General features: G+C 67.4%; 58 protein-coding genes and 1 tRNA gene (2 of these 59 only partly in view). 45 read left to right on the top strand and 14 right to left on the bottom strand.

Annotated elements, in window-relative coordinates:
* The 7 genes from WG901_RS18620 to tatC all read left to right on the top strand — a co-directional run.
* Positions 1-202: the final stretch of an SPOR domain-containing protein gene (locus tag WG901_RS18620; RefSeq protein ID WP_339588613.1), read on the top strand. 566 nt of this gene lie to the left of the window's left edge; only the last 202 of its 768 coding nucleotides appear in the window; its start codon lies off the left edge, out of view; its stop codon occupies positions 200-202.
* Between the two features lie 93 nt (positions 203-295).
* Positions 296-1,306 carry a beta-N-acetylhexosaminidase gene (nagZ, locus tag WG901_RS18625; protein WP_339588614.1) on the top strand — a complete coding sequence of 337 codons (1,011 nt, stop codon included), beginning with the start codon at positions 296-298 and terminating at the stop codon, positions 1,304-1,306.
* A complete protein-coding gene (locus WG901_RS18630) occupies positions 1,306-2,100 on the top strand; it encodes a segregation and condensation protein A (RefSeq protein WP_339588615.1) in 795 nt (264 codons plus the stop codon). Before nagZ ends, WG901_RS18630 begins: the two co-directional genes overlap by 1 nt.
* Positions 2,097-2,777, top strand: coding sequence for an SMC-Scp complex subunit ScpB (gene scpB / locus WG901_RS18635; protein ID WP_339588616.1), 681 nt, complete (start codon positions 2,097-2,099; stop codon positions 2,775-2,777). Before WG901_RS18630 ends, scpB begins: the two co-directional genes overlap by 4 nt.
* A 48-nt stretch (positions 2,778-2,825) precedes the next feature.
* A complete protein-coding gene (locus tag WG901_RS18640; protein WP_339588617.1) occupies positions 2,826-3,092 on the top strand; it encodes a twin-arginine translocase TatA/TatE family subunit in 267 nt (88 codons plus the stop codon).
* Positions 3,093-3,112: 20 nt separating this feature from the next.
* Positions 3,113-3,475 carry a Sec-independent protein translocase protein TatB gene (gene tatB / locus WG901_RS18645; protein ID WP_339588618.1) on the top strand — a complete coding sequence of 121 codons (363 nt, stop codon included), beginning with the start codon at positions 3,113-3,115 and terminating at the stop codon, positions 3,473-3,475.
* A gap of 10 nt (positions 3,476-3,485) precedes the next feature.
* A complete protein-coding gene (gene tatC / locus WG901_RS18650) occupies positions 3,486-4,295 on the top strand; it encodes a twin-arginine translocase subunit TatC (RefSeq protein WP_339588619.1) in 810 nt (269 codons plus the stop codon).
* A gap of 3 nt (positions 4,296-4,298) precedes the next feature.
* Here tatC and WG901_RS18655 read toward each other — a convergent pair whose 3' ends face one another.
* Together WG901_RS18655 and WG901_RS18660 are read right to left on the bottom strand one after the other, a co-directional pair.
* A complete protein-coding gene (locus WG901_RS18655) occupies positions 4,299-5,654 on the bottom strand; it encodes an amidohydrolase (protein WP_339588620.1) in 1,356 nt (451 codons plus the stop codon).
* Positions 5,651-6,547: an NAD(P)-dependent oxidoreductase gene (locus WG901_RS18660; protein ID WP_339588621.1), complete on the bottom strand. Its 897-nt coding sequence runs from the start codon at positions 6,545-6,547 to the stop codon at positions 5,651-5,653. The genes WG901_RS18655 and WG901_RS18660 overlap by 4 nt, the downstream gene beginning before the upstream one ends.
* Before the next feature lie 96 nt (positions 6,548-6,643).
* Here WG901_RS18660 and WG901_RS18665 point away from each other — a divergent pair, with 96 nt between their 5' ends.
* The 6 genes from WG901_RS18665 to arsH all read left to right on the top strand — a co-directional run bounded on the left by WG901_RS18665 (position 6,644) and on the right by arsH (position 11,903).
* Positions 6,644-7,894: a threonine ammonia-lyase gene (locus tag WG901_RS18665; RefSeq protein WP_339588622.1), complete on the top strand. Its 1,251-nt coding sequence runs from the start codon at positions 6,644-6,646 to the stop codon at positions 7,892-7,894.
* A 231-nt stretch (positions 7,895-8,125) separates the two neighbouring features.
* A complete protein-coding gene (locus WG901_RS18670; RefSeq protein ID WP_339588623.1) occupies positions 8,126-8,980 on the top strand; it encodes an arginyltransferase in 855 nt (284 codons plus the stop codon).
* A gap of 314 nt (positions 8,981-9,294) precedes the next feature.
* Complete coding sequence (locus WG901_RS18675; RefSeq protein WP_339588624.1) at positions 9,295-9,624, top strand: ArsR/SmtB family transcription factor; 330 nt, start codon at positions 9,295-9,297, stop codon at positions 9,622-9,624.
* Between the two features lie 10 nt (positions 9,625-9,634).
* Positions 9,635-10,060: an arsenate reductase (glutaredoxin) gene (gene arsC / locus WG901_RS18680; RefSeq protein ID WP_339588625.1), complete on the top strand. Its 426-nt coding sequence runs from the start codon at positions 9,635-9,637 to the stop codon at positions 10,058-10,060.
* Between the two features lies 1 nt (position 10,061).
* On the top strand, positions 10,062-11,138 hold the full coding sequence (gene arsB, locus WG901_RS18685) for an ACR3 family arsenite efflux transporter (protein ID WP_339588626.1): 1,077 nt from the start codon (positions 10,062-10,064) through the stop codon (positions 11,136-11,138).
* Between the two features lie 15 nt (positions 11,139-11,153).
* Positions 11,154-11,903, top strand: a complete 750-nt coding sequence (gene arsH, locus WG901_RS18690) for an arsenical resistance protein ArsH (protein ID WP_339588627.1) — start codon at positions 11,154-11,156, stop codon at positions 11,901-11,903.
* Positions 11,904-11,973: 70 nt separating this feature from the next.
* Here the strand turns inward: arsH and WG901_RS18695 are convergent, their stop codons facing one another.
* The 5 genes from WG901_RS18695 to WG901_RS18715 form a co-directional block, all read right to left on the bottom strand.
* A complete protein-coding gene (locus WG901_RS18695; protein ID WP_339588628.1) occupies positions 11,974-12,681 on the bottom strand; it encodes a glutamine amidotransferase-related protein in 708 nt (235 codons plus the stop codon).
* 73 nt (positions 12,682-12,754) lie between these two features.
* Positions 12,755-14,164, bottom strand: coding sequence for a type I glutamate--ammonia ligase (gene glnA, locus WG901_RS18700; protein ID WP_339588629.1), 1,410 nt, complete (start codon positions 14,162-14,164; stop codon positions 12,755-12,757).
* 110 nt (positions 14,165-14,274) lie between these two features.
* Complete coding sequence (locus WG901_RS18705; RefSeq protein WP_339588630.1) at positions 14,275-14,613, bottom strand: P-II family nitrogen regulator; 339 nt, start codon at positions 14,611-14,613, stop codon at positions 14,275-14,277.
* A gap of 256 nt (positions 14,614-14,869) precedes the next feature.
* On the bottom strand, positions 14,870-15,793 hold the full coding sequence (argC, locus tag WG901_RS18710) for an N-acetyl-gamma-glutamyl-phosphate reductase (protein WP_339588631.1): 924 nt from the start codon (positions 15,791-15,793) through the stop codon (positions 14,870-14,872).
* On the bottom strand, positions 15,793-16,197 hold the full coding sequence (locus WG901_RS18715; protein WP_339588632.1) for an SH3 domain-containing protein: 405 nt from the start codon (positions 16,195-16,197) through the stop codon (positions 15,793-15,795). The genes argC and WG901_RS18715 overlap by 1 nt, the downstream gene beginning before the upstream one ends.
* Before the next feature lie 131 nt (positions 16,198-16,328).
* Here WG901_RS18715 and WG901_RS18720 point away from each other — a divergent pair, with 131 nt between their 5' ends.
* Entirely contained in the window at positions 16,329-17,339 is a 1,011-nt protein-coding gene (locus tag WG901_RS18720) for a zinc-dependent alcohol dehydrogenase family protein (protein ID WP_339588633.1), read from the top strand.
* A gap of 1 nt (position 17,340) precedes the next feature.
* On the opposite strand, the gene WG901_RS18725 is transcribed toward WG901_RS18720, so the two are convergent.
* From WG901_RS18725 to WG901_RS18735, 3 genes are read right to left on the bottom strand one after another with little or no spacing between them, the layout of a single operon-like run.
* Entirely contained in the window at positions 17,341-18,426 is a 1,086-nt protein-coding gene (locus tag WG901_RS18725) for a sensor histidine kinase (protein ID WP_339588634.1), read from the bottom strand.
* Between the two features lie 45 nt (positions 18,427-18,471).
* Positions 18,472-19,368, bottom strand: a complete 897-nt coding sequence (locus WG901_RS18730) for a DMT family transporter (protein WP_339588635.1) — start codon at positions 19,366-19,368, stop codon at positions 18,472-18,474.
* 10 nt (positions 19,369-19,378) lie between these two features.
* A complete protein-coding gene (locus WG901_RS18735) occupies positions 19,379-20,761 on the bottom strand; it encodes a leucyl aminopeptidase family protein (RefSeq protein WP_339588636.1) in 1,383 nt (460 codons plus the stop codon).
* 55 nt (positions 20,762-20,816) lie between these two features.
* Here WG901_RS18735 and WG901_RS18740 point away from each other — a divergent pair, with 55 nt between their 5' ends.
* Positions 20,817-21,650: a DUF3298 and DUF4163 domain-containing protein gene (locus tag WG901_RS18740; RefSeq protein WP_339588637.1), complete on the top strand. Its 834-nt coding sequence runs from the start codon at positions 20,817-20,819 to the stop codon at positions 21,648-21,650.
* Positions 21,651-21,690: 40 nt separating this feature from the next.
* Complete coding sequence (map, locus tag WG901_RS18745) at positions 21,691-22,518, top strand: type I methionyl aminopeptidase (RefSeq protein WP_339588638.1); 828 nt, start codon at positions 21,691-21,693, stop codon at positions 22,516-22,518.
* A gap of 91 nt (positions 22,519-22,609) precedes the next feature.
* Here the strand turns inward: map and ccmB are convergent, their stop codons facing one another.
* Together ccmB and ccmA are read right to left on the bottom strand one after the other, a co-directional pair.
* Positions 22,610-23,263 (bottom strand): heme exporter protein CcmB, encoded by a 654-nt coding sequence (gene ccmB, locus WG901_RS18750; protein ID WP_339588639.1) that lies wholly within the window; start codon positions 23,261-23,263, stop codon positions 22,610-22,612.
* On the bottom strand, positions 23,260-23,874 hold the full coding sequence (gene ccmA / locus WG901_RS18755; RefSeq protein ID WP_339588640.1) for a heme ABC exporter ATP-binding protein CcmA: 615 nt from the start codon (positions 23,872-23,874) through the stop codon (positions 23,260-23,262). The genes ccmB and ccmA overlap by 4 nt, the downstream gene beginning before the upstream one ends.
* Positions 23,875-23,922: 48 nt before the next feature.
* Between ccmA and WG901_RS18760 the strand changes: the two genes are divergently transcribed.
* On the top strand, positions 23,923-24,213 hold the full coding sequence (locus WG901_RS18760; RefSeq protein ID WP_339588641.1) for a 4a-hydroxytetrahydrobiopterin dehydratase: 291 nt from the start codon (positions 23,923-23,925) through the stop codon (positions 24,211-24,213).
* Here the strand turns inward: WG901_RS18760 and WG901_RS18765 are convergent.
* Both WG901_RS18765 and WG901_RS18770 read right to left on the bottom strand, forming a co-directional pair.
* Positions 24,210-24,998 (bottom strand): SDR family oxidoreductase, encoded by a 789-nt coding sequence (locus tag WG901_RS18765; RefSeq protein ID WP_339588642.1) that lies wholly within the window; start codon positions 24,996-24,998, stop codon positions 24,210-24,212. The genes WG901_RS18760 and WG901_RS18765 overlap by 4 nt on opposite strands.
* Before the next feature lie 24 nt (positions 24,999-25,022).
* The gene (locus WG901_RS18770) at positions 25,023-25,640 is read right to left on the bottom strand and encodes a DNA-3-methyladenine glycosylase family protein (protein WP_339588643.1); all 618 of its coding nucleotides are present in this window, start codon (positions 25,638-25,640) and stop codon (positions 25,023-25,025) included.
* A gap of 141 nt (positions 25,641-25,781) precedes the next feature.
* Here WG901_RS18770 and WG901_RS18775 point away from each other — a divergent pair, with 141 nt between their 5' ends.
* From WG901_RS18775 to proB, 28 genes are all read left to right on the top strand, one after another.
* On the top strand, positions 25,782-26,099 hold the full coding sequence (locus tag WG901_RS18775; protein ID WP_339588644.1) for a 2Fe-2S iron-sulfur cluster-binding protein: 318 nt from the start codon (positions 25,782-25,784) through the stop codon (positions 26,097-26,099).
* A 97-nt stretch (positions 26,100-26,196) separates the two neighbouring features.
* Positions 26,197-27,192: a cysteine synthase A gene (locus WG901_RS18780; RefSeq protein ID WP_339588645.1), complete on the top strand. Its 996-nt coding sequence runs from the start codon at positions 26,197-26,199 to the stop codon at positions 27,190-27,192.
* Between the two features lie 32 nt (positions 27,193-27,224).
* Positions 27,225-27,533, top strand: a complete 309-nt coding sequence (locus WG901_RS18785) for a hypothetical protein (RefSeq protein ID WP_339588646.1) — start codon at positions 27,225-27,227, stop codon at positions 27,531-27,533.
* A gap of 514 nt (positions 27,534-28,047) precedes the next feature.
* Complete coding sequence (locus WG901_RS18790) at positions 28,048-28,560, top strand: division/cell wall cluster transcriptional repressor MraZ (RefSeq protein WP_339588647.1); 513 nt, start codon at positions 28,048-28,050, stop codon at positions 28,558-28,560.
* Positions 28,557-29,531: a 16S rRNA (cytosine(1402)-N(4))-methyltransferase RsmH gene (gene rsmH / locus WG901_RS18795; protein WP_339588648.1), complete on the top strand. Its 975-nt coding sequence runs from the start codon at positions 28,557-28,559 to the stop codon at positions 29,529-29,531. Before WG901_RS18790 ends, rsmH begins: the two co-directional genes overlap by 4 nt.
* Complete coding sequence (locus tag WG901_RS18800; RefSeq protein ID WP_339588649.1) at positions 29,528-30,058, top strand: hypothetical protein; 531 nt, start codon at positions 29,528-29,530, stop codon at positions 30,056-30,058. Before rsmH ends, WG901_RS18800 begins: the two co-directional genes overlap by 4 nt.
* Positions 30,055-31,776, top strand: a complete 1,722-nt coding sequence (locus WG901_RS18805) for a peptidoglycan D,D-transpeptidase FtsI family protein (RefSeq protein ID WP_339588650.1) — start codon at positions 30,055-30,057, stop codon at positions 31,774-31,776. Before WG901_RS18800 ends, WG901_RS18805 begins: the two co-directional genes overlap by 4 nt.
* Complete coding sequence (locus tag WG901_RS18810; protein ID WP_339588651.1) at positions 31,773-33,266, top strand: UDP-N-acetylmuramoyl-L-alanyl-D-glutamate--2,6-diaminopimelate ligase; 1,494 nt, start codon at positions 31,773-31,775, stop codon at positions 33,264-33,266. Before WG901_RS18805 ends, WG901_RS18810 begins: the two co-directional genes overlap by 4 nt.
* Positions 33,266-34,738, top strand: a complete 1,473-nt coding sequence (locus WG901_RS18815) for a UDP-N-acetylmuramoyl-tripeptide--D-alanyl-D-alanine ligase (protein WP_339588652.1) — start codon at positions 33,266-33,268, stop codon at positions 34,736-34,738. Before WG901_RS18810 ends, WG901_RS18815 begins: the two co-directional genes overlap by 1 nt.
* A complete protein-coding gene (gene mraY / locus WG901_RS18820) occupies positions 34,738-35,808 on the top strand; it encodes a phospho-N-acetylmuramoyl-pentapeptide-transferase (RefSeq protein ID WP_339588653.1) in 1,071 nt (356 codons plus the stop codon). The genes WG901_RS18815 and mraY overlap by 1 nt, the downstream gene beginning before the upstream one ends.
* 10 nt (positions 35,809-35,818) lie before the next feature.
* The gene (gene murD, locus WG901_RS18825) at positions 35,819-37,165 is read left to right on the top strand and encodes a UDP-N-acetylmuramoyl-L-alanine--D-glutamate ligase (RefSeq protein WP_339588654.1); all 1,347 of its coding nucleotides are present in this window, start codon (positions 35,819-35,821) and stop codon (positions 37,163-37,165) included.
* Complete coding sequence (locus WG901_RS18830) at positions 37,165-38,382, top strand: FtsW/RodA/SpoVE family cell cycle protein (RefSeq protein ID WP_339588655.1); 1,218 nt, start codon at positions 37,165-37,167, stop codon at positions 38,380-38,382. Before murD ends, WG901_RS18830 begins: the two co-directional genes overlap by 1 nt.
* On the top strand, positions 38,379-39,557 hold the full coding sequence (murG, locus tag WG901_RS18835) for an undecaprenyldiphospho-muramoylpentapeptide beta-N-acetylglucosaminyltransferase (protein ID WP_339588656.1): 1,179 nt from the start codon (positions 38,379-38,381) through the stop codon (positions 39,555-39,557). The genes WG901_RS18830 and murG overlap by 4 nt, the downstream gene beginning before the upstream one ends.
* Positions 39,554-40,963 carry a UDP-N-acetylmuramate--L-alanine ligase gene (gene murC, locus WG901_RS18840; protein WP_339588657.1) on the top strand — a complete coding sequence of 470 codons (1,410 nt, stop codon included), beginning with the start codon at positions 39,554-39,556 and terminating at the stop codon, positions 40,961-40,963. Before murG ends, murC begins: the two co-directional genes overlap by 4 nt.
* A complete protein-coding gene (gene murB / locus WG901_RS18845) occupies positions 40,960-41,889 on the top strand; it encodes a UDP-N-acetylmuramate dehydrogenase (RefSeq protein WP_339588658.1) in 930 nt (309 codons plus the stop codon). The genes murC and murB overlap by 4 nt, the downstream gene beginning before the upstream one ends.
* Complete coding sequence (locus WG901_RS18850; protein ID WP_339588659.1) at positions 41,886-42,377, top strand: DUF4262 domain-containing protein; 492 nt, start codon at positions 41,886-41,888, stop codon at positions 42,375-42,377. The genes murB and WG901_RS18850 overlap by 4 nt, the downstream gene beginning before the upstream one ends.
* A complete protein-coding gene (locus tag WG901_RS18855; protein WP_339588660.1) occupies positions 42,374-43,324 on the top strand; it encodes a D-alanine--D-alanine ligase in 951 nt (316 codons plus the stop codon). The genes WG901_RS18850 and WG901_RS18855 overlap by 4 nt, the downstream gene beginning before the upstream one ends.
* Positions 43,321-44,307: a cell division protein FtsQ/DivIB gene (locus WG901_RS18860; RefSeq protein ID WP_339588661.1), complete on the top strand. Its 987-nt coding sequence runs from the start codon at positions 43,321-43,323 to the stop codon at positions 44,305-44,307. The genes WG901_RS18855 and WG901_RS18860 overlap by 4 nt, the downstream gene beginning before the upstream one ends.
* Entirely contained in the window at positions 44,307-45,587 is a 1,281-nt protein-coding gene (ftsA, locus tag WG901_RS18865; protein WP_339588662.1) for a cell division protein FtsA, read from the top strand. Before WG901_RS18860 ends, ftsA begins: the two co-directional genes overlap by 1 nt.
* Before the next feature lie 123 nt (positions 45,588-45,710).
* Complete coding sequence (gene ftsZ / locus WG901_RS18870) at positions 45,711-47,333, top strand: cell division protein FtsZ (RefSeq protein WP_339588663.1); 1,623 nt, start codon at positions 45,711-45,713, stop codon at positions 47,331-47,333.
* Between the two features lie 60 nt (positions 47,334-47,393).
* Positions 47,394-49,229 (top strand): SPOR domain-containing protein, encoded by a 1,836-nt coding sequence (locus WG901_RS18875; RefSeq protein ID WP_339588664.1) that lies wholly within the window; start codon positions 47,394-47,396, stop codon positions 49,227-49,229.
* Positions 49,230-49,378: 149 nt separating this feature from the next.
* Positions 49,379-49,864, top strand: a complete 486-nt coding sequence (locus tag WG901_RS18880; protein ID WP_264445932.1) for a type III secretion system chaperone family protein — start codon at positions 49,379-49,381, stop codon at positions 49,862-49,864.
* A 50-nt stretch (positions 49,865-49,914) separates the two neighbouring features.
* Positions 49,915-50,712, top strand: a complete 798-nt coding sequence (proC, locus tag WG901_RS18885) for a pyrroline-5-carboxylate reductase (protein WP_339588665.1) — start codon at positions 49,915-49,917, stop codon at positions 50,710-50,712.
* 130 nt (positions 50,713-50,842) lie between these two features.
* Positions 50,843-51,586: a Bax inhibitor-1/YccA family protein gene (locus tag WG901_RS18890; protein WP_339588666.1), complete on the top strand. Its 744-nt coding sequence runs from the start codon at positions 50,843-50,845 to the stop codon at positions 51,584-51,586.
* A 167-nt stretch (positions 51,587-51,753) separates the two neighbouring features.
* The gene (locus WG901_RS18895) at positions 51,754-52,431 is read left to right on the top strand and encodes a hypothetical protein (protein ID WP_339588667.1); all 678 of its coding nucleotides are present in this window, start codon (positions 51,754-51,756) and stop codon (positions 52,429-52,431) included.
* 121 nt (positions 52,432-52,552) lie between these two features.
* Positions 52,553-52,628, top strand: a tRNA-Ala gene (locus tag WG901_RS18900).
* Between the two features lie 93 nt (positions 52,629-52,721).
* A complete protein-coding gene (obgE, locus tag WG901_RS18905) occupies positions 52,722-53,774 on the top strand; it encodes a GTPase ObgE (protein WP_339588668.1) in 1,053 nt (350 codons plus the stop codon).
* Between the two features lie 79 nt (positions 53,775-53,853).
* Positions 53,854-54,783: the 5' portion of a glutamate 5-kinase gene (proB, locus tag WG901_RS18910; protein WP_339588669.1), read on the top strand. The gene runs 201 nt beyond the window's last position; only the first 930 of its 1,131 coding nucleotides appear in the window; it begins with the start codon at positions 53,854-53,856; its stop codon lies off the right edge, out of view.

A 54,783-nucleotide genomic window follows, 5' to 3' on the forward strand; every position in this document is an offset into this window, starting at 1 on the left:
GCGCGCGCAGGCCGATGCGGGCTGGACCCGGCTGTCGGGCCAATACGAAGTGCTGTCGGGCCTCAACCATCGTGTGGTCGAGGGCAGCGCCGACATCGGCACCGTCTATCGCCTGCAGGTGCTCGCCGGCGATTCTTCGGCGGCGCATGGCCTCTGCGGCCGGCTCAAGGCGGCGGGGCTCGCCTGCCAGGTGAAGAACTGACGGTGGCGCCCCCGTTCTCGCGGGGGCGTACTATCCACACTCCTTGACCCGTCAAAACTTGCGAAAACCCCCGCGAATTGCGATTTTCGCACAATGACACCTGCGATCTTCGGCATTGCCGGCCTGGCACTCTCTGCCGACGAGCGCGCGTTCTTTCGCGATGCCGATCCCGCCGGCTACATCCTGTTCGGCCGCAACATCGGCAGCCGCGATCAGGTTCGTGCACTGACCGACGAACTGCGCACGATCCACGGGCGCGATCGCACTTTCATCTGCATCGACCAGGAGGGCGGCCGCGTCGCGCGGATGAAGCCACCTGAGTGGCTGGCCTTTCCACCGGGTAGCGCCTTCGACGCGCTCTACGACGTGGCGCCGGCCTCGGCGATCGAGGCTGCGCGGGTCAATGCCCATGCGCTCGGGCTCGATCTCGCCGAGATCGGCATTTCGGTCGACTGCCATCCGCCGCTCGACGTGCGTCAGCCCGGCGCGCACGACGTGATCGGCGATCGCGCCTTCGGCAGCGAGCCGATGCGCGTCGCCGCGCTCGGTCGCGCCGTGCTCGACGGGCTCGCCCAGGCCGGTGTCGCCGGCTGCATCAAGCACATGCCCGGCCACGGCCGCGCCACGGCCGACAGCCACAAGGAACTGCCGACGGTGACCGTGAGCGAGGACGAGCTCGCCAGCGATCTCGCGCCTTTCCGGGCACTCGCGAACACGCCGATCGGCATGACCGGCCACATCCGCTTCACCGCCTGGGATGCCGAGAACCCGGCGACGCAATCGCCTTTCGTGATCGCGGAGATCATCCGCAAGCGCATCGGTTTCGACGGGCTGCTGCTGACCGACGATCTCGATATGGAAGCGCTGTCGGGTACCGTGCCCGAACGCGCGGCGCGGGCGATCGCCGCGGGCTGCGACATCGCGCTCAACTGCTGGGCCAGGATGGACGACATGATCGGCATAGCCAGACTGCTGCCGACGATCACCACGGCAGCAGCCGGGCGGCTCGAACGCGCGCTCGCCGCGACCGATCCGGCCAAGGGCGAGCTGTCTCGCCAGGCCGAACTCCTTGCCAAGCGCGACGCCTTGCTGGCGCTCGCCTGATGGGCGAGGCCGACCTCGATCCGACCCTGTTTCAGGGCGACGACTGGGGTGGCCCCGCCGCGGCACCGACCGAGGATGCCGCGCTCTATCTCGAGCTCGACGGCTGGGAAGGCCCGCTCGATCTGCTGCTCGATCTCGCGCGACGGCAGAAGGTGGACCTGCGCCAGATCTCGATCCTGGCGCTGGTCGAGCAGTACCTGATCTACATCGAGCAGGCAGAAGCGTTGCGGCTCGAGCTTGCCGCCGACTATCTCGTGATGGCGGCCTGGCTCGCCTATCTCAAGTCGGCGCTACTACTGCCCCGGGAAGAGCAGGAAGACCCGAGCCCCGAGGAACTGGCGCTGCGCCTGCAATTGCGGTTGCAGCGGCTGGCGGCGATGCGCGAGGCTTCGGCGCGGCTGATGGCGCGCGACCGGCTCGGCCGCGACGTGTTCCGCCGCGGTGCGCCGGAGGGGCTGCGCGTCGATCGCAAGAATGCCTGGCAGTGCGAGTGGTTCGACCTGATCCAGGCCTATGGCCAGGTCAAGGCACGCACCGCGCCCGTGGTCCACGTCGTGCGCGACCGCATGGTCATGACGCTGGATTCCGCGCTGTCGCGGGTCTCGTCGCTGCTCGGCGTCACGCTCGACTGGATGGAATTGCGCGATTTCCTGCCGCCGCACGCCGATCCGCGGCTCAAGCGCTCGGCGCTGGCCTCGAGCTTCGTCGCCTGTCTCGAACTGGCCAAGCAGGGCAAGGCCGAGATGGTCCAGGACGTGACCTTCGGCCCGCTGCACATGCGGCGCGCGGGATGACGCCCGAGAGCGAACAGCCGGACGATCTGGTCCGCGCGGTCGAGGCGACCTTGTTCGCGGCGACCGATCCGATGACAGTCGACGCGATCTCGACCCATCTCGGCGGGGCTTCGGTGCGCGGAGCGCTGGCCGAACTGGGCGCATTCTATGCGGGTCGCGGCGTGCATCTGGTCGAGCGCGGCGGGCGCTGGCATTTCCAGACCGCGCCCGATCTCGCGCATCTGCTGCGCCGCGAAAAGGAAGAGGTTCGCCGCCTTTCGCGCGCCGCGACCGAGGTTCTGGCGATCGTCGCCTATCACGAGCCCGTCAGTCGCGCCGAGATCGAGGCGATCCGCGGCGTGCAGACTGCCAAGGGCACGCTCGACGTGCTGCTCGAAGCCGGCTGGGTGCGCGTCGCCGGGCGCCGCGAGGTGCCGGGGCGGCCAGTGATCTATGCGACCACGCCGGCCTTCCTCGCCCATTTCGGCCTGCAATCGCGCCGCGACCTGCCCGGAATCGACGAACTGCGCGCCGCCGGCCTGCTCGATCCGGTCGACGAGGCCATGCTGGCGATGGAGACCCTGGGGGAGGCCCCGGGGGAGGCTGCGGCGGAAACCACGGTGGATTCGGTCACGGCAATGTCACAGGACGCCGATACGGGGCCTGACGGGGTGGCAACCGACGAGGAAAGCGCCTAGATAGGACAGCGTTAGGCGCAAGCCGCCTGCCAAACTTCGGAGTCGATAATGGGTTTTGGGTCTCTCTGGCACTGGGTCATCGTGCTGCTCGTCGTGCTCGTCCTCTTCGGACGCGGCCGCGTTTCCGAGATCATGGGTGATTTCGGCAAAGGCATCAAAAGCTTCAAGCAGGGCCTGAGCGAGGACGAGAACAAGCCCGCGGCGCCGCCCGCTGCGCAGATCCCCCCCCAGGTGATCCCCGCGCAACCCGCGCCGCCGCAGCAGGCTACCCTGAACGGCGAAACGGTGGTCGACACCAACTCGACCAACCGCTGATACTCGCGGACTAACGCGTCATGTTCGACGTCGGCGCTTCCGAACTGCTGTTGATCGTCATCGTCGCGATCGTGGTCATCGGCCCCAAGGATCTGCCGCGCGCGCTGCGCATGGCGGGGCAGTGGATCGCCAAGATCCGGCGTGTCTCGGGGCATTTCCGCTCGGGCATCGAAACCATGATCCGCGAGGCGGAACTCGCCGACATGGAACAGAAATGGCGCGAGCAGAACGAGGCGATCATGAAGGCGCATCCGACCGCAAGCGACGGCGACGTTCCGGCAGCCTCGGCCGAAGCGGGCCTGCCACCGCCGGCCGAAACGCCGCCCGTGCAAAATCAGAAATCGGAGACGGTTGAGCCGCAGCTCCCGCTTTCGTCGTCGTGAGCCGCTTACCGTGCTGAAAATCAAGGAAATCGACGACTCGCAGGCGCCGTTGCTCGATCACCTGCTCGAGCTGCGCACGCGCCTGCTGCGCTGCATCCTCGCGCTCGGCATCTGCTTTGCGGTCTGCATGTATTTCGCCAACGACATCTTCGGCTTCCTCGTGCGGCCGCTGACGGAAGCCTTTCCGCCGGGGCAGGGCCGGCTGGTCTATACCAAGCTTTACGAGGCCTTCTTCGTCGAGCTGAAGGTCGCGTTGTTCGCGGCTTTCTTCGTCTCGTTCCCGATCATCGCCAACCAGCTCTGGGCCTTCATCGCGCCGGGGCTCTACGCCAAGGAAAAGCGGGCCTTCCTGCCGTTCCTGGTGGCGACGCCGATCCTGTTCACCACCGGCGCGGCGCTGGCCTACTATGTCGTCATGCCGACCGCGTTCCACTGGTTCCTCGGTTTCGAGGGCGAGCGTGGCGGGCTTAAGCTCGAGGCGCTGCCGGGCACGGGCGACTACCTGTCGCTGGTCATGCAGTTCATCCTCGCCTTCGGCGTGTCGTTCCTGCTGCCGGTCCTGCTGCTGCTGCTCAACCGCGCGGGCATCGTCACGCGCGCCCAGCTCGCGGGCGCACGGCGCTATGTCATCGTGGGCATGACCATCCTCGCGGCGGTGATCACGCCGCCCGACGTCGTCTCTCAGCTTATGCTGCTGATCCCGCTGCTGTTCCTGTTCGAAGGCTCGCTGCTGATCATGCGCTTCAGCGAGAGCCGCGCGGCGCTGGAGACGGGCACCGAGCTCGAGCCGATCGGCTCGGACGCGCCGACGCTGCCGTAAGGCCTAACGTCCCCCGGTGTTGGCGGCTCCAGCCTCGCCATCCTTCGCCTGATAGACCAGTCGCCCGTTGACCCAGGTCTGCAGCACCTGCGTCGCGCGCAGTTCGGCGGGCGTCGCCAGCAGTGGATCGCGGTCGAGCAGCAGAAAGTCGGCGCGCTGCCCTTTGGCGAGCCGGCCGAAGTGCCCTTCGGCGAAGCCTGCGTAGGCAGAACCCGCGGTCCAGGCGGCGAGTGCGCTCTCCCGCGTCAGTCTTTCCTGTGCCTGCCAGCCACCATAGGGCTCGCCGTCGGCGCGTTGGCGCGTTACCGCGGTGGCGAGCGCGGAGAAGGGCTCGGGCGTGGCCACGGGCGCACCCGAGCCGAAGGCGAGCGCAGTTCCCGCACCGGCCAGCGACTTCCAGGCATAGGCGCCGGCAACCCGCGCCGGACCGAGCCGCGTCTCGGCGATCGTGCTGCCGGTCTCGGCCTGCTGCGGCCGCATCGAGAGCACCACGCCCTTGCCGGTCAGGCCCGGCAGGTCGTTGAGGTCCACCGCTTCGGCATTCTCGATCCGCCAGCGCCGGTCGCCCTTGTAGGTCTCCGACAGCTCGGTCAGCGTATCGATCACCACTTGCACGGCCTTGTCGCCGCTGGCCTCGATCGCGGCCTGAAACTTGTCCATCGCCGCGCGGCTCATCAGGTTCTTGAACTGGGTCTCGCTGAGCCGCAGCGCCACCTTGCTCGCCGGCGCATCGGCATAGGGCGCCTTGAGCGCCGCCGCGCGCGTCATCAGCGGGCCGTCGAGCGTCAGCTTGAGCCCGTTGAGCCGCAGTCGGTCGTCGTAGAGCCAGGCCGTCGGCCCAGGTCCGCCGATCAGGATCATCGCGTCGACGCCCTCGGCATAGGCCAGGATGCGCATCTGCAGCGCGCCCGCGTCGCCGGCGCGGCGGTAGGTCTGCCAGTCTTCGATGGTCGTGCCCATGTCGGTGACCGCGGTGATGCCGCGCGCGAGCAGCGCCTGCTGCGCCTTGAGCAGCGCCTGGTCGCGGTCCTCGGGGCGCGGCTGCGCGGTGGGGCGCGCTTCGGTCAGCAGCGACAGGCCCAGCGGCATCAGCTGAACGTGCGAATCGACCAAGCCGGGGATCACCGTGCGGCCTTTGCCATCGACCTTGTAGTCGACCTTGCCGGGCCGCTTGTCCGAACGCTGCAGCACCTGCTCGATGCGCCCGTCGTCGCCGAGCAGAAGGCCGGTGAAGCGCTCGACCTTGCCATCGCGGTCGAGCGACATGCCGTTGACGTTGTCGATCAGCGTATCGGCCTGGGCGGCCTGGGCGAGAACGAGAGCGAGAGAGAGAGCGAGCGCGGTAACCGAAGACTTCACTTGCGCCCCTTCCGCGGCAGCCGGCGAATGATCGCGCTGGTATCCTCGCGACCGCCGCCCAGCGCCTGGACATCGGCGAAGAACTGATCGACCAGCGCGGTCACGGGCAGCGAGACGCCGAGGCCGCGGCCTTCCTCCATCACCAGGCCCAGGTCCTTGCGCATCCAGTCGATCGCCAGGCCGAAGTCGAACTCGTCGCGGCTCATCGTGGCCCAGCGGTTGTCCATCTGCCACGACTGTGCGGCACCGCCCGAGATGGCTTCGTAGACCTTGCCCATGTCGAGGTGCGAGGCCTGGGCGAAGCGCACGGCTTCGGCCAGCGAACTGACGATGCCGGCGATGCAGATCTGGTTGGCCATTTTCGCGGTCTGCCCGGCGCCGGCCTTGCCGACGTGGACGATGCGCGCCGAATAGGCCTCCATCACCGGGCGCGCCATGTCGATCGCGTCGGGTCGGCCGCCGCACATCAGGGTCAAGGTGCCCTTCTCGGCGCCGATCTGCGAGCCGGTCATCGGCGCGTCGATGCAATGGACCTGGAGATCGCGCGCCTCGACCGCGATCTGGCGAGCGATGCGGGCCGAGACGGTGGTGTGATCGGCGAACACGCCGCCGCGGCGCAGGGCCCGGAACACGCCCTGCGGGCCGAGCACGACATCGGCGACGTCGTCGTCGTTGCCGACGCAGGTGATCACCATGTCGGCGCCTTCGGCCGCTTCGGCCGGGCTCGAAGCCACGCGCGCCGCCACCCCGGTATTGGCCGCGAGCCACTTGTCGAGCCGGCCGGGCGAGCGGTTGTAGACGGTGAGTTCGTGCCCGGCCTTGCCGATGTGCCGGGCGATCGCTCCGCCCATCACGCCGAGGCCGAGGAAGGAGACTTTGCGTTTCTCGCTCATGCCCACCGTCCTAGCGGGTTTTGCGCGCTTGCACAGCCAGTCCCATCATCGGTGTCGCGAATCGACAAGCCTCGAGCTTTCCGGTAGCGCCCGACCATGAACGAAGCCGCTTTCAAGCCCGCTGCAGGCGCCAATGCCCTGCTGACTGCCGACGACGTGCGTGCGGCGGCGCGGCGAATTGCCGGCGCGGTCGTGCGCACGCCGACCTTTCACAGCAAGACGCTGAGCAAGATCACGGGCGCCGAGATCTACGTCAAGTTCGAGAACCACCAGTTCACTGCCGCCTACAAGGAGCGCGGCGCGCTTAATGCCTTGTTGCAGCTCACCGAAGAGCAGCGCGAGCACGGCGTGATTGCCGCTTCGGCGGGCAACCACGCGCAGGGCCTGTCCTATCACGGAACGCGGTTGGGCATCCCCGTCACGATCGTCATGCCGCGCACGACTCCGGTGGTGAAGGTGATGCAGACCGAAGCAGTCGGCGGCACCGTCGTGCTCGAGGGCGAGAGCTTCGACGAGGCTCTGACCCATGCCCGCAAGCTGCAGATCGAACTGGGGCTGACCTTCGTGCCGCCGTTCGACGATCCGTATGTCGCCGCGGGGCAGGGTACGGTCGCGCTCGAGATGCTCGAGGACGTTCCCGATCTCGAGATCCTGGCAATCCCGGTGGGCGGCGGCGGACTCGCTTCTGGCATGGGCGTGATCGCGCGCGATCTGAACCCCGACATCCAGCTGATCGGCGTCGAGGCCGAACTCTACCCGTCGATGTTCAACCTGCTCAAGGGTGCCACCCGCCCCGTGGGCGGCGACACCCTGGCCGAAGGCATCGCCGTGTTCGAACCGGGCAAGATGACTTCGGTCGTGCTCGGCGAGTTGCTCGACGAATTCCTGCTCGTCAGCGAGCATCAGATCGAGGGTGCGCTGGCGCTGTTGCTGCAGATCGAAAAGACCGTGGTCGAGGGCGCGGGTGCTGCCGGTCTGGCTGCCGTGCTGGCCTATCCCGATCACTTCAAGGGCCGCAAGGTCGGCATCGTCCTGTCGGGCGGCAACATCGACACGCGCCTCCTGGCCAACGTCCTGCTTCGCGATCTCGCGCGCAGCGGGCGTCTCGCCCGTCTACGTTTGGTGCTGCAGGATCGCCCGGGCTCGCTGATGCGCGTGAGCCAGGTGTTCTATCGCTACAACGTCAACATCGTCGAGATCGTCCACCAGCGCGTGTTCACGCATCTGCCGGCCAAGGGACTCGTGACCGAGATCGAATGCGAAGCGCGCGACAGCGAGCAATTGAATGCCCTGGTCGAGGCCTTGCGCGCCGAAGGCTTCGAGGTCAGCCAGATGGAGCTGAACTGAGCCGCCCTGGCGGCGGGACGTTGAGCCGGCATTTTTCTAGCGGGAACCGGGGGTTGTCAGCCGATTTACTTGTCATGCGGCAAGTGCCTCGCTGCGAGACACTTGTGCAAAAGAAATGCCCGCCGACCGCAAAATATGGTTAAAAGACTTTGAACTCCGACAGGCCCAATGCATAGTTCGGATAGGCGGTGCGGATCGGCGTGCTGGCCAGGTAGAGGACCTTAAACGCCCGTGACGGCACCCGTTCGCTTTCCCCGGTTCTTTGTCACCAGCCCCGCGCCGTGCCCTTATCTTCCGGGCCGCAGCGAGCGCAAGGTGTTCACCGAGCTCAAGGGGGCGCATTCGGACGCGCTGAACGACGCGCTCGGCCGCATCGGTTTCCGCCGCAGTCAGACGGTCGCCTATCGCCCCTCATGCCTCGATTGCCAGGCTTGCGTCTCGGTCCGTGTCGTCGCGGAAGAGTTCGCGCCTTCTTCCACCCAGAAGCGCAATCTCAAGCGCAACGGCGATCTGATCGCGACCCTTTGCCGTCCCTGGTCGACCAGCGAGCAGTTCGAACTGCTCCAGCGCTACCTGGGCGCGCGCCATCCGGGCGGCGGCATGGCGACGATGGACGAGGTAGACTATGCCGACATGGTCGAGCACACGCCGGTCACGTCCTACGTCATCGAATACCGCGAGCCTTCCGACGACGGCGTGACCCCCGGCAAGTTGGTCGGCGCCTGCCTGACCGACAAGCAGGGCGACGGGCTGTCGATGATCTACTCGTTCTACGAGCCCGAGAACACGACGCGCGAAGGCCTCGGCAACTACATCATCCTCGATCATATCGAGCGCGCCAAGGACAAGGGCATGCCCTTCGTCTACCTGGGCTATTGGGTCGAGGGTTCGGCGCGGATGCAGTACAAGGTGCGCTACCGCCCGATGGAACGTCTCGGCCGCAACGGTTGGGAGCGCATCTCGGCCGAAGAGCAGGACCGCCTGATCCACGGTGCCGCCAACACCCGCCGCGACGAGGCTCCGGCGCTCGAGGGCAGCCACAAGGACGGCATGCCCGGCGGGCAGGGGCAATACCGGCTGGCTTGATCTCTAGGGTTTCCGCCACCGCGCAGGGTTCACGAGTTACGCCCTGTCACCCTGCCTGATCTCCGATTCATCCAGACGGTTCAGCGGCTTGTCCCGCCGCGGACGAGTGACGCCGCAGTGGGCATTAGATCTCGACGGTTCAAAGAGCCGCGGCCGAAGCACCGCGCGGGCATGATGGTCTTTGGCATACGCCATTCGTTCATTGGCTAGGCCCTTGGCGCAAGCCATGACCGCGATCCAAGAAATCGAACAGATATGCATCGGAAAAATACGATGCGTCTTGACGAGTTAATCGCATCGTCTAATTCCGATGCATGCAAACCGATTCCGCCCTCTCGATGCTGGCCGCACTCGCGCACCCTGTACGGCTCGCGACATTTCGCCTCCTCGTGCGGCATGAGCCCGAAGGACTGTCGACGGGACAACTCGTCGAGGAGAGCGGACTGACCCAGAGCACCTTTTCGACCCATCTCGCTGTGCTGGCGAAGGCCGGGTTAGTCGTGTCGGAGAAGCGGGGACGCCAGCAGATCCAGCGGGTCAGCATCAACGCCTTCCGCGACCTCATGCTCTTCCTTGCCAAGGACTGCTGCCAAGGCCGACCCGATCTTTGCGAGCCGCTGCTCGCCGAACTCACCTGCTGCTGAAAGGCCGGGCATGACCACGATCGTCATCTATCACAATCCCGACTGCGGGACCTCGCGCAACACGCTCGCTCTCATCCGCAACTCGGGCGTCGAGCCGCATGTCATCGAATACCTGAAGACGCCGCCTTCGCGTGCGCTGCTGGTCGAGATGATCGAAGCGGCTGGAATGACGCCCCGCGAACTTCTCCGCGAAAGAGGCACGCCTTATGCCGAACTCGGCCTCGGCGACGAGGCATTGACCAACCAAGCGCTGGTCGATGCGATGATGGCACACCCGATCCTGATCAATCGCCCGCTCGTCGTCACCCCGATCGGCGTCAAGCTGTGCCGCCCGTCGGAAGCCGTGCTCGATATCCTCCCCGATGCCCAGCGCGGGGCCCTCGCCAAGGAAGATGGCGAACAGGTGATTGACGCTGCTGGTCAGCGCGTGAACTGACATGGCCTCCGCAGTCGAAGCCGCACCCGCCAAACCGGCGATGGGCCTGTTCGAGCGCTGGCTCACGCTCTGGGTCGCGCTGTGCATCGTTGCCGGGATCGCGCTTGGCCATGTCGTGCCGGCCGCATTTGCCGCCATCGCCTCGGCCGAGGTCGCACGGGTAAATCTTGTCGTCGCGGTCCTCATCTGGCTGATGATCGTGCCGATGCTGCTCAAGATCGATTTCGGGGCACTGGGCTCTGTGCGTCAGCACTGGCGCGGCGTCGGTGTGACGCTCTTCGTCAACTGGGCCGTGAAGCCGTTCTCGATGGCCTTGCTGGGCACGCTTTTCCTCGGCTGGCTCTTCGTACCTCTGCTCCCGGCCGGCCAATCCTCATCCTACATCGCCGGTCTGATCCTGCTCGCCGCTGCACCCTGCACGGCGATGGTCTTCGTGTGGTCGAACCTCTGCGATGGTGATCCGACCTATACGCTGAGCCAGGTCACCTTGAACGATCTGCTCATGGTGATCTTGTTCGCGCCGATCGTCGCCCTTCTGCTCGGTGTCGCCTCGGTCACGGTGCCCTGGGCAACGCTGTTGATCTCGGTCGGGCTCTATATCGTCGTGCCCGTTATCGTGGCGCAGCTTCTGCGCCGATCGGTCTTGGCGTCGGGCGGCCAGCCCGCGCTCGATCGTCTGCTCGCTAAGTTCGGCCCGCTATCCTTGATCGCCCTGCTGACGACGCTCGTCCTGCTCTTCGGCTTTCAGGGCGAGCAGATCGTCACGCAGCCGATCGTCATCGCCCTGATCGCGGTGCCAATCCTGATCCAAGTCTATCTCAACGCGGGCATCGCCTACCTGCTGTCTCGCCAGCTCGGCGTGGCCTGGTGTGTCGCCGCGCCCGCTGCGCTGATCGGCGCGTCGAACTTCTTCGAGCTTGCGGTCGCCGCTGCCATCTCGCTGTTCGGGCTCAACTCTGGCGCCGCCCTGGCGACGGTCGTTGGGGTGCTGGTCGAAGTGCCCGTCATGCTCTCGGTAGTCTCGATCGTGAAGCGCACCCGCCGCTGGTACGAGCGCGCCGCGCCAGCGCGCCGATGATCTCAGGAATAAATCATGTCACGCCTGCACACCCTCTCCGATCCTGACCTGTTGCCCGCGTTGGATGGCCGTTTCACGATCGATAGATCCGATCTCGGTCTGGGCGACGATCAGCCGCCGCCGCGTATCCTCCTGCTCTACGGCTCGCTGCGCGAACGCTCGTTTTCGCGCTTTGCCGTCGAGGAGGCGGCACGTCTTTTGCGGCTCTTCGGCGCGGAGACCCGCATATTCGATCCGTCCGATCTTCCGCTGCCGGATCAGGTGGCCGGCGACGACCACCCGGCTGTCCACGAGCTGCGCGAGCTGTCTATATGGTCCGAAGGGCAGGTCTGGTGCAGCCCCGAGCGGCACGGCGCGATCAGCGGCATCATGAAGGCGCAGATTGATCATCTGCCGCTGGAGCTGAAAGGAATGCGCCCGACTCAGGGGCGGACGCTTGCCGTGATGCAGGTGTCCGGCGGCTCGCAATCGTTCAACGTCGTCAACACGTTGCGCCTGCTTGGCCGCTGGATGCGGATGTTCACGATCCCCAACCAGTCCTCGATCGCCATGGCCTACAAGGAGTTCGACGAGGCGGGGCGCATGAGGCCCTCAAGCTATTACGATCGCATTGTCGACGTCATGGAGGAGCTTGTGCGGTTCACGATCCTGATGCGCCCGCACGCGAAGCACATCGTCGATCGCTATTCAGAGCGAAAGGCATTGGGGACGGAAATCGATCCGTCGGCGCAGCGGGCCAGCGCAGCTTTGACAGACGGGAGTTAGCGCCGACGTAGGCACTTCGGCGGCCCAAACCAGACTGTCGGCACCCAACGACATGGCAAGCCGAGACCGCCTAGGCCTCCCCCAACGCCTTCGTCAAAAAGCTCCGGATCCAGCCCGCCGCGCGCACCTGATCGTTCGGCTCGCGCAGGCTTGCCACGGCGCGGTCGACCTCGGTATCGCTGAGGCCGTTGCCCCGGCGGGTCTCCGCCAAAGCCATCGCATAGTCCGGCTCGAACTCGGGATGGAGCTGGAGCGAGATCGCCCGCTGGTCGCGCCAGGCGAGCATGCCGAAGGGCGAGAAGGTGCTGGCGGCGATCACTTCGGCGTTCGGTGGCAATTCCACGACCTGATCCTGGTGCGAGGCGGGCAGGGTGATCGTGCGGGCGCCGCCAAGCCAGGGCTCGTTCTGCAGCACGTCGTAGCGGTGCGCGCCCTGACCCCAGCCGTGGGGTGACTGGATCACCTTGCCGCCGAAAGCCTGGGCCATGATCTGGTGGCCGAAGCAGATGCCGACGAGCGCGGCGCGTCCGCGCGTCTGCTGGAGAAATTCGGTCAGCTGGCCGATCCACGGCAGATCTTCATAAGCGCCGTTGGCCGAACCGGTGAGCACATAGGCGGGGCAGGCTTCGGGCCGATCGGGCAGGTGGCCTGCCTGCACGTCGTAGACCGCATAGTCGTAGGCGCTCTCGCCGAGCAGCTTTTCGAACATGGCGGGATAGCTGCCGAAATGCTCGAGACCGGCGGGCGGGGTGCCAGTCTTCAGAATGCCGAGCTTCACGTATCGTCCTTCCGAAAGAAAAAGGGCGCCCGGATCGCTCCGGACGCCCTTCTCGGTGATCGTTAAGCCGCGATCAGAGGCTGTAGTACATGTCGAATTCGACCGCCGACGGCGTGGTTTCCCAGCGCATCACTTCGGGCCACTTCAGTTCGATGTACGCATCGATCTGGTCCTTGGTGAAGACGCCGCCCTGGATCAGGAAGTCGTGGTCGGCTTCGAGCGATTCCAGCGCTTCGCGCAGCGAGCCGCAGACGGTCGGAACCTGGGCGAGCTCTGCCGGCGGCAGATCGTACAGGTTCTTGTCCATGGCGTCGCCCGGGTGGATCTTGTTCTTGATACCGTCGAGGCCGGCCATCAGCAGAGCTGCATAGCACAGGTAGGGGTTGGCCATCGCGTCGGGGAAGCGGAACTCGACGCGCTTCGCTTTGGCACCGGTGCCGTAGGGAATGCGGCACGAGGCCGAGCGGTTGCGTGCCGAATAGGCGAGCAGCACGGGGGCCTCGTAGCCCGGCACAAGGCGCTTGTAGCTGTTGGTGGTCGGGTTGGTGAAGGCGTTCAGCGCCTTGGCGTGCTTGATGACGCCGCCGATGAAGTAGAGGCACATGTCCGACAGGCCGGCATAGCCGTTGCCGGCGAAGAGCGGCTTGCCCGCTTCCCAGATCGAGATGTGGGTGTGCATGCCCGAACCGTTGTCGGTCTTGATCGGCTTCGGCATGAAGGTTGCCGTCTTGCCATAGGCCTGGGCGACCTGCTGCACGACGTACTTGTAGACCTGCATGCGGTCGGCGGTCTGGACGAGCGTGCCGAAGGTCAGGCCGAGCTCGTGCTGAGCCGAGGCGACCTCGTGGTGGTGCTTGTCGCAGGGAAGGCCCATCTCGATCATCGTCGAGACCATCTCGCCGCGGATATCGACGCACGAGTCGACCGGCGCGACGGGGAAGTAGCCGCCCTTGGCGCGCGGACGGTGGGCGAGGTTGCCGCCGTCGTAGTCGCGGTTCGAGTTGGTCGGCAGCTCGATGTCGTCGATCTTGAAGCCGTTGCCGTCGTAGCCGTCGTAGAACTTGACGTCGTCGAACAGGAAGAACTCGGCTTCGGGGCCGACGTAGACGGTGTCGCCCACGCCGCTCGACTTGACGAAGGCTTCGGCGCGCTTGGCGGTCGAGCGCGGGTCACGCGCATAGAGCTCACCCGACGAAGGCTCGACGATGTCGCAGACGACGATCAGCATCGGCGTCGCCGAGAACGGATCGATGTAGACGGCGTCGAGGTCGGGCTTGAGGATCATGTCCGACTCGTTGATGGCCTTCCAGCCTTCGATCGACGAACCGTCGAACATCAGGCCGTCTTCGAGCTCATCCTCGCCGATGAGGCCGGCGACCATGGTCAGGTGCTGCCACTTGCCCTTGGGATCGGTGAAACGCAGATCGATCCATTCGATCTCTTCTTCCTTGATCCGCTTGAGGATGTCGCTTGCCTTGCTCATGCTTCGCCTTTCTCGTCGCTCCGGCTGGAGCCATTCTGGGAGTGGATTGATAAAGGATTGCGACGGAGCCTGATCGCGGGATCAGGATGTTCCGTCGCGGAATGTCGGGATCAGATCGCGTCTTCGTTGCGCTCTCCGGTGCGGATGCGCACGGCGCTTTCGATCGGGATCACGAAGATCTTGCCGTCGCCGATGCGGCCGGTCTGGGCGGCGGCGGCGATCGCTTCGACCACGCGTTCGGCCAAGCTGTCGGGCACGACGACCTCGAGCTTCACCTTGGGCAGGAAGTCGACGACATATTCGGCGCCGCGATAGAGCTCGGTATGGCCCTTCTGGCGGCCGAAGCCCTTGGCCTCGGTAACCGTGATGCCGGACACGCCGACCTCGTGAAGGGCTTCCTTCACTTCGTCCAGCTTGAACGGCTTGATGATCGCTTCGATTTTCTTCACGGCTTTGTAAAACCCCCGCGCAGTGAACCGGCGCCGCCTTTCGAGCAGCCCGGCCGTCCAAGTGCCCGTTTACGATCTATCAAGAATCGTGCCAGAGCGATGAGAAGCGTTTAGGCAAAGCCGCGTGTGCGCGAAAGGGTGGAATCATAGGATTCGCGCCTTGTAATGCGGAACCGCGACATTTTTGCACAACACGTCGCCAATATTATTGCTCAAAATTTCAGCACTGCTGCCTAAAAATTGAGCAATTCGTTCTTCAGAGCACGAGGCCGGCGGTTTCGGGCAGTCCCGCCATCAGGTTGAGGTTCTGCACGGCAGCGCCGCTGGCTCCCTTGCCGAGGTTGTCGAGCACGGCCACCAGCCGCGCCTGGCTGCCGTCGCGGGCGCCGAACACGTAGAGGTCGAGCTTGTCGCTCGGCGCCATCGAGCGGCGCAGCAGCAGTTCGTCGGGTGTGTCGGCGTGGACGGTGACGATCGGGCTGCTGGCGTAGAAATCGGCGAGACAATCGCGCAGTCCGTCGGTCGGCGCCGAGCGCGGCATCATGCCCAGGTGCAGCGGCACTTCGACGACCATGCCGCGATGCGCCGGGATTACCGCCGGCGCGAAGACCGGCGCATGGGCGAGCCCGGCGAATTCGGTCATCTCGGGAACGTGCTTGTGGCCGAGTGCGAGGCCGTAGTCGCGGAAGGCGACGTCGGTGTCCTCCTCGAACCGGCCGATCAGTGCTTTGCCGCCGCCCGAATAGCCCGAGACCGCGTGGCAGACATAGGGCCAGTCCGAAGGCAGCAGGCCCTGGCGGATCAGCGGTGCGAGTAGCGCGATGAAGCCGGTCGGGTAGCAGCCCGGATTGCTGACGCGCTGGGCCTGGGAAACCTTGTCCCGGCCGATGACTTCGGGGAAGCCATAGGTCCAGCCCTGCGCCACGCGATGTGCCGAGGAAGCATCGATCACGCGCGTGGACGTGTTGTCGATCATCGCCACGGCGGCCTTGGCGGCATCATCGGGCAGGCAAAGGATTACGAAGTCGGCCGCGTTCAGCGCCTCGGCGCGCGCGGCGTCGTCCTTGCGGCGATCCTCGGGCAGGGTGATCAGCGAGAATTCGCTGCGGCCCGCAAGCCGCTCGCCGATTTCGAGACCGGTGGTGCCCACCGCCCCGTCGATGAACACGCTCTTGGTCATCAGGCGACGCCTTCCAGATCGGCGAGCGGCACGTAGCCCACGGGCCCGTCCTCGCCATGTTGCCCCCAGGCCCAGCCGCCGGCGATGTCGAGCACGTCGAACTGGCTGCCGCCGGGCAGCAGACAGATTTCCTCGGCCTCGAGCTTGCCCGCGGCGCGCAGCGATGCGCCGGCCGCGGCGACGGTGTGCGGCATCGGCACGGCATAGTGCGGCACGAAATAGCGGCCGGCGAGCTTGATGTGCGCCAGGTCCCCGCGGACCGGCAGATGGCCGGCTTCGGCGGTCACGCTGGGGCCGGCAAGCGAGAGCATGCCGGTCGGAAGATCAATACGCGTATGGCCGTCGAGTGCTGACAAATGCTGGCTTCCCGGAAAATCGAAGATCGGCGCGCTTATATCGGTCATGGCATCGACGCAAGTTCGAGGGCGATTCGCCGGATTGGCATGGCTTCATGCGCTGCGCCCCGCGACCGAATCGGTCAAGTCCGCGTGGACCGGGCCTGCTAGGACATAGCCGTGAAAAGGATGGGAAAACGATGACCAGAGCCATGCGTCTGCGCCAGCCGGCAAACCTCGACAATTTGCGGATGGAAACGGCCGAGGCGCCGCCGCCCGGTCCCGGCGAGATCAAGGTGCGCGTTCGCGCCGCCGCACTCAATTTCCGGGACGGTCTGGTGGTGGGCGGTTTCTTTCCCGTAGCCGACGGGCTGATCCCGCTGTCCGACGGCGCCGGCGAGGTGATCGCCGTGGGGGAAGGCGTGACCGCGTTCGCGCCGGGCGAACGGGTTGTCAGCACCTTCCACCCGAACTGGCTCGACGGGCACATCGAGAAGAGCGAACTGACCAACAGCCCCGGGGGACCGGCCCAGGGCTTCGCCTGCGACGAGACGACGCGGCCTGCGACGCATTTCACCCGCGCGCCGGCGGGCTACTCTTTCGCCGAGAGCGCATCGCTGACCTGCGCCGGGGTCACCGCCTGGCGCGCGGTGGTGACCGACGGGCGGGTTAAGCCCGGCGCGACGGTGCTGGTCCAGGGGACGGGCGGCGTCTCGCTGTTTGCGCTGCAGTTCGCCAAGGCGGCGGGTGCGACGGTGATCGCCACTTCGAGCAGCGCCGACAAGCTCGAACGCCTGAAAGCACTGGGTGCCGACCACCTGATCAACTACCGCGAAACGGAACAGTGGGGCGAGGCCGTGCTCGCGCTGACGGGCGGGCTCGGGGTCGATCACGTCATCGAAGTCGGCGGGCCGAACACGATCGGCCAGTCCTTCGCCGCCGCGCGCACCGGCGCGCATATCGCGATCATCGGCGCGGTCGGCGGGTTCCAGGTCGACACGATGCCGTTTGCGATCGTCCAGGCCAAGCGGCTCAACCTGCAGGCGGTGACCGTGGGCAGCCGCCGCGATCAGATCGACATGGTTCGCGGGATCGAGGCTTCGAACATCCGCCCCGTGCTCGACCGGTCGTTCGCATTGGAAGACCTCGCCGATGCCTTCCGTCATCTCCAGTCGGGCCGGCATTTCGGCAAGGTCACCGTGGAGATCTGAGTCAGCTTTCCCGCAGGGCCGGCAGCGGCGCGTCGACCGTGCAGCGGAGCCCCGTGTCGGCGAAGATCAGCTCGACTTCGCCGTCGAGCTCGCCGGCCAGGCCACGCTCGATCAGGCGCGAGCCGAAGCCGCGCCGCGCCGGCGGCACGACCGGCGGGCCGCCCGTCTCGCGCCACTCGATATTCAGCCGCTCCGCGCCTCCGCCCGTCTCGTGCCGCGACCATTCGACCGTGACCGTACCGCGATCGTTCGACCAGGCGCCGTATTTGACGGCGTTGGTCGCAAGTTCGTGCATCGCCAGGGTCAGGGTCAGCGCGCTTTTCGGGCGGAGCAGCACTTCCGGCCCGATCAGTTCGACCCGGTGCTCGCTCGGCTGGTAGGGCGCGACCGCCTGGGCCACGGCGCCGCGCAGGCTGGCGCGGGCCCCGCGTTCGCCGGTCAGCAGGTCGTTCGCCTGGGCCAGGGCGATCAGCCGTGCGGAAAAGCGCTCCTGAGCATCGCTCAGATCTTCGGCATTGCGGAAGGTCTGGCGGGCGATCGACTGGACCATCGCCAGGCTGTTCTTCATGCGATGGTTGAGCTCGTGCACGACGAGTTGCAGATGCTCGCCGGCACGGTGGCGCTCGGTGGTCTCCGAGACGATGCAGAGCACGCCGCCGATCCCGCCGCGGTCATCGGGCACGGCCGAATAGGAAATGTCGAAATAGACGGTCTCGCCGTAGCCGTGGCGCTCGATGTAGAACGCGCGGTCCTTGGCCGAGAAGGTCTCGCCGGTCTCGTAGACGCCGCGCAGCAGCGGTTCGAGATCGTCCCACAGCTCGGCCCAGTTCTCACGCGCGGGACGACCCAGCGCGCGGGGGTGCTTGTCGCCGATCGTCTGCGCGTAGGAATCGTTGTAGAGCGCGACGAAGTCCGGCCCCCAGAACAGGACGATTTCGGCATGGGCGCGCAGCAGCATGCCGACGGTGGTCCTCAGGCTGGTCGACCAGGTCTCGGGCGGACCGAGCGGAGACGCGCTCCAGTCGTGCGTGACGATCAGGCTCGCGACGTCCTCTGCTGCCTCGATATCCGCGTCGCTATCCGACATCGTCGAACCTCCACCGTGCCGTGATGGCAGGAATGCGGAAAGGCCTCAATTGTTTCGGCGCAGCATCGGGATGGCAATTCCCAGCAGGATCAGCACCATGCCAGCGAAGTGATAGGCGTGCAGCGCCTCGCCGAGCAACAACGCGGCCAGGCCCGCGCCGATCAGCGGCTGCAGGCTGATGACCTGGCCGGTATCGGCCGCGCCGATCTCGGCCACGGCGCGGTTGAACATCTGGTAGGCGATCAGCGAGGGGAATATGGCGACGTAGAGGATGGCGCCGATCACCGTGGGCGACCAGCGGATCGTCTCGTGGCGCCATTCGAGCAGGGCGCCGGGCAGCATGGCGGCGACGCCGATCATGAAGGTCAGCGTCAGGAAGGCGAGCGGATGGATCGGCGGCCGGCGCCGCAACAGCGAGGTGTAGAAGCCCCAGGCGGTGACCGCGATCAGCACCAGCAGGTCGCCGCGCCCGAACTGCAGCGCGAGCAGCAGCGCGGGATCGGCTTCGAAGATGATCGTCGCGACGCCGACCGCGGCGATTGCGACGCCGATGAGCTGGGCCGGGCGGGGGATACTGCGGAACAGGACGAAGTCGAACAGGAAGACCAGCGCCGGGATCGCCGCCTGGATCAGCAGGGCGTTGCTCGCAGTCGTCTCGCGCAGACCCGAATAGAGCAGGCCGTTGAACGCACCGATGCCCGCGGCGCCGAGCAGCAGGATCATCGGCCAGTTCGCCTTGATCACCGCGTGGTCGGCGCGGATGTGGCGCCAGGCGAACGGCAGCAGCAGGAGCACGCCGCCCGACCAGCGGAACAGTGCGAGCGTCAGCGGCGGGATGTCCTCGCGCACGGCGCGGCCGACGATCGAATTGCCGGCCCAGAGCAGCAGCACGATCATCAGCATCGCGTAGACGCGCGAGCGCGGCATCGTTGGGCTGGTCACGATGACAGCGTCAGCCGTAGCGCGCCTGGAGCAACTTCCAAGACGCGCGCAGGCCCAGCGCGTCGCCACCCTTGGGCCGGCCGGGCTTGCTCGCCGGGCGCCAGGCGAAAGTGTCGAAATGGGCCCAGTCGATGCCTTCGGGCAGGAAGCGGTCGAGGAACAGTGCGGCCACGCTTGCCCCGGCGTAGGGGTTGGGCGAGGAGTTGTTGAGGTCGGCCACGTCGGATTTCAGGTATTCGCGGTAGCCGTTCCACAGCGGCAGGCGCCACGACGGATCGTCGCAGGCTTCGCCGGCCTGGAGCAGGCCTTCGGCCGTCGCGTCCTCGCGGGTGAACAGTGCGGGCAGGTCGGGCCCGAGCGCCGAGCGCGCGGCGCCGGTCAGGGTGGCGAAGTCGAGGATGAACTCCGGCTTGTCTTCGCCCGCGCGGGTCAGCGCATCGCCCAGGATCAGGCGGCCCTCGGCGTCGGTGTTGCCGATCTCGACCGAGATTCCGGCGCGCGAGCGCAGCACGTCGCCGGGGCGGAAGGCATTGCCGGCGATCGCGTTCTCGACCGCGGGGACCAGCAGGTGCAGCCGCACCTTGAGTCCGCTTTCCATGATCAGCCGCGCGAGCGCGAGCGCGTGCGCGGCGCCGCCCATGTCCTTCTTCATCAGCAGCATGCCCGAGCTCGGCTTGATGTCGAGCCCGCCCGAATCGAAGCAGACGCCCTTGCCGACGACGGCGATCCGCGGGTGCTGGGCATCGCCCCATTCGAGCTCGATCAGCCGCGGCGCCTTGGCGCGCTCGGCCGCGCGGCCGACCGCGTGGATCATCGGATATTCGCGTTCGAGCACGTCGCCGCGGGTGACGCGCAGCTCGGCGTTATGAGCCTTGGCCAGCGCCTCGGCCTGGGCTTCGAGCTCGGCGGGGCCCATGTCCTCGGCGGGCGTGTTGACGAGGTCGCGCACAAGCGCGGTCGCCGCAGCTTCGGCCAGCGCCGCGTCGATCGCCTTGACCTCCTTGGTCAGCAGGACGCGCGCGCCTTCCTTGGCCTTGTCGGCCTTGTAGCGGTCGAAGCGGTACTGGCCGGTGACCCAGCCGAGCAGCGCTGCGCCGGGATCGCCATCCACCAGGCGATAGCTACCCGCGGGCAGCACCTCGGCGAGCTTGGCCAGGCACCATGACGACAATTTCGCCGGATCGGCGACCCCGGCGACGACGAACCAGGCATCCCCATCGGGCACGATCGCATGGGCATAGCCATCGCCCTCGAACCTCTGCGCCGCCAGCGCCGCGCGTTGCGGCGCGGAGAGCGTCTTGGTGAAGTCTTCGAGGCCCTTTTTGTCGACGAGATGGATCGCCGTGGCCTGCTGCCCGCGGTCGGGCTGGATCAAAGTGTGCTTGTCGGACATTGTGCTGCGGAGCTTTGCCGAATGGCGCGCGCCGTTGCGAGAGGAAAAAGCACGAATGTCGATCTCCCGAACCGCCCTGCTGTCCGCCGTCGCGTTGGGAATGCTCGCCGCCGGCTGTTCGAAGGAGAAGCAGGAGACCCCTGCCGCGCTCGCCAGCAAGGGCGCCGACGTGCCCAAGGTCGCAGCGCCCAGCGAGGCCGGGGCGGCCCAGCCCGGTGCGGCGCGCGAGGTCAAGCAGAGCAATCCGCTCTTCGAATTCGCCTATTCCTATCCCGCGCCGGTCGGCGCGATCCCGGACCTCAAGGCACAGCTCGACGGCGAGCTCGAGAAGCTCAAGACCGAACTGGCCAAGAACGCAGAGGGTCAGAAGGCGGAGGCCAAGAAGGAAGGCTTTCCGTTCAACCCGCTCGGCTCCTGGGTCGAATGGAAGGTCGTCACCGATCTGCCCGGCTGGCTCAGCCTCTCGGCCGACATCAGCGACTATCAGGGCGGCGCGCATCCGAACCACGGCTTCGATGCGTTGGTCTGGGATCGTCAGGCGAACCAGCGGCGCAAGCCGATCGACCTGTTCACCTCGAAGGCGGCGCTGGCCCAGGCCATTAGCAAGGACTTCTGCGCCGCGCTCGATCGCGAACGCGCCAAGAAGCGGGGCGGAGAGTCCATCGGCGACGCCGTGCCCGAGTTCTCGAAGTGCATCGATCCGGCCGAGTCGACGATCATTCTCGGCTCGTCGAACCGCAAGGCTTTCGACCGCATCGGCGTGCTGATCGCGCCTTACGAGGCGGGACCTTATGCCGAGGGCAACTACGAGGTGACCCTGCCCGTGACCCCCGCGGTGCTGGCGGCGGTGAAGCCCGAATTCCGCTCGACCTTCGTGGCGAAACGCTGACGGGCTCGCAATTCGGGGCGGTTGTCGCTACATGCGCGGCATGACTCAGTACCAGATTGTCACGGCCGACGAGACCGTCCTGCGCGACGGCACGATCAAGTTGCATGGCCCCGAGGCCTTCGAGGGCATGCGCAAGGCCGGCCGCCTCGCCGCCGATATTCTCGATGCCCTGGCGCCGATGGTCCAGCCCGGCGTCTCGACCGAAGAGATCGACGACGTCGTCCGCCAGATGACGCTCGACGGCGGCGCCGTGCCCGCGACGCTCGGCTATCGCGGCTATGCGCACTCGTGCTGCGTCTCGATCAACCACGTCGTTTGCCACGGCATTCCGTCGGACAAGACGCTCAAGGACGGCGACATCGTCAACATCGACGTGACTCCGCTGCTCGACGGCTGGCACGGCGATTCGAGCCGCATGTATCTGGTCGGCGACGTCTCGCTGAAGGCCAAGCGGCTGGTCGACGTGACGCACGAATGCCTGATGCTCGGCATCGAGCAGGCCAAGCCCGGCAATCGCGTGGGCGACATCGGCGCGGCAATCCAGCGCTATGCCGAGGTGAACCGCTATGGCGTCGTCCGCGAGTTCTGCGGCCACGGCCTCGGCCGCCTGTTCCACGACGCGCCCGAAGTGATCCATGCCGCGCGCGCGGGCACCGGCCCGGAGCTCAAGCCCGGCATGTTCTTCACGATCGAGCCGATGATCAACCTCGGCAAGCCGCCGGTGAAGCTGCTCGAGGACGGCTGGACGGCGGTGACGCGCGACCGCTCTCTCTCGGCGCAGTTCGAGCATTCGATCGGGATCACCGAGACGGGCTGCGAGATCTTCACGCTGAGCTCGAAGGGCCTGCACAAGCCGCCTTACGCTTAGCCCGTCATCCCGCGAAAGCGGCGGCCGCTATCGGTTTACTCCGAGATCGCGGATAAGACGGCCAGCGGTCCCCGCTTTCGCGGGGATGACGTTATTGGCGCGCCCCGCGGATCGCCGCACCCGCCGCAAACGGCGCGATCGCCAGCAGGACCAGGCTCACCGCCGCGGTCAGCGCGATGCCGCTGTCGCCGCCCGTGGTCAGGCTGCCCGCGCCGAAGATGAGCAGCGGCACGGCCAGCGGGATCACCAGCAGCCCGGCCAGCGCCGTGCCGCCGCGCAGGCCTGCGGTCAGCGCGGCAACCGTTACGCCCAAGGCCGCGAGGCCGGGTGTGCCGACGAGCAGCCCCAGCTCGACCGTGCGCAGCGCCGTGCCGTCGAGCCCGAGCAGCGCTGCGGCGATCAGGCTTGCGAGCATCAGCGGTGGGCCGAAGCTCAGCCAGTGCGCGAGGATGCGCACGGCGACGATCGATTCCTCGGAAATCCCGCGCAGCGCCCACTGGTCGAAGAAACCGAGCTCGATGTCGGGCTCGATCAGCCGGTCGAGCGGCAGGATCGCCGCTAGCAGCGCCGCCACCCAGATCACCCCGCCACCGGTGCGTGCCAACAGTTGCGCGTCGGGACCGACCGCAAACGGGAACAGCATGGCGACGGCGAGGAAGAACAGCACGGGCAGCACCGGTCCACCGCGTCGGCCGAGCAGCAGCAGCGAAAGGTCGCGGCGGAGGAGGGCGGCAAGCTGGCTCATGCCCGATGGTCGCGCAGGTCGATGGTCTGGCCGCCAGGCAGAGCGACCGGCTGGTGCGAGGCGACGATCACCGTGCCGCCCGCCGCGCGGCGCTCGGCGATCAGCGCTTCGACGAGTGCCACGCCATCCTTGTCGAGCCCGTTGAGCGGCTCGTCGAGCAGCCAGTGGTCGGCGCCCTGGCCGATGACGCGGGCGAGCGCCGCGCGCTTCTTCTGACCGGTCGAGAGGTAACGCACGGGTACGTCGGTCAGGTGCGCGAGGCCCAATCGCTCTATGCGCCGATCGAGCGGCGCCGTGCCGCCGTCGATGCCCTGCCAGAAGGCCAGGGCTTGGCCGAGCGGCAGGTGCGGATCGAGCGCGGGCCGCTCGTCCTGCAAGGCGAAGCTGCCCTGCCAGGTGATCGAGCCCATCGCGCTCGAACCCATGTCGTAGGCGACGAAAGGCTGGAGCAGGCCCGCGAGCATGCGGATCAGGCTGGTCTTGCCGATGCCGTTGGGGCCGGTCAGGTGCAGCGCCTCGCCGGGTTCGAGCCAGAGGTCGAGCGGGCCGAACAGGATGCGGTCGCCCCGGCGGCAGTAGAGTTCCCAGGCGACGAGGCAGGCGGCTTGCATCGGCGCCGGCGATAGGGGAATGGTCGCGCCCTGCCAAGGAGAGCGCTGATGGCCATCCCCCGTCTCACCCATGAAGAACGCGATGCCGCGCTTGCCGAATTGACCGGCTGGGCGCTGCGCGACGACGGCCTGGCCATCGTCCGCACGTTCAAGTTCGCAGATTTCGCCGAAGCCTTCGGCTTCATGACGCGCGCCGCGATCGAAGCGGAGAAGGCCGATCACCATCCCGAATGGTTCAACGTCTACAACCGCGTCGAGATCACGCTGACGACGCACGACGCCGGCGGACTGAGCGTGCGCGACGTGTCGCTGGCGCGGCTGATCGACGGCTTCGTCTAACTTCCCACGATCCGCTTGCCGCGTTGGCGGGCGAGGCTCGGCGCCCATTTCGCCACGAAGGCCAGTTTGCGCGCGGTCTTGCCGATCAGGGTGTGCAGCCGCTTGCCGTGGACCGCGGCCCAGGCGGCCTCGGCGACGGTCTCCACGGGCGTGAATTCGAGCCCTGCTGCGACCACGGCGTCGCGCTTGGCGCGGTTGGTCGTGGCATTGGCCGGGCCGGCCAGCAACGGCGTGTCGATGAAGCTGGGCATCAGCGAGCGGACCATGATGCCGTCGGCCTCCCATTCGCCGTCGAGCGCTTCGGTCACCGCGCGGACCGCGAACTTGGTTGCCGAATAGACCGCCAGCCCGCCGGTGCCGTAGAGCGCGGCGGCGCTCGCCGTGTTGAGCAGGCAGGAGCCGGGCGCGCTCCGCTTGAGATGGACATGGGCGGCGCGGGCGCCGTGGAGCACGCCGCGGAAGTTGACCGCGATCAGCCGGTCGATCTCCTCGTCCGAATGGTCGAGCAGCGGCCCGCCATAGGCTAGGCCGGCATTGTTGAAGACCACGTCGATCCGGCCGGCCTGCGTGGCGAACGCGGCCAGCGCTGCATCCCATTGCGCGCGGTCGCGCACGTCGAGCGGATGGGCCGAGCCTGCGCCGACGGGTAGCAGCGCCAGCGTCTCGTTCATGCCGGCGCCGTCGACGTCGCCCAGGCCCACGCGCCAGCCGCGCGTGGCAAAAAGCTGCGCCACCGCCCTGCCGATGCCCGATGCGCCGCCGGTGATGAAGATCGCCTTGGTCATCGACGCCCCCCTCGTCGTGCCCGCTCAGAGCGCCGGATTGTTGTAGACGTGCCAGGTGAAAATCGCCGCGGCACCACGGTGCGGGCGCCAGGCCTCGGCGAGTTCGCGCGTAAGCTTCTCGCTCGGGCGCTCGTCGAGCCCGAGCAGCTTGTGCAGCCCCGCCTGGACCGCGAGGTCGCCCGCCGGCCAGATGTCGGGGCGGCCTTCGGCGAAGAGCAGGTAGATCTCGGCCGACCAGCGGCCGATGCCCTTGATCTGCACGAGTTGGGCGATCGCTTGCTCGTCGTCGGCAGGCAGGTTCTCGAGGTCGAGTTCGCCGCCGGTGACCAGTTCGCAAAGCGATCGCGCATAGCCCTGCTTCTGGCGCGAAAGCCCGCAGGCGCGTAGCGAATCGAAGTCGGCGGCGAGCAGGGCTTCGGCCGCCATGTCTTCGCCGAGCAACGCTTCGAGCTTGGCCCAGACCGAGGCGGCGGCGGCCACGCTGACCTGTTGGCCGACAATTGTGCGAAGTAGTGTCGCATAACCGGTTGCGCGAATCCGCGGTTCGGGATAGCCGGCGATCTGCAAGGCCCGGGCGATGGCGGGCTCTTGCGCGGCGATTGCGTCGAGTCCTTCGCGCAGCACTTCCGCTTGCAGTCCCATCGTCGCTCCGATCCTTTGGCCGTTCATTTGCCGACAACCTCGGCCTGCCATAGGGTGGTAAAGCCAGCTTGCCAAAGGCCTTGGCAGCGATTAGTCGCCCGGCCAAACCGATATAGAGTGTATCAAAGGGGAATTAGGGACATGCCGCAGATTACTGTCGTCGATCAGGCCGGTGCGGAACGCGGCGTCGAGGCTCCGCTCGGTCGCACGCTGATGGAAGTCATTCGCGACAACGGCTTCGACGAGCTTCTCGCGCTTTGCGGCGGCTGCTGCTCCTGCGCCACTTGCCACGTCCACATCGCGCCCGACTTCATGGACAAGATCCCGGCGATGTCCGAGGACGAGAACGACCTGCTCGACAGCTCGGACCACCGCAACGAATATTCGCGCCTGTCGTGCCAGGTGCCGGTGACCGACGCGCTCGAAGGCCTGAAGGTCACGATCGCTCAGGAAGACTGATTGCTGCCATCGTCCCGGCGCAGGTCGGGATGATGAAGATCGAGCGGGCCGCGCGAGGGCATTGATCCCGCGCGCCCGCCGCTCTACCTCGTCACCCATGACAGCACCCGTCGCTCAGCCCAGCTCGCTCGATCTCATCGGCAACACCCCGCTCGTCCTGCTCAAGGGGCCGAGCGAGGCCGCCGGTTGCGAGATCTGGGGCAAGTGCGAATTCGCCAATCCGGGCGCCTCGGTGAAAGACCGCGCGGCGCTGTGGATCGTGCGCGACGCCGAGGCCAGGGGAACGCTCAAGCCCGGGGGCACGATCGTCGAGGGCACCGCCGGCAACACCGGTATCGGCCTGGCGCTCGTCGCCAATGCCCTGGGCTACAAGACCGTCATCGTCATGCCCGAGACCCAGTCGCGCGAGAAGATGGACACCCTGCGCGCGCTCGGCGCCGAGCTCGTCCTCGTCCCCGCCGCGCCGTTCTCGAACCCCGGCCACTTCGTTCATACTTCGCGCCGCCTGGCCGAGGAGACCGAGGGCGCTATCTGGGCGAACCAGTTCGACAACATCGCCAACCGCAAGGCGCACATCGAGAGCACGGCTCCCGAGATCTGGGAACAGCTCGAAGGTCGCGTCGATGGCTTCACCTGCGCTGCGGGTACCGGCGGCACGATCGCCGGCGTCGGCCTCGGGCTCAAGGAGTTCGACGAGAAGATCACGATCGCGCTGACCGATCCGCACGGCGCTGCGCTCTATTCCTACTACGCCCACGGCGAACTCAAGGCCGAGGGCAGCTCGGTCGCCGAAGGGATCGGCCAGGGCCGCATCACCGCCAACCTCGAAGGCGCGCCGATCGACACCCAGTTCCGCATCTCCGACGAGGAAGGGCTCGAATGGGTCGCGCGGCTGCTCAAGGAGGAGGGGCTGTGCCTCGGCCTGTCCTCGGGCATCAACGTTGCGGGCGCGGTGGCGCTCGGCAAGCAGCTCGGCAAGGGTTCGCGGATCGCCACGATCCTCTGCGATACCGGTTTCCGCTACCTGTCCTCACTCTACAATCGCGAGTGGCTCGAATCGAAGAAGCTTCCGGTCTTCCCCTGGCTCGCTTGATATGCCTCGCCTGATCGACTAAACAGGGCGTAATGGCGCAAAAAATCCAGTCGAATCTGGTGGAGCCGGTCGCAACGCCCCAGCCTAACGTGCCTTCGCTGGCGCGTGTGCTGCGTGCTCAGGCCGTCCACCGATTGCAGATCGGCCTGTTCGGGCTTGCTGCCATGTTGCTGCTTGTCGGCCTGGCCAACATCATCATGGATCGCGCGCGGCTGGCCGAAGAGGCCGACGCCATTCCGAGCATGGCTGAAACCCCGGCGGCCAAGGCGGCCAGCGATCCGCTTGCCGACATCGGCGTCGTGCCTGCCGCCGATCCCACGGCGGCAGCCGCCAAGAAGTAAGCCTGCGCGCTTCGCGAGCGCTGCGACTCCGATCCGGGAAATTACGGGATGGCCCCCTCGCGCCGGTGCTCGTGCATGGAACGCGCGCTGACGAGGCAAGGCGCGAAGTCGCGTCGATGCTGCGCAATTTCCCGGCTTTGCGCGCTTTTCGAGATGATCCCCGTATTTTCCCCTGATGCCGTCCGGCGATTAGACATTGGTCGCAGCGCGGGAAATGCGGGATTTCGGGGTGAGTCGAAAATTTGTTTATTTTCAATATTCTAAAATAGAACAAAAAGAGACTGTATAAAGGTTCCCGGCTATCTCGACCGGTTTGAAGCAGAAATTTCCGCCTTTTCCCGGAAAATCCCCTAAAAGCCCTTTTCTGAATCCCGCTCTAACGGTAAGAGGAAATCCTATCGGAACGGATGAACCGCCGCGTTGTCATGGCGCGGTCAGCCGGTCGCAAATCGCGCGGCCAGCGGTGGAGAAGTCGTGCCGGTTTTTAGGGCAACCCTCACGGGACTAGGGGCAGATGGCGTCGCAGCCATATAACTACAACGGCACCGGCTTTTCGCTCTTGCGCGACAAGGGTCGGTTCGTGCTGCCTCCGCAGTTCCGCAAGACGGTCAAGGATTCGAGCGGCGAAAAGGCCGTCCTCTGCCTCGACAAGCACGATCGCTGGCCCTGCCTGATCGGCTTCGGCCTTTCGCGCAAGGATGGCTTCGAGGCCCAGCTCGATCGCGAGGAAGACCTCGCCGCCAAGCGCAATCAGGATTTCGATCGCGAACTGCGCGGCCTCCAGCTCAACGGTTTCGCCCAGCTGCCCTTCGACGACAGCGGCCGCTTCGTCCTGCCCGAATACCTGGCGGAACTCGCCAGCGTCGACGACCAGCTCTATTTCCAGGGCGCAGGCCAGTTCTTCGTGATCTTCAGTCCCAAGCGGCTTGCCGAGATGGGGCAGGGCTGGGAAGGCGCGCAGGCCGCCTGCCGCCAGCTCGCGGCCGAAGCGCTGGGCAAGGCCAAGGCCAAGGGAGCCGCGGCATGAGCACGGCATCCGTCCCGCACGTTCCCGTCCTGCTCGACGAAGTGATCGCCGCACTCGCGCCGGTGGCCGGCTCGGTCATCGTCGATGCCACGTTCGGTGCCGGCGGCTATACCCGCGCACTACTCGCTGCGGGCGCCACGGTCCACGCCTTCGACCGCGATCCCGATGCGATCGCCGCCGGTCGTCTCTGGCCCGAAACGCAGGAGAACCCGCCACGGCTCGTGCTGCATCCGCGTCGCTTCTCCGAAATGGTCGCCGCGCTCAACGAGGCGGGGATTTCGCGGGTCGACGGCGTCGCCATGGATGTCGGCGTGTCGTCGATGCAGCTCGACCAGCCGGAGCGCGGCTTCGCTTTCGCTGCCGACGGTCCGCTCGACATGCGGATGGAGCAGGAAGGGCCGAGCGCCGCCGACTTCGTCAACACCGCGGGTGAGGGCGAGATCGCCGACGTGTTGTTCCAGTACGGCGAGGAGCGCCAGTCGCGCCGCGTCGCACGCGCGATCGTCGCCGCGCGGCCGCTGTCGACCACCGGCGAACTGGCCAACGTGGTGCGCAAGGCGCTGGGCTACAGCCCCAACTACAAGGGCAGCTCGGGCCCGTCGAAGGACCCGGCGACGCGGAGCTTCCAGGCGATCCGCATCCACGTGAACGCCGAGCTCGACCAGCTCAACGACGGCCTCTTTGCGGCCGAGGCGCTGCTCAAGGACGGCGGCAAGTTGGCCGTGGTCAGCTTTCACAGCCTCGAAGACCGGATCGTGAAGCAATTCCTGCGTGATGCCAGCGGCGCGGTCGCCTCGACCTCGCGTCACTTGCCCGCGGTCGCCGCCAAGGCGCCTGCGGCCTTCGCGCAGATCGCGAAGGCGGCGCGGCCGTCGGACGCCGAAGTCGCGCGCAACCCCCGCGCGCGCTCGGCGACGCTCCGCGCCGCCACCCGCACCGATTCCCCCGCGCGTGAGAGGAAAGCGGCATGAACCTGACCCGCGACCGCGTTCGTTCGATCGGCTGGGCCGTGATCCTCACGGTCTGCGCCGCGCTGACCCTGATTCTCACCTTCCGCGTCAACGCGATCAAGAGCCAGGTTCGCCTGGCCGAGCGCCAGATCGTCGCGCTCAAGCAAGAAAAGCTCGCGCTCGAGACCGAATTCGAGACGCGCGCCAACCAGCAGCAGCTGCGCGCGGTCAACGACGTTGAGTTCGGTTACGAGGCGCCCAAGGCGGGCCAGTATATCGAGGGCGAGCGTCAGCTCGCCGTGCTCGGCAAGGAACGCGGCCCGGGCGCGCCATCGCCGATCCGCGTCGCCCATGCGGACCTGGCCGAGGACGAAGGTTCGGCCTTTCCCGCCATGGTCTCGCCGTTGAGCGGCAAGGCCATCGCTGCCGAAATGCCCGCTGGCGGTACGCGCAAGCCCGCCGAGGCTTCGGACCTCAAGGATCGTCTCGCGCGGATCGAACTGCGCTCGACGCGCAAGCCGGCGAAAGACGAGGCCAGCGTCGAATGACCGCGGTCGCCGTCACCACGATCAGCACGGGCCGTCGCCAACTGGTGAACGTGCGCCAGCGTTCGCTGGTCGTGGCGAAGTGGCGCATGCTCTGGGTGCTGACCCTGTTCGGCGTGATCGCGCTGCTGGCGCTCGGGCGCATCGCCATGCTCGGCGTGTTCGAGCCCGGCCGCGGCCCCGTCACCATGGCCGACGCGCTCCTGCCCAGCCGCGGCGAGATCGTCGATCGCAACGGCGTGCCGCTGGCGCGCGCGTTCAACGCCTATGCGCTGTGGTTCAATCCCAAGGCGCTGGGCGAGGGCGGCTCGCCGCTGGTCAAGTCTCCGGCCGAAGTCGCCGCCGCGCTGGTCCGCGTCTTCCCCGACATGGATCAGGCCAAGCTGACCGCACGGCTGGCTTCGGGCCAGCCCGGCTACCTGCGCCGCCGCATCCTGCCCGAGGACGCCAACAAGCTCCACGCGATCGGCGAGCCCGCGCTCGAGTTCCCGCGCGAGAACCAGCGTTTCTATCCGCAGGGCTCGATGGCCGCGCACATCCTCGGCTTCGTCGGCGCCGACGGCAAGGGCCAGGTCGGCATGGAGCAGGTGTTCAACGACAAGCTGACCGATCCCGCCACCCGCGGAACCCCGCAGATGCTGTCGATCGACCTGCGCGTCCAAGGTGCGCTCGAGGACGAACTCGGCCGCGGCATGCGCGAGAGCAATGCCAAGGGCGCCGCCGGCATCATCCTCGACGTCGACACGGGCGAGGTCGTCGCCCTGGCTTCGCTGCCCTCGTTCAATCCCAACCTGATCGACGAGTCCTCGACCCCCAACATCTTCAATCGCGTGACCAACCAGGTCTACGAGCTCGGTTCGACCTTCAAGCCGATCACCGTCGCCGCCGCGCTCGATGCCGGTACGGTGACCTCGATGGCGCGTCGTTACCCGGCCGCGCCGTTCCAGATCGGCCGCTTCACGATCCGCGACAGCCATTCCATGGGTGCCTCGCTCAACGTGCCCGAGGCGCTGATCCATTCGTCGAACGTCGTCACCGCGCAGGTCGCCGACGAGCTCGGCGGGCAGCGGCTCAAGGCGACGATGGCCGCGCTCGGCATGAACGAGCGCCCCTATATCGAGCTGCCCGCGCGCGGTTTCCCGATCTGGCCGAGCGGCACCTGGGCGCGGATCACCAACATGACCGTGTCCTATGGCCATGGCATTGCGGTCACCCCGCTTCACCTCGCCTCGGCCTATGCGGCGATGGTCAACGGCGGCATTTGGCGCCCCGCGACCTTGCAGAAGCTGACGCCGAGCCAGGTCCCGCAGGGTCGCCGCGTGTTCAAGGCCTCGACCTCGGCGCGGATGCGCCAGCTGCTGCGCATGATCGTCGAGGACGGCACGGGCCGGAAGGCCGATGCGCCCGGCTTCCGCATCGGCGGCAAGACTGGTTCGGCCGAGAAGCCCGGTGCCGGCGGCTATCGCAAGACCTCGCTGGTCGCGACCTTTGCCGCGGCTTTCCCGATGGACCGTCCGCGCTTCGTGGTCATCGCCATGCTCGACGAGCCGCAGGGCACCCAGGCCACGTCGTTCCAACGCACCGCCGCCTGGAATGCCGCGCCGATCGTCGGCCGCGTCGTCCCGCGCATCGGCCCGCTGGTCGGCGTGATGCCTGACGAGAGCCACGACGTCGACATTTCCGAACTGTCGCCGCTGATCCCCGCGGGAGCCGAGGAGTGAGGCTCGACGCGCTCGCCCAGGCTGCCGGCATCGCGCTGCCCGCGAGCACGGACGCGAACGTGACCGGCTTCGCGATCGACAACCGGAAGGTCGCGCCCGGCACCGTCTTCGGCGCGTTCCAGGGCGCGAAGGTCAATGGCGAAGATTTCATTCCGGCTGCCATCGCTGCCGGCGCCGTCGCCGTCGTCGCGCGGCCCGAGGCGAAGGTCGAAGGCGCGGTGCACATTTCCGCTTCCGAGCCGCGCCGTGCGTTCGCGCACCTCGCGGCTCGGTTCTTCACGCCGGTGCCCGAGACCGTGGTCGCCGTCACCGGTACCAACGGCAAGACCTCCTGCGTCGAGATGACGCGCCAGCTCTGGCGCATGGCCGGCCACCGTGCTGCCTCGATCGGCACGCTCGGCGTGACCACGCCCGACGAGACCGTCTCGACCGGGCTGACCACGCCCGACATCGTCACCTTCCTGGCCAACATGACCGGCCTGGCCCGCGAAGGCGTGACCCATGTCGCCTACGAGGCGTCGAGCCACGGCCTCTCGCAGTTCCGCAACGAGGGGCTCAAGGTCGCCGCCGGCGCCTTCACCAATCTGAGTCGCGACCACCTCGACTACCACGCCGACATGGACGACTATTTCGCGGCCAAGATGCGGCTGTTCGACGAGGTCGTCGTCGCCAAAGAAGGCGGGGGCGGCGCGGCGGTGGTCTGGGCCGACGATGCCTGGTCGGCCAAGGCGATCGAACATGCCAATAAACACGGGCTTACCCTGTTCACCGTGGGGGTGAACGGCGAGGCGATCCGGCTGGCCTCGCGCCAGCCGGGTCAGCTCGGCCAGATGCTCGAGATCGAGCACGCGGGTACGGCCTATACGGTCAAGCTGCCGCTGATCGGCGCCTATCAGGCCGCCAATGCGCTGGTCTCGGCAGGGCTCGTGCTGGCCACCGGCGGCGATCCCAAGCAGACCTTCGACGCGCTCTCGCGGCTGCAGCCCGTGCGCGGCCGGCTCGAGCGCGCGGCGATCACCCGCGCCGGCGCGCCGGTCTATGTCGACTATGCCCATACCCCCGACGCGCTCGAAGCCGCGATCGCGGCGCTGCGGCCGCATGTCGGCCAAAATGGACAGGGCGGCCGGCTGATCGTCGTGTTCGGCGCCGGCGGCGACCGCGATCAGGGCAAGCGGCCCGAGATGGGACGCGTCGCGCAGGCCCAGGCGGACCTTGTCATCGTCACCGACGACAACCCGCGCGGCGAAAATCCGGGGGTTATCCGGTCGCAGGTTCTTGCGGGAGCGCGCGGTGCGCGTGAAATTGGCGACCGACGCGCGGCGATCGCCGCCGCGGTCGGCGAAGCGGGGGCGCAGGACATCGTGCTCGTAGCAGGGAAAGGCCACGAGCAGGGCCAGATCATCGGCAGCGGTGACGCCATGCGCGTGCTGCCGTTCGACGACGTTTCGGTTGCAAGGGAGTGCGCGGGCGCTCCCGAAAGGGAAGACTAATGGCTGCGGTTGCACGAATTCTCGAATGGCCTGTTGAGATTGCCGACGACCTGCCGCTCGCGCTGTGGGACGCGATCGCCATCGCGCGCGCGGTCAAGGGCGTGGCCAATGCCGATTTCCAGGTCTCGGGCGTCGAGATCGACAGCCGCGACGTGATGCCGGGCGACCTGTTCTTCGCGCTCAAGGGCGAGAGCATGGACGGTCACCGCTTCCTCGAAGCCGCTTTCGCCAAGGGCGCGGCTGCCGCGGTGGTCGATCGCCCGGTCGACTATCCGCACATTCTGGTCAACGACACCACCGCTGCGCTCGAAGCCCTGGCCAAGGCCGCCCGCGCCCGTACCCCGGCCAAGGTCATCGGCGTCACCGGCTCGGTCGGCAAGACCGGCGTCAAAGAAGCGATCTTTGCTGCGCTCGATCGCTCCAGCCGCGGCGCCGCACACCGCTCGGTCAAGAGCTACAACAACCACGTCGGCGTGCCGCTGAGCCTCGCGCGCATGCCCTCGCGCAGCCGCTTCGGCATTTTCGAGATGGGCATGAATCACGCGGGCGAAATCGCCGCGCTGACGCGCCAGGTGCGCCCGCACGTCGCCGTCGTCACGACGATCGCGCCCGCGCACATCGAGATGCTCGGCAGCGAGGAAGCGATCGCCGACGCCAAGGGCGAGATCTTCGAGGGTCTCGAAGAGGGCGGCGTCGCGGTGATCCCCGCCGACAGCCCGCACTACGAGCGGCTCAAGGCCAAGGCCGAGAGCCTCGGCGCCAAGGTCGTCGGCTTCGGCCGCGCCGCCCATGCTCAGGTCCGCCTGCTCGACACGATCGCGGCGGCCAACGGCGGCTCGCTGGTCACCGCCGATCTCGGTGACCGCCGCCTCTGCTACACGATCGCCGAGCCCGGCGAGCACTGGGTGATGAACTCGCTCGCGGTCATGGCCGCGGTGCGGGCCGCGGGTGGCGATCTGGGTGCGGCCGGTGTTGCGCTGGCCGACATGCCGGGCCTGGCCGGCCGCGGTGCACGCCTCGAGATCGCGGTGCAGGACGGCCCCGACGGTCGCGGCAAGGCGCTGCTGATCGACGAGAGCTACAACGCCAACCCCGCCTCGATGCGCGCGACCCTGGCGCAGCTCGGCAAGACCGTCGCGCGCCGCCGCATCGCCGTGCTGGGTTCGATGAAGGAACTGGGCGATCACGGTCCGGCCTTCCACGCCGCGCTCGCCGAGCCGCTGGGCGAGGCTCATGTCGACTATGTGGTGCTGGTGGGCGACGAGATGAGCGCTCTCGCCGATGAATTGGGGAAATCGGAAAACACCGCGCTTGGCAAGCCGATCGCCTTCGCCCATTGCCGGAACCCGGCCGAGGCAGGCCAGGCGCTCGCGGATTTCGGCGTGGAAAGCGGCGACGCGATCCTCGTCAAGGGCTCGAATTCGGTCGGGCTCGGCGCGCTGGTGAAGGCTCTCGCTGCCAAGGACGCCTGATGCTTTACCTCATCGCCGAATATTTCCACTTCGAGGGTCTGGCGAACCTCATTCGCTACCAGACGTTCCGCGCCGGCGCGGCGATGATGACGGCGCTGGTGATCGGTCTGATCATCGGCCCGCGCTTCATCAACATGCTGCGCGTGCGCCAGGGCAAGGGCCAGCCGATCCGCGAGGATGGGCCGCAGACCCACCTCGCCAAGCGCGGCACGCCGACGATGGGCGGGCTGATGATCCTGATCTCGCTCGTCGTGTCCATGCTGATCTGGATGGACCTCAACAACCCCTTCGTCTGGGCCTGCCTGGCCGTGACGATCGGCTTTGGCGCGATCGGCTTCCTCGACGATTACGACAAGGTCACCAAGCGCAGCCACAAGGGCGTTTCGGGCAAGATCCGGCTGTTCCTCGAGTTCTGCGTCGCGGGCGTCGCCGCCTACATCATCGTCAGCCAGGTCAACACCAACCTTTACGTGCCGTTCCTGTCGAACCGCTATATACCGCTCGGACCCTTCTACTACGTCTTCGCGGCGGTGGTCATGGTCGGTGCTGGCAATGCGGTGAACCTGACGGACGGTCTCGACGGGCTCGCGACCATGCCGGTCATCATCGCGGCGGGCACTTTCGCGATCATCGCCTATCTGGCCGGCCGCGCCGACTTCGCGACCTACCTCGGCATTCCGCACGTGCCGCGCGCGGGCGAGCTTGCGATCCTGTGCACGGGCATCATGGGGGCGGGGCTGGCGTTCCTCTGGTTCAACGCGCCGCCGGCCGCCGTGTTCATGGGTGACACCGGCAGCCTCGCGCTGGGTGGCGCGCTTGGCGCGATCGCCGTCGCTGCACATCACGAGATCGTGCTGGCCATCGTCGGCGGGCTTTTCGTGCTCGAGGCGGCCTCGGTCATCATTCAGGTGTTCTGGTTCAAGCGCACCGGCCGCCGCGTCTTCCGCATGGCGCCGATCCACCACCATTTCGAACAGAAGGGCTGGGCGGAATCGACCGTGGTCATCCGCTTCTGGATCGTCTCGATCATCCTCGCCGTCATCGGCCTGTCCACGCTCAAGCTTAGGTGATCGCCGCAAGATGATCACCTCTGACGCCTTCGCCGGAAAACGCTTCGCCGTCCTCGGTCTCGCCCGCTCGGGCCAGACCGCGGTCGAGACGCTGCTCGCCAGCGGGGCCGAGGTCACCGCCTGGGACAGCCGCGAGGAACCGCGCCAGGGCCTGGCCGATCGCGGCGTCGAACTGGCCGATCCGCTGACGATCGACCTGGCGGGCTTCGCCGGCGTCGTCGTCTCGCCGGGCGTGCCGCTCAACCGTCACCCGATCGCCGAAGCCGCCGCTGCCGCGGGCGTGCCGGTGATCGGCGACATCGAGCTTTTCGCCCAAGCACGCCACAGCCTGCCCGCGCACCGCGTCGTCGGCATCACCGGCACCAATGGCAAGTCGACCACCACGGCGCTGGTCCACCACCTGCTCGAAAGCGCCGGCGTGCCAGCGCGGATGGGTGGAAACATCGGCCTGCCGGTGCTCGGCCAGGCGCCCTTGCCCGAGGGCGGCGTATACGTGCTCGAACTGTCGAGCTACCAGATCGATCTCACGCAGAGCCTCGACTGCGAGGTCGCGGCGCTGCTCAATATCACGCCCGACCATCTCGATCGCTACGCGGACTTCGCTGGATATGCCGCGTCGAAGGCGCGGCTCTTCGCGATGCAGCGCGTCGATCACGATGCCGTGTTCGGGGTCGGCGATGCCGAGACCGCGGCGATCGCGCAGTGGGAGGCGAGCCGCCGCGCCGCCGACCGCGTCCACCGCGTCACCGGCGAGGACCTGCGCGACCTGCAGCCGGGCTGGCCCTCGCTGCAGGGGCCGCACAACCTGCAGAACGCCGCCGCGGCGGTCGCGATCGTCGAGGCGCTGGGGCTGACGCGCGCGCAGTGGCAGGCGGCGCTGCCGACTTTCGGCGGCTTGCCGCACCGCATGGAGCGCGTCGCCGAAGCCAACGGCGTGATCTTCATCAACGACAGCAAGGCGACCAACCCCGCCTCGACCGCGCCCGCGCTCGGCGCCTTTCCGCCGGTCGCGGGCGATCATCGCCGTATCCACTGGATCGTCGGTGGCCTGCCCAAGGGCGACGACCTCGACGAGTGCGCGCCCTATTTCGGCAATGTCGCCGCCGCCTATACGATCGGCGACGCCGGCCCGCGCTTCGCCGAAATCCTCGGCCCGCACATGCCCGTGCGCCGCAGCGAGATGATGTGCGAGGCGATCCGTGAGGCTATCGAGGCGGCGGATCCGGGCGACGTGATCATGCTCTCGCCGGCCTGCGCCAGCTTCGACCAGTTCCGCGATTACGAAGCGCGCGGCGATACCTTCCGCCAGCTCGTCGAGGCGCTGATCGCGCCGGATGCGGACAAGGTGGCCTGCTGATGGCGACGCATCCGCCGCTGGTTCCCGGCGTGAACACCACGGCGCAGAACCGCCAGCGCTACCGTCGCAACCGCCGCGGCGAGTTCGCGATCTGGTGGCGCGAGATCGATCGCGTGCTGCTGACCCTGATCCTCGCGGTCATGGCGATCGGCACGGCGGCCGTCGCCGCGTCCTCGCCGGCTTCAGCCCGCCGCCTGTCGACCGCGGCGCTCAAGCTCGACGATCTGCACTTCTTCATTCTCCACTTGCGCTGGCAGGCGATCGGTCTGGCGGTTATGCTTGGTGCCTCGTGCCTGCCCAAGGACACCGCGCGGCGGATCGGCATCCTGCTCGGCGCGGCGATGCTCGTCGGGCTCGCGCTCGTGCCCGTGATCGGCAGCGAAGTGAACGGCGCGCGGCGCTGGCTGAACCTCGGCGTGTCGCTGCAGCCTTCGGAATTCCTCAAGCCGGCCTTCGCTATCGGCCTCGCCTGGATTCTGTCCTGGCGTTCGCGCGATCCGAACATTCCGGTGCTGGGCATCAGCGTCGGCATCATGACGCTGGTCGGCGGGCTGCTGATGCTTCAGCCCGACTTCGGCTCGACGATCCTGTTCGCCGGCGTCTGGTTCGTGCTCGTGCTGCTCTCGGGCATCTCGGTGCGGCTGATCGCCACGGCGGGGGTCGGCGGGGTCTCGCTGATGGTTGCGACCTATGTGTTCTACGACAATGCCCGCCACCGCATCGACGCTTTCCTTGGCGGCGGCACGGCCTACGACCAAGTCGATCTCGCGCAGCGCACCCTGCTCTCGGGCGGCTGGACTGGCAGCGGGCTGTGGCTCGGTACGCGCAAGCTGTCGCTGCCCGAAGCGCATACCGACTACATCTTCTCGGTGATCGGCGAGGAATTCGGCCTCTGGGTCTGCGCCGTGATCGTCATGCTCTATCTGGCGATCATCGTGCGCGTGCTGCTGCGGCTAGTGGAAGAGGAAGACCTCTTCACCGTGCTCGCCGCGACGGGCCTCACCGCCCAGCTCGGCGGCCAGGCCTTCATCAACATCCTCGTCAACCTCCAGCTCTTCCCCTCGAAGGGCATGACCCTGCCGCTGATCTCCTATGGCGGCTCGTCGACGGTCGCCCTCTGTCTGGGTGTCGGCTTCCTGCTCGCGATCACGCGGCGCAACCCCTTCATCACGCGCGAAGGCCTGTCCCTGCGCGGAGAACCCGGAGCGAAGAAATGAGTGTCAGCCGCCATTATGTGCTCGCCGCGGGCGGCACCGGAGGGCACCTCATCCCCGCCTTTGCGCTCGCTACTGAACTCGAGCGTCGCGGTCACCACGTCGCGCTGATTACCGATGCGCGCGGCGCGGCGATCCCCGGCAAGCCCGCTTCGCTGCCCGCGCACGTGCTCCCCGCCGGCCGGCTCGAAGGCAAGAACCCGCTGAGCTGGATCAAGGGCGTGCGCGCGATCCTCGAAGGTCGCTCGATGGCGTTGCGCCTGTTCGAGAGCTTCGAGCCCTCGGCCGTGGTCGGCTTCGGCGGCTATCCGGCGCTGCCCGCGCTGCTCGCCGCGACCTCGGCCAAGATCCCGACGGTGATCCACGAGCAGAACGCCGTGCTCGGCCGCGTCAACCGCTTCCTCGCGGGCCGCGTGAACGCGATCGCCACGGCCTATCGCGAGGTCGACCGGCTCTCGCCGAGCCATGCCGAGAAGGTCCATCTCGTCGGCAATCCCGTGCGCGACGAGGTTCTGGCGCTGCGCGACCAGCCGTTCCCGGCCTTCACCGCCGACGGCCTGCTGCGCGTGCTCGTCACCGGCGGCAGCCAGGGCGCGCGCGTGCTGTCCGAAGTCGTGCCCGATGGCCTGTCGATGCTCCAACCCGCGCTGCGCGCGCGGCTGCAGGTGACGCAGCAGTGCCGGCCCGAGGACATCGACGCCGTGCGCCAGCGCTATGCCACCCACGGCATCCCGGCCGAGCTCGGCACCTATTTCGAGGACATGGCGACGCGCCTCGCCGATGCGCACCTGTTCATCGGCCGCGCCGGTGCCTCGACGATTGCCGAACTGACCGCGGTCGGCCGCCCGGCGATCCTCGTGCCTTTGCCGATCGCGACCGACGATCACCAGGCCGCCAATGCCCGCGAGATGGCCGCATCGGGCGGCGCGCGCTCGATCCGCCAAGAGAAGTTTACCGGCGCCGAACTCGCCAAGCAGATCCAGGCCATGGCGCAGCATCCCGAGACCCTGGCCAATGCCGCGCACGCCGCGTGGAACTGCGGCTATCCCAATGCCGCTACGAACCTCGCCGACCTCGTCGAGGGCTTCGGCGGCTCGCCGCTGATGGACGTGATCCGCGTCGCCGGCCAGGCGCAGCCCGCGGGCAAGGAAGCGCTCGCGCTGGAGACGGCCGAATGAAGGGCGTCGGCACCGAGATCGGCACGATCCACTTCGTCGGCATCGGCGGCATCGGCATGTCGGGCATTGCCGAGGTGATGAACAACCTCGGCTACAGCGTGCAGGGCTCGGACATCGCCGAGGGCTATGTCGTCGAGGGCCTGCGTAAGCGCGGGATCAAGGTGTTGATCGGCCACGCCGCCGAGAACATCGGCGACGCCGCCGTGGTCGTCACCTCGACCGCGGTGAAGCGCGACAATCCCGAAGTCGTCGCCGCGCTTGAGAACCGCATCCCCGTGGTTCGTCGCGCCGAAATGCTGGCCGAGCTGATGCGGCTCAAGAACACCGTCGCCGTGGCCGGCACCCACGGCAAGACCACGACGACCTCGATGGTCGCCTGCCTGCTCGATGCGGGCGGGGTCGACCCGACGGTGATCAACGGCGGCATCATCAACTCCTACGGTTCGAACGCGCGCCTCGGCGCCAGCGACTGGATGGTGGTCGAGGCCGACGAGAGCGACGGCTCGTTCCTGCGGCTCGACGGCACGATCGCGGTCGTCACGAACATCGATCCCGAGCACCTCGATCACTACGGCTCGTTCGACAAGGTGAAGGCCTCCTTCGTCGAATTCATCGAGAACGTGCCGTTCTACGGCGCTGCCGTGCTCTGCATCGATCACCCCGAAGTCCAGGCGGTGATCCCCAAGGTGCGCGACCGCCGCGTCATCACCTACGGCTTTTCGGCCCAGGCCGACGTGCGCGGCGAGAACGTCACGCCCGTGCCCGGCGGCAACCGCTTCGACGCGGCCTTGCGCCAGCGCGACGGCTCGTTCCGCCGGATCGAGGGTATCGAACTGCCGATGCCCGGCCGGCACAACGTTCAGAACGCGCTCGCCGCGGTCGCCGTCGCGGCCGAGATGGGCTGCTCGGACGAGGTGATCTGTAACGGCTTCGGTAGCTTCGCCGGGGTCAAGCGCCGCTTCACCAAGGTCGGCGAGGTTGCCGGGGCGACGATCATCGACGACTACGGCCACCATCCGGTCGAGATCAAGGCGGTGCTCGCCGCCGCGCGCGAGGGCGTGAAGGGCCGCGTCATCGCCGTGGTTCAGCCGCACCGCTTCACGCGTCTGCGCGACCACCTCGAAGAGTTCCAGGCCGCCTTCAACGACGCCGACGTGGTCTATGCTGCACCCGTCTACGCGGCCGGCGAGCAGCCGATCGAAGGCGTGGACTCGGACGCGATGGTCGCGGGCATGAAGGAACGCGGCCACCGCTCGGCGCAGGTGATCGCCGGTGCCGATGCGCTCGCCGATGTCCTGGCGACGAGCTTGCAGGATGGCGACATGGTCGTCTGCCTCGGCGCGGGCGACATCACCAAGTGGGCCGCCGGCCTTGCCGATGCGATCGGCAAGCGGAGGGGGTCATGATGGCGGATGCGCTGCCCAAGGTTGCGGGCAAGCTCACGCAGGATGCCCCGCTCGCCCCGCTGGTCTGGTTCAAATCGGGTGGTGCGGCCGAATGGCTGTTCGAGCCCAAGGACCTCGCCGACCTGCAGGGCTTCCTGCGCGACCTCGATCCCGCGACGCCGGTCATGGCGCTGGGGCTCGGTTCGAACATGATCGTCCGCGACGGCGGCGTGCCGGGCGTGGTCGTGCGGCTCGGCAAGGCCTTTGCCAAGGTATCGGACCTCGGCAACAGCACGCTCAATTGCGGCGGCGGTGCCAGTGGTATCCTCGTCTCCTCGACCGCGCGCGACGCGGGCGTTGCCGGCGTCGAATTCCTGCGCTCGATCCCCGGCACGGTCGGCGGCTTCGTCCGGATGAACGGCGGCGCCTATGGCGGCGAGGTCAAGGACATCCTCATCGATTGCGATGTCGTCCTGCGTTCGGGCGAATTGCAGACGCTGGCCGTCGCCGAACTCGGCTATACCTATCGCCATTCCGAATTGCCCCTCGGCGCGATCGTCGTCGCCGCGCGGTTTCGCGGCCGACCGGGCGAGTCCGCCGCGATCCAGGCCGAGATGGATCGCATCTCCGCTAGCCGCGAGGCCTCGCAGCCGCTGCGCTCGAAGACCGGGGGCTCGACCTTCAAGAATCCCGAAGGCCACAGGGCCTGGGAACTGGTCGACAAGGCCGGCTGCCGCGGCTTTACCCTGGGCGGCGCGCAGGTCAGCGAGAAGCACACCAACTTCCTGATCAATATGGGCGAGGCCACCAGCGCCGACATCGAGGCCCTGGGCGATGAAGTGCGTCGCCGCGTGAAGGACAACTCGGGTGTCGAACTCGAGTGGGAAATCCAGCGCGTAGGCATGTTTGCCGGAGCGCCGGACAAGAACCGCGTGGGCAGGCCATGAGCTCGCGCCTCGACAAGCAGGTCCGGCAGATCGTCGAATATGTCCGCGACTACGGCCGCGTGGCGCTGCACGTCTACGGTGACGAGGAGGAGCTGCCGTTCACCTATTCGATCGGCTTCCCGGTAAGCCTCGATCATCCCGAGGTCATCATCGTCGGGCTGACCGAAGAGCTGATGAAATACATGATCGACGAGTTGTGGACGCAGATCTCCGAGAAGGGCCTGCGTCTGGCGGACGGCATGCGGATCGGCAATCTGCTCGAAGGCTTCGACTGCGTCGCGCGCGAGATCGTCGATCGCGACGTGATCGAGGCCTACTTCTGCGCCGGGATCGACTACCACCAGACACAGCGCGGCCAGGACATCGAGCGCGCCTTCCAGATCGTCTGGCCCGATTCTTCGATGGGCCTGTTCCCCTGGGACCCCGACTGCCCGGAAGACGTGATCGATTATCAGCCTGCTCTCTATCCTACGAGTTTGAATTCATGACCCTCCCCAAGCTCCATGTCGCGGTTCTGATGGGCGGCTGGTCCAGCGAACGCCCGGTCTCGCTGATGAGCGGCGAGGGCGTGGCCACGGCGCTCGAATCAAAGGACCACAGGGTCACGCGCATCGACATGGATCGCGACGTCGCGCTGCGGCTTTCCGAAGCCAAGCCCGATGTCGTGTTCAACGCGCTCCACGGCACGCCCGGCGAGGACGGTACGGTCCAGGGCATGATGGACCTGATGGGGCTGACCTATACCCATTCGGGCCTCGCCACTTCGGTCGTCGCGATCGACAAGGAACTGACCAAGCAGGCGCTGGTGCCGCATGGCGTACCGATGCCCGGCGGTCGCATCGTCGAGACCGCCGAGCTCTACGAGCGCGATCCGCTGCCGCGGCCCTATGTCTTGAAGCCGGTCAACGAGGGCTCCTCGGTTGGCGTCGCCATCGTCACCGATGCGGGCAATTACGGCAATCCGATCGCGCGCGACGCCAAGGGGCCGTGGCAGGAGTTCGACCGCCTGCTCGCCGAGCCCTTCATCCGCGGGCTCGAGCTGACCACGGCGGTGCTGGGCGACAAGGCGCTGCTCGTCACCGAACTGCGCCCCAAGTCGGGCTTCTACGACTTCGAGTCGAAGTACACCGACGGCATGACCGATCACATCTGCCCGGCCGAAATCCCCGACGAGATCACCGAGGCCTGCAAGGCGATCGCGCTCCAGGCGCATCGCTTGCTCGGCTGCCGCGGCACCAGCCGCTCGGACTTCCGCTGGGACGACGAGCGCGGCGTCGACGGGCTGTTCCTGCTCGAGGTCAACACCCAGCCCGGCATGACCGCGCTGAGCCTCGTGCCCGAACAGGCGCGGCATCTGGGCATGGACTATCCCGATCTGGTCGAGGCGATCATCGCCGAGGCGCTTGAAGACGCAAAAGCGAGAGCGAACGGATGACCACGCAGACGCTCAAGCGCAAGGCGCCGACCGCGCGCAAGGTCGCGGCCCGGCATGGTACGGCGCAGAAGGTGCGCGCGGCCAAGGCGACGACCGGCTCGGCCTTCGACGGCTTCATGTCGTGGATGCCGTTCAGCGAGGAACAGCTCCACCGCATCCTGCTGGCGATGATTCTCGGCGGCGCCGCCGTGCTCGCCTGGGTCGTCGCGGGCTTTGCCGGGCTTCCGGCCATGGCCGGGCAGCAACTGGCGATGATCGCCGGCGACGCCGGCTTCGAGGTCCGCCGCGTCGACGTGCGCGGGGTCAAGAACCTCAACGAACTCAAGATCTATGAGCGCGTGCTGACCGAGCGCAACCGCGCCATGCCGCTGGTCGACATCGAGGCGCTGCGCCAAGAGCTGATCCAGCTGTCGTGGGTCAAGGACGCGCGCGTCTCGCGCCAGTTGCCCGATACCCTGGTGATCGACGTGGTCGAGCGCGTGCCGCACGCCGTGCTCAAGAAGCCGGGCAATCGCCTCGCGCTGATCGACAGCGAGGGCAACGAGCTCGAGACCGTCAGCGCCGCCCGCGCCAAGGGTCTGCTCATGGTCGGCGGTCCGGGGGCCGGCAAGCAGATGGTGGCGCTTGCGGCGCTGCTCGAAGCCGCGCCCGCGCTGCAGCCGCAGGTGCGCGAGGCCGAATGGATCGGCAACCGCCGCTGGAATCTCAAGTTCAAGACGGGTCAGGTCCTGGCCCTGCCCGAGGGCGGCCAGGCGTCGGCCAAGGCGCTGATGGCCTTCGCGCGGCTCGACGGTACGAACCGCCTGCTCGGCGGCAAGGTCGCCGCCTTCGACATGCGCGCGCCCGATCGCATCTACCTGCGCGTGCCCGATCGGGCCAAGGACGAGGCCGAGGCCAAGACGGCGGCGGCAATCGCCAAGACCGCCGCGGCGGAAAAGCCGAAGCAGGACAAGCCGAAAGCTGCCAAGGAGGAACGCGAATAATGGCCTCGCCCCGCATCAGCCGCGTCTTCGGCGCGGTCAACATGGGTTCGTTCCGCATCTCGGCGATGATCGCCGGCATCTCGGATACCGGTGAGATGATCGTGCTCGGCTCGGGCCACCGCGCCAGCCAGGGCATCAAGCGCGGCTATGTCACCGACATGACCGCCGCCACTTACGCGGTGCGCGACGCGATCGAGCGCGCCGAACGCATGGCCAATACCAGCGTATCGTCGGTGTGGATCGGCTGCTCGGGCGCCGGGCTGGCCAGCCAGGTCGCGCAGGTCGAGGTCGACATCGGCGGCCGTCGCATCGAGCAGGACGACATCGACCACCTGCTGATCGCCGGGCGCGACGTGATCCAGCCCGACGGCCGCATGGTGCTCCACGCGCAGCCTGCGCACTATACGCTCGACGGCGCGCACGGCGTCGCCAATCCCAAAGGGCTCCACGCCGAGCGCCTCGGCGTCGACATCCATGTCATGCTCGCCGACGGTGCGCCGATCCGCAATCTGACCGAAGCCGTGCAGAACGCGCACCTCGAGGTCGAGGGCCTGGTCGGCTCGCCGATCGCCGCCGGCCACGCGTGTCTCAGTCCCGAGGAGCGCGATCTCGGTGTCGCGCTGGTCGAGATGGGCGCCGACGTGACCAACGTCTCGGTCTATTTCTCGGGCATGCTGCTCGGCATGGCGGCGATCCCGATCGGTTCGGGCGACGTCACCGATGCGATCGCCTCGTGCTTCGGCATCCGCCGCTTCCAGGCCGAGCGGCTCAAGTGCGTCAACGGCTCGGCGATCGCCAGCCCAACCGACCACCGCGAAATGATCCCGGTCAACGCCCCTGGCGAAGAAGCCACGGGTCCGCTCGCGCGCCACGCCGACGACAAGAACCGCATTCCGCGCGCCGAACTGGTCTCGGTCATCACGACGCAGGTCGGGCGGCTGATGGAAGAAGTGTCGAAGGCCTTGAAAGGTCTGGGCTTCAATAGTCAGCGCGGGCAACAGGTCGTTCTGACCGGCGGCGGCGCGGAGCTCGTCGGACTTGCCGACTACGCCCAGTCCGCGCTCGGCAAGCCCGTCCGCATCGGCAAGGCGCCGCAGCTCACCGGGCTCGCGGAAACGCATCTCAAGCCCGGTTTCGCGACGCTCGCAGGGCTCGTGCTCTATGCCGCGGCGGACCCGGTCGACATCCGTTCGATCGGCCCCAGCTACCAGCCGACACTGCGCTATGGCGGCTTCGGACTGGCGAACCGTGTCATCCGCGCGGTGAAGGAATATTTTTGACTGGCCTTTGCCCGCCTATGGGGCTGTGGACAAAGGTTAAAGCCGCTTTGATTCGCCGAGTCGAAGCGTGCAATTTGGAGGCTCAGGGATTTCCTCCCGTGCGAGCCCGCCAGGAGCAGTGAGATGAGCATCAATATCGGACCGCCGGCTATCGAAGAGCTTCGGCCTCGGATCACCGTCATCGGTGTCGGCGGTGCGGGTGGCAACGCCATCGCCAACATGATCAACGCCGAGATCGAGGGGGTCGACTTCGTCGTCGCCAACACCGACGCGCAGGCGCTGAACAATTCGATCACCGAGCACCGCATCCAGCTCGGCACCGAGATCACCAAGGGCCTCGGCGCCGGCGCCCGCCCCGAAGTGGGCAAGGCCGCGGCGGAAGAGAGCCTGCCCGACATCGATCGCGCGCTCGAAGGCGTGCACATGTGCTTCATCGCCGCGGGCATGGGCGGCGGCACGGGCACCGGCGCTGCGCCGGTCATCGCCAAGGCCGCGCGCGACAAGGGCGTGCTGACCGTCGGCGTCGTCACCAAGCCGTTCCTGTTCGAAGGCACGCGCCGCATGCGCTCGGCCGAAGCGGGCATCGAGGAGCTGCAGCGCCACGTCGACACGCTGATCGTCATACCCAACCAGAACCTGTTCCTGGTGGCCAAGGCCGAGACGACCTTCAAGGAAGCCTTCACCCTGGCGGACGAAGTGCTCCAGCAGGGCGTGCGCTCGATCACCGACCTCATGGTCATGCCGGGCCTGATCAACCTCGACTTCGCCGACGTCCGTTCGGTCATGGGCGAGATGGGCAAGGCGATGATGGGCACGGGCGAGGGCAGCGGCGAGAACCGCGCGCTCGAAGCCGCGGAACGCGCCATCGCCAACCCGCTGCTCGACGGCGTGTCGATGCAGGGCGCCAAGGGCGTCATCATCTCGATCATCGGCGGCGACGACATGAAGCTGCTGGAAGTCGACGAGGCCGCCAACCATATCCGCGAACTGGTCGACCCCAACGCCAACATCATCTGGGGGTCGGCGTTCAATCCCGACCTTCAGGGCAAGATCCGCGTCTCGGTGGTCGCCACCGGTATAGAGCAGAGCGCCGAAATGGCCGAGATCGCGGCGCGTCCGCTCAATCTCTCGCCCTCGCGCGGTCCGATTCGTCCGTCGATCACCACGCCCTCCGCTCCGCCCGCGCCGGTCGAACCCGTCGCCAAGCCGTTGGCAGAGCCCGTTCCCGAGCCGCAGATCATTCCGGTCGCGGCCCCGGCTCCTGTTCAGGAAGAGCCCGTGGCCAGCCTCGATCTCGCCAGCGAGGGCGATGCCTTCGAACTGACCGATGAGGATGCCGACGACATCGCGGACAGCTCGACGAGCTACGCCAGCCTCAGCGGTGTCAAGTCGAACCGCAGCGAGCCGCTCGAACTCGGTCTCGATGCCAGCGATGCACTCGATGAGCCCGCCGGTGGCCAGGACGAGCTGCTGCTGAACGCCACCGAGCTTGAGAAAGAAGACGCGCCGGTCTCGCCGCTGGTGACGCGCCGCAAGGCACCGATCGCACCGGGTGCCGGTGCCGGGGCGGCTGCGCCGGGCGGCGGTGGTCGCGGGCCGGTGGCCGGCAACACGTTGTTCGAGCGCATGGCCAACCTTTCGCGCGGCGTGAAGTCGACCCCCGCGAGCGATGAAGGCGATGAGGACGAGGATGATGGTACGGCGATCAGCATACCGCGCTTCCTCGGGCGCCAGAACAACCAGTAAGGGTCTTGTCGGCGCTCATTTGCCCAGGGTTCATCTCGGATCATGCATTGCAGATCGAGCATGGCGATTAGGATCATCAGGCTGACCGCGCTGACATCGGCGCTGGCGCTCGCTGCGGCGGGCGTCCAGGCCGGTGCTCAGGGTGTGCCGCAGCGTCCGATGACGCCCGGCGGCGTGCTGCCGCGCGCGACGGGACTGCCGCAGGTGTCGCAGCCCGTGGTCCAGTCGATCCCGAGCAGCGACGGCATGACGCTCAACGAGGCGCTCGGGCGGTTGGCGCGCGATCCGCGTGACGTCGGCGCGCTGATCGATGCGGGCAATGCCGCGCTGGTCATGGGCGACGTCGATGCCGCAACGGGCTTCTTCCGCCGCGCCGATCAGGTCGCGCCGGGCAATCCGCGCGTCAAGGCCGGGCTGGCCGGGGCGATGGTGCGCAACGGCGATCCCTTCGGCGCGATCCCCTTGTTCGATCAGGCCGAGGCCGCCGGCGCGCTCGACAGCTCGCTCGCGGCCGATCGCGGGCTTGCCTACGACCTCGTCGGCGACAGCGCGACCGCGCAGCGGTACTACCGTCAGTCGCTGGCGCGCATGCCCAGCGAGGAAGCGACGCGGCGCATGGCGCTGAGCCTCGCGATCGCGGGCGACAAGCAGGGCGCGGAGACGATGCTTTCGCCGCTGCTCCAGGCACGCAATCTTGCGGCCTGGCGTACGCGGGCCTTCGCGCTGGCGATCGTCGGCCAGACGGACGAGGCGGTGAACGTCGCCAACTCGGTCCTGCCCGCGGAACTGGCGGCCGGGATCGCGCCCTATCTGCGCTACATGCCGCGCCTGACGCGCGCGCAGCAGGCTGCGGCGGCCAATTTCGGGGCATTCCCGCGTGCTTCGGAAATCGGTCGCGACGATCCGCGGGTCGCGCAATATGCGCCCAAGACGACGAGTGTCGCGGCGATCGATGCGACGCTGACCCCCAAGGGGCAGCCCTTGGGGCGCAAGGTCCGGTCACGCGACCGCAATCGCAACAGCCGCAATGTGCAGGCGGTCGCCGCGCCGCCCGACCTGCAGCCCGCGCGCGAGGTCGCGGTTGCGGCCGCCGCGGCTCCGACGCGCGTCGCCTCGGCTCCGACCCGCAGTGTGCGCACACCTGTGCCGGCGCCAGTGCCGGCGCGCCCCACACCGACTTTGACACCGGCTCCGCAACTTGCGCGCACCTCGACGGCATTGCCGGCGCCGGCAACGCCGCCGCGTACCGCCTCGGTCACGGGCGTGCTGCCCGTGGCGCCGGGCTTCAATCTCGTGCCGAGCACGCCGCCTTCGGTTCCGTCGCCGGTCCCGACGTCGGTGCCGGCACCGACCGCTGCTGCCGCGGCACCCACGCCGACACCGGCCGCATCTATCGCGCAGATTCCGACCGCCGCTGCTGTCGCGATGCCCACGCCCACGCCGGCTGCGCCACCACCACCGCGAAGCCTGGCCGATGCCTTCGCCGATCTCGGACGGCCGAGCATAGACGTGACGCCGACCGCCGGTGCGGTCGACCTGCGCCGTATCAAGCCGTCACGGCCCGAACCGAAAAAGCCGGTCGAGCCACCCAAACCCAGCCATCCGAGCCGTATCTGGGTGCAGGTTGCGACCGGTCGCGACAAGGCCGCGCTCGGCTTCGACTGGCGACGCATGACGCGCGAAAAGGCCGAGGCGTTTCGCGGTAAGGCACCGATGATCAGCGCGTGGGGGCAGACCAACCGCCTGCTCACGGGTCCGTTCCAGAGCGAGGCGGCGGCGAATGCCTTCATTGGACAGTTGCGCCGCGCCGATGTAGAGGGCGCCTTCGTCTGGACCAGTCCGGCGGGGCAGGTCGTTGACGCCCTGACGACGGCGGCTGTGCCGCCGCGGCGCTAAAGGTTAATTGTCCACACTTTGTGCACAGGGTTGTGGAGTTTTGCGCAGGCGAGATCGGTGGTTCCATTGTGCGCCGGGTAGGGACCGAAGCATCCAACCGGCATGACGATAAGGGTTGCACGCAAGCTATGCGAACGGAACAGGACATCATGAACCGGGACGAGGACGCCGCACCGGTCGACATGCTCGCCTCGCTGTTCGAAGCGCGCGGCTGGCAGTATGAATTCGTCAGCGAAGACGAAATCACCGGCGAGGTGCAGGGCGCCTGGGCAAACTATCAGCTCCAGGCGATCTGGCGGCCTGAGGATCACGTGCTGCAGATCCTCTGCCTGCCCGACATCCGCATGACCGACGAGAAGCGTGCGGCGGTCTACGAAGTGCTGACCCTGATCAACGAACAGCTGTGGCTCGGCCATTTCGATGTCTGGTCGAACGGTGGCGTGCTGCTTTACCGCCACGGGCTTATGCTTGGGGACGAAGGGCTGCTGAGCCCCAGCCAGGCGCAGGTCGCGATCGAAACCGCGATCGAGGAGTGCGATCGCTTCTATCCGGTGTTCCAGTTCATCCTCTGGGGTGACAAGACCCCGGCCGAAGCGCTGGCATCGGCCATGGTCGATGCGGTCGGCGAGGCCTAGGTTGGCTTGATCCTCCCCGTTCCGGGGAGGATGCACACAGGAGCGCAACCATGCTCGACACAATCCTGATCATCGGCTGCGGCAACATGGGTGGGGCCATGCTCGCGGGCTGGCTTGCGGGCGGTATCGCGCCCTCGCGTTTCACCGTGGTCGACCCCGTCCTCGCCGAGGCGCCGCGGGGCGTTACCCTCTTGCGCGAACTGCCCAAGGGTGCGCGGTTCGATGTCGTCATGCTCGGCGTGAAGCCGCAGATGCTGGCGGAGGTCGCGCCGACGATCGCGCCGCTGATCGGCAGCGATACCACGTTGCTGTCCATCCTGGCCGGCGCCGAACTGGCGACGCTTGCCACGCTTTTCCCTGCGGCCGGTGCCCGGGTGCGGATCATGCCGAACCTCTCGGCGGCGATCGGCAGGTCGCCGATCGCGCTCGCCACGCAGGCTATCGACGCGGACCGGCAGGCCGAGGTCACCGCGCTGATGGATCCGCTCGGCACGCCCGAGTGGATTCCCGAGGATCAGTTCGACGTGGTGACTGCGCTCGCGGGCTCGGGGCCGGCTTTCGTCTATCGCTTCATCGACGCGCTCGCCGCGGGCGCGGCCGCGCTCGGGCTCGACGCAGGCCAGGCGCAGCGACTGGCGTTGGCGACGGTCGAGGGCGCCTCGCTGCTTGCTGCCGCCTCCGAGCATTCGCCGGGCGAACTGGCGCGCCGCGTCGCCAGCCCCGGCGGCACGACCCAGGCGGGGCTCGACGTGCTCGACGCCGACAGTGCCCTCGCCAGGCTCGCTCAGGATACGCTCAAGGCCGCGGCCGATCGCAATGCCGAGATGGCAAAGGCCACGCGCGCCTAAGTTGCAAGGGTTCGGCAACAAAATGTTACAAAATCGGCAGGACCGGTTTTTCTTGAATGTTTACCCGTAGAGGCCGATATTCCACACTATCGGCAATCCGCATCGGGCGGTGCCGGCAAAGGAGTTTGCAATGGCCAACTGGAACGACCCCCAGCTCGATAGAACGGGCTTCGGAGCGTCTCCGAGCCTGAACGGCGGCGCCATCGGCGGGGTGACCTACGATCAGGGCCTGCGTCGACACATGCTGTCGATCTACAACTACATGTCGTCGGGCGTGCTGCTCACGGGTGTGGTTGCGTTGCTGTTCGAGCGTTCGGGCCTCGCGCTGCAGATGATGCAGTCGCCGATCAAGTGGCTCGTCATGCTCGCCCCGCTGGGCTTCGTCTTCGCGATGAGCCTGGGCGCCAACAAGATGAAGACGGCCACGATCCAGGCGCTGTTCTGGGGCTTCTGCGTGATCATGGGTCTGTCGATGTCGACGATCTTCCTGATCTACACCGACGCCTCGATCGCCACGGCCTTCTTCGCCACGGCGGCCGCCTTCGCGGGTCTGAGCCTGGTCGGTTACACGACCAAGAAGGATCTGTCGGGCATGGGCTCGTTCATGATCATGGGTCTGATCGGCATCATCGTCGCCAGCGTGATCAACATCTTCCTGCAGTCGAGCGGCCTCAACCTGGCGATCTCGTGCCTGGGCGTGCTGATCTTCGCGGGTCTGACGGCCTATGACACGCAGCGTCTGAAGAACGAGTACGCCTACCTGCGCGGCACCGATTTCGCCGGCAAGGCGGTCGTGCTCGGCGCGCTGTCGCTGTACCTCGACTTCATCAACATGTTCCAGTTCCTGCTGAGCTTCCTCGGCAACCGCGACTAAGCGACGGGACGACTGGCGCGGCTCTGCCGCATCAGTGAACGGAAAATATCATGCCCGGTGCGCCTTTGGTCGCACCGGGCATTTTCTTTACCGCCGCGTGCCGCTACGAAGGTGTCCCGTTGCGGGAGTGGACGCGAGTGAACCTTTTGAAAATTCGGCATTACATCGTGGCAGGCGCCAGCCTTGCCGGTATCGCGGCGCTTTCGGCCTGCGGCCCCAAGACCCCCGTCGCCTCGGCGCCGCCGCCCGCGCCGGTCATGGTCGTCCCGCCGCAGCCGATGCCGCCGCGCGGCGCTTCGCCCAACCTCGTGCCGCCGCCGATCGACGCCTATGGCGTGCGACGCACGGTCAATGCCGGGATCTCGACGGCGCAGACCACGTGGAACCTGCGCTCGGCCTACAACGTCGCCGCGCTCAACTGCCTCGATCCCAAGCATGCCCAGATCGTGGTCAACTACCGCGAGTTCCTCAAGGTCCAGGCCAAGAAGCTGACCGCGGTCAACAAGACGGTCGACCAGGAGTTCAAGGCCAAGCACGGTACGCGCTTCATCCCGCCGCGCGAGGCCTATATGACGCAGGTCTACAACTACTTCGCGCTGCCGCCGACGATCTCCTCGTTCTGCGACGCGGCTCTGGCGATGAGCGCCGAAGCGGCGACGGTGAAGTCGGCCGACCTCGACAGCTTCGCCGGGCGCAGCTTGCCGTCGCTCGAGCGCGTCTTCCTCGAGTTCTATCGCAGCTACGACCAGTATCGCACCGATCTCGGCGCCTGGCAGGCCAAGTATACGGCCTCGCAGCCGATCGCGGTGGCGCTGCCCGCGGCGCCGCAGGTGCAGGCGCAGTAAGTTCGAGGCCTGCAACTTCGGGCCTTCCGTAACTTTGCGCTTTCAAGGGCGGCACCTCTTCGCTAAGGGGGCCGTCCGCGGGTGTGCCGATGTGACGTCGGCCTCTCGCTCGTACTGGAACGGGGCCGTAGCTCAGATGGGAGAGCGCGTCGTTCGCAATGACGAGGTCAGGGGTTCGATCCCCCTCGGCTCCACCAGTAGCGACACTCTTGAAGGTTTCGGCTGAAAGCGTCTCCCGCCTCCGGGAGTGACCGGCTTGAGATCGAGCCGAAAGCGCCTAGTTTTAGCCCATGCATTTTCTCGATCAGGCCAAGATATTCATTCGCTCCGGCGCCGGCGGCCCCGGCGCGGTCGCCTTTCGGCGTGAGAAGTACGTCGAGTACGGCGGTCCCAACGGCGGCAACGGCGGCAAGGGCGGCGACATCGTGTTCGAAGCCGTGCCCGGCCTCAACACGCTGATCGACTTTCGCTACAAGCAGCACTTCAAAGCCCCGCGTGGCGGCGGCGGTGCCGGCACCAATCGCACGGGCGCGGGTGGCGAGGACCTGATCATCAAGGTGCCGATCGGCACCCAGATCCTCGACGACGACCAGGAAACCGTGCTCGCCGACATGACCGAGCCCGGCCAGCGCGTCGTGCTGCTCGAAGGCGGCATCGGCGGTCGCGGCAATGCCAGCTACAAGACCTCGACCAATCGCGCGCCGCGCCAGCACCAGCCGGGCATGCCGGCCGAGGAAATGTACGTCTGGCTGCGGCTCAAGCTGCTGGCCGATGCGGGCCTCGTCGGCCTGCCCAATGCCGGCAAGTCGACCTTCATCAACCAGATCTCGAACACCAAGGCCAAGGTCGGCGCCTATGCCTTCACCACCTTGCGTCCGCAGCTCGGCGTGGTCGCGCATCGCAACCGCGAGTTCGTCCTGGCCGACATCCCCGGCCTGATCGCCGGCGCCGCCGACGGCGCGGGGATTGGCGATCGCTTCCTCGGCCATATCGAGCGCTGCCGCGTGCTGATCCACCTGATCGACATCAACGGCACTGACCCGGCCGAGGCGCTGCAGGTGATCGAGGAAGAGCTCGAAGCCTATGGCGGCGGGCTCGACGAGAAGCCGCGGCTGATCGCGCTCAACAAGATCGACACGGTCGACGAGGAACTGGTCAAGGCCTTCACCGCCGAGCTCAAGGCGGCAGGGGCCAAGCGGGTCTATCCGATCTCGGGCGCAAGCGGCAAAGGCATGGGCCGACTGCTCGACGCGGTGATCGGTCACCTGCCCGCCGCGACCGCGACCGAGAGGCCCGATGGCGAGCGGGAAGAGCTCGACGAGAAGCCGTGGTCGCCGATCTGAGACCAGCGATCTGATGGGGCGAGTCCCCGGTGCGACGAAACCGGTTCTAATTGTGACGATCCCTCGCTAATCCCGCGCCATGTCGATTACCCGCCTTTCCGACCTTGCCGACAAGACGGCCTGCTCGCGCCTCGTGGTGAAGGTGGGCTCGTCGCTGCTCGTCGGCCGCGAAGGGCTGCGCCGCGCCTGGGTCGAGGGGCTGGTCGCCGAGATCGCGGCGGCGCGGGCGCGGGGCCAGGACGTGATCGTCGTGTCCTCGGGTGCGATCGCGCTGGGCGCGGCACGGCTGGGGCTGGAGAAGGGCGGGCGCGGCAGTCTTGCCGATGCTCAGGCGGCCGCCGCGGTCGGCCAGATCGCGCTGTCGGGGCTCTGGGCCGAACTGCTGGGGCACCACGGCCTCACTGCCGCGCAGCTGCTGCTGACGCTTGAGGATCTCGAGGACCGGCGCCGCTATCTCAACGCCACGGCCACCCTGACACGGCTGCTCGATGCCGGTGCCGTACCGGTGATCAACGAGAACGATTCCGTCGCCACGCAGGAGATCCGCTTCGGCGACAACGATCGCCTGGCTGCGCGCGTCGCCCAGGCGGCCCGCGCCAGCGCGGTGCTGCTGCTGTCGGACGTCGACGGGCTCTACGATCGCAATCCCAAGGATCCCGCGGCCACACTGCTGCCCGAGGTTCACGGTGTCACCGCCGAGATCCACGCGATGGCGACGGGCGATTCCGCCTCGGGCCTCGGTTCGGGCGGCATGACCTCGAAGCTGCAGGCGGCCGAGATCGCCGAGCTCGCGGGTATCTCGCTCGCGATCGCCAACGGCACCTACGATGCGCCGATCGCACGCGCCGTAGAGCAGGGTATCGGCACGCTGTTCACGCCGCGCCGCAAGGCCGGTGCACGCAAGGCCTGGCTCGGCGGGAGGCTGCGGCTGCGTGGTTCGCTGACGGTCGATGCCGGCGCGGCCAAGGCGCTGGGTTCGGGCTCGAGCCTGCTCGCCAAGGGCGTGACC

The sequence above is a fragment of the Novosphingobium anseongense genome (assembly GCF_037482895.1).
GTDB classification, from domain to species: domain Bacteria; phylum Pseudomonadota; class Alphaproteobacteria; order Sphingomonadales; family Sphingomonadaceae; genus Novosphingobium; species Novosphingobium anseongense.

Excerpts from the sequence above, each read along its gene's own strand:
- nagZ (WP_339588614.1), top strand. The coding sequence starts at position 296 with ATGACACCTGCGATCTTCGGCATTGCCGGCCTGGCACTCTCTGCCGAC.
- WG901_RS18630 (WP_339588615.1), top strand. The coding sequence starts at position 1,306 with ATGGGCGAGGCCGACCTCGATCCGACCCTGTTTCAGGGCGACGACTGG.
- scpB (WP_339588616.1), top strand. The coding sequence starts at position 2,097 with ATGACGCCCGAGAGCGAACAGCCGGACGATCTGGTCCGCGCGGTCGAG.
- WG901_RS18640 (WP_339588617.1), top strand. The coding sequence starts at position 2,826 with ATGGGTTTTGGGTCTCTCTGGCACTGGGTCATCGTGCTGCTCGTCGTG.
- tatB (WP_339588618.1), top strand. The coding sequence starts at position 3,113 with ATGTTCGACGTCGGCGCTTCCGAACTGCTGTTGATCGTCATCGTCGCG.
- WG901_RS18660 (WP_339588621.1), bottom strand. The coding sequence starts at position 6,547 with ATGAGCGAGAAACGCAAAGTCTCCTTCCTCGGCCTCGGCGTGATGGGC.
- WG901_RS18665 (WP_339588622.1), top strand. The coding sequence starts at position 6,644 with ATGAACGAAGCCGCTTTCAAGCCCGCTGCAGGCGCCAATGCCCTGCTG.
- WG901_RS18675 (WP_339588624.1), top strand. The coding sequence starts at position 9,295 with ATGCAAACCGATTCCGCCCTCTCGATGCTGGCCGCACTCGCGCACCCT.
- arsC (WP_339588625.1), top strand. The coding sequence starts at position 9,635 with ATGACCACGATCGTCATCTATCACAATCCCGACTGCGGGACCTCGCGC.
- arsB (WP_339588626.1), top strand. The coding sequence starts at position 10,062 with ATGGCCTCCGCAGTCGAAGCCGCACCCGCCAAACCGGCGATGGGCCTG.
- arsH (WP_339588627.1), top strand. The coding sequence starts at position 11,154 with ATGTCACGCCTGCACACCCTCTCCGATCCTGACCTGTTGCCCGCGTTG.
- glnA (WP_339588629.1), bottom strand. The coding sequence starts at position 14,164 with ATGAGCAAGGCAAGCGACATCCTCAAGCGGATCAAGGAAGAAGAGATC.
- argC (WP_339588631.1), bottom strand. The coding sequence starts at position 15,793 with ATGACCAAGAGCGTGTTCATCGACGGGGCGGTGGGCACCACCGGTCTC.
- WG901_RS18715 (WP_339588632.1), bottom strand. The coding sequence starts at position 16,197 with ATGACCGATATAAGCGCGCCGATCTTCGATTTTCCGGGAAGCCAGCAT.
- WG901_RS18720 (WP_339588633.1), top strand. The coding sequence starts at position 16,329 with ATGACCAGAGCCATGCGTCTGCGCCAGCCGGCAAACCTCGACAATTTG.
- WG901_RS18725 (WP_339588634.1), bottom strand. The coding sequence starts at position 18,426 with ATGTCGGATAGCGACGCGGATATCGAGGCAGCAGAGGACGTCGCGAGC.
- WG901_RS18735 (WP_339588636.1), bottom strand. The coding sequence starts at position 20,761 with ATGTCCGACAAGCACACTTTGATCCAGCCCGACCGCGGGCAGCAGGCC.
- WG901_RS18740 (WP_339588637.1), top strand. The coding sequence starts at position 20,817 with ATGTCGATCTCCCGAACCGCCCTGCTGTCCGCCGTCGCGTTGGGAATG.
- map (WP_339588638.1), top strand. The coding sequence starts at position 21,691 with ATGACTCAGTACCAGATTGTCACGGCCGACGAGACCGTCCTGCGCGAC.
- ccmB (WP_339588639.1), bottom strand. The coding sequence starts at position 23,263 with ATGAGCCAGCTTGCCGCCCTCCTCCGCCGCGACCTTTCGCTGCTGCTG.
- ccmA (WP_339588640.1), bottom strand. The coding sequence starts at position 23,874 with ATGCAAGCCGCCTGCCTCGTCGCCTGGGAACTCTACTGCCGCCGGGGC.
- WG901_RS18760 (WP_339588641.1), top strand. The coding sequence starts at position 23,923 with ATGGCCATCCCCCGTCTCACCCATGAAGAACGCGATGCCGCGCTTGCC.
- WG901_RS18765 (WP_339588642.1), bottom strand. The coding sequence starts at position 24,998 with ATGACCAAGGCGATCTTCATCACCGGCGGCGCATCGGGCATCGGCAGG.
- WG901_RS18770 (WP_339588643.1), bottom strand. The coding sequence starts at position 25,640 with ATGGGACTGCAAGCGGAAGTGCTGCGCGAAGGACTCGACGCAATCGCC.
- WG901_RS18775 (WP_339588644.1), top strand. The coding sequence starts at position 25,782 with ATGCCGCAGATTACTGTCGTCGATCAGGCCGGTGCGGAACGCGGCGTC.
- WG901_RS18780 (WP_339588645.1), top strand. The coding sequence starts at position 26,197 with ATGACAGCACCCGTCGCTCAGCCCAGCTCGCTCGATCTCATCGGCAAC.
- WG901_RS18785 (WP_339588646.1), top strand. The coding sequence starts at position 27,225 with ATGGCGCAAAAAATCCAGTCGAATCTGGTGGAGCCGGTCGCAACGCCC.
- WG901_RS18790 (WP_339588647.1), top strand. The coding sequence starts at position 28,048 with ATGGCGTCGCAGCCATATAACTACAACGGCACCGGCTTTTCGCTCTTG.
- rsmH (WP_339588648.1), top strand. The coding sequence starts at position 28,557 with ATGAGCACGGCATCCGTCCCGCACGTTCCCGTCCTGCTCGACGAAGTG.
- WG901_RS18800 (WP_339588649.1), top strand. The coding sequence starts at position 29,528 with ATGAACCTGACCCGCGACCGCGTTCGTTCGATCGGCTGGGCCGTGATC.
- WG901_RS18805 (WP_339588650.1), top strand. The coding sequence starts at position 30,055 with ATGACCGCGGTCGCCGTCACCACGATCAGCACGGGCCGTCGCCAACTG.
- WG901_RS18815 (WP_339588652.1), top strand. The coding sequence starts at position 33,266 with ATGGCTGCGGTTGCACGAATTCTCGAATGGCCTGTTGAGATTGCCGAC.
- mraY (WP_339588653.1), top strand. The coding sequence starts at position 34,738 with ATGCTTTACCTCATCGCCGAATATTTCCACTTCGAGGGTCTGGCGAAC.
- murD (WP_339588654.1), top strand. The coding sequence starts at position 35,819 with ATGATCACCTCTGACGCCTTCGCCGGAAAACGCTTCGCCGTCCTCGGT.
- WG901_RS18830 (WP_339588655.1), top strand. The coding sequence starts at position 37,165 with ATGGCGACGCATCCGCCGCTGGTTCCCGGCGTGAACACCACGGCGCAG.
- murG (WP_339588656.1), top strand. The coding sequence starts at position 38,379 with ATGAGTGTCAGCCGCCATTATGTGCTCGCCGCGGGCGGCACCGGAGGG.
- murC (WP_339588657.1), top strand. The coding sequence starts at position 39,554 with ATGAAGGGCGTCGGCACCGAGATCGGCACGATCCACTTCGTCGGCATC.
- murB (WP_339588658.1), top strand. The coding sequence starts at position 40,960 with ATGATGGCGGATGCGCTGCCCAAGGTTGCGGGCAAGCTCACGCAGGAT.
- WG901_RS18850 (WP_339588659.1), top strand. The coding sequence starts at position 41,886 with ATGAGCTCGCGCCTCGACAAGCAGGTCCGGCAGATCGTCGAATATGTC.
- WG901_RS18855 (WP_339588660.1), top strand. The coding sequence starts at position 42,374 with ATGACCCTCCCCAAGCTCCATGTCGCGGTTCTGATGGGCGGCTGGTCC.
- WG901_RS18860 (WP_339588661.1), top strand. The coding sequence starts at position 43,321 with ATGACCACGCAGACGCTCAAGCGCAAGGCGCCGACCGCGCGCAAGGTC.
- ftsA (WP_339588662.1), top strand. The coding sequence starts at position 44,307 with ATGGCCTCGCCCCGCATCAGCCGCGTCTTCGGCGCGGTCAACATGGGT.
- ftsZ (WP_339588663.1), top strand. The coding sequence starts at position 45,711 with ATGAGCATCAATATCGGACCGCCGGCTATCGAAGAGCTTCGGCCTCGG.
- WG901_RS18875 (WP_339588664.1), top strand. The coding sequence starts at position 47,394 with ATGGCGATTAGGATCATCAGGCTGACCGCGCTGACATCGGCGCTGGCG.
- WG901_RS18880 (WP_264445932.1), top strand. The coding sequence starts at position 49,379 with ATGAACCGGGACGAGGACGCCGCACCGGTCGACATGCTCGCCTCGCTG.
- proC (WP_339588665.1), top strand. The coding sequence starts at position 49,915 with ATGCTCGACACAATCCTGATCATCGGCTGCGGCAACATGGGTGGGGCC.
- WG901_RS18890 (WP_339588666.1), top strand. The coding sequence starts at position 50,843 with ATGGCCAACTGGAACGACCCCCAGCTCGATAGAACGGGCTTCGGAGCG.
- obgE (WP_339588668.1), top strand. The coding sequence starts at position 52,722 with ATGCATTTTCTCGATCAGGCCAAGATATTCATTCGCTCCGGCGCCGGC.